The organism is Streptomyces sp. NPDC036822 (genome assembly GCF_055609145.1).
In genome coordinates this window covers 1-55,808 of record NZ_JBVJPY010000011.1, presented here as the reverse complement: position 1 = coordinate 55,808, position 55,808 = coordinate 1, and the positions used below count along the sequence as shown (strand labels likewise).

Sequence of the window (55,808 nt, the reverse complement as noted above, 5' to 3'; positions counted from 1 at the left end):
ACGCCTCGTAGGTTTTGCCGGTGCCGGTGGTGCCGGTGAGGAGGAGGCTTCCGGCGGTGGTGGGATCTGTGGCGACGCGGTTGGCCCAGGCTTGGACGGCGGGGAGAGTGGCGTCGGCGTTGCGGTAGCGGGGCGGTACGGCGGTGGTCCAGCGCTTGAGGTTCCATTCGGCGCGGCGCTGCCGGTGGTATTCGGGGTGGCCGGGTTCGTTGGCGCTGGGGCTGTCGTCGACGGGGCCGGGTTGGACGTGGGGGTGGCGTTCCCGGATTCCGGCCATGAGTCGGGCGAGGGCGTCGGGGTTCTTCTCTCCGAGGGTGGCGGGTTCGGGCATGGTCAGAATCCGTTCTCGTAGACGGACGGGTCGGTGGGGTTGGTGTAGGGCTGCCAGCCGCCGGAGACGGCGCGGAGCGGCGGGCGGGGGGCGTCTGCGGTGGGAAGGGGCGGGAGCTCGGCCCAGCCCTTCATGAAGTACTTGGCGGATTCGACGTCGACGCGGGTGGCGACCTTGGCGGCGTGGTCGGTCATGGCGGGGATGCCGGACTTCTTGATCAGCGCGAGGACGGGGAACCACTCGTTGCCCTTGAAGGGCCAGCGCACCTTGATGTTGGCGAGGGAGAGAGCGTCAACGAGGGGGCGGGCGTCGGCGGGGATGCCGTAGTCGGCGCTCCCTGCTTGCTGGGACTCAACGGAACTTTCGGAACTACTGGAACTACTGAGGGCAGCTCCTGCCCTACCCCAGGGCAGCTCCTGCCCTACCGGTAGGGCATCTCCCGCCCTAGGGTGGGGCAGCTCCTGCCCTACCTCCTCTTGGGGTAGGGCAGGAGCTGCCCTACCTTCCGGGGTGTCCTCAACGGGGACGATCGCCGTCTTCGGGACCAGCAGCCGGTACTTCGTTGTCTCGCCCTCCGACCGGGCCTTCGCCACTGACGGGCGGCTGCGCTTCAGCCAGCCGCCCTCCTCCAGGTGGCTAAGGTGCGTCCGAACCGTGGCTCGGGACAGCCCGGTGGCCTTCTCCAGGCCGGTGAGCGAGGGCTGGTAGCGGTCGGGGATGATGCCGGTCTTGATGTCCGCCCACGTGGCGATGGTGAGGGCCAGGTGCCGAGACGGCGGCTTGAGCTCGCTGGCGCGTACTGCTCGCTCGTACTCGAACCGGCTCGGCATGTGCGGCTTCTTCCTGGAGTGCGGAGGATGGGGCGGGGGCGGCGGCCCCGGGCGGCGAGGGTCAGCCCTGGGCGTCGGCTTCGGTTTTGGATGCCTCGGCGATGACCTGGAGCTGGGCGATCAGCGCGGGGAGGTCCGCCAGCGGCACGGAGGACCCGCGCGGGTCGGTGCGGAAGTAGATGCCGGGAACGTTGCCGGGCATCAGGGACGTGCTGATCAGCAACCGGTCGCCGTCGATGTCGGTGTGGGCGTACCGGCTCGGGTGAGGTACGGCACCAGCGGTCGGAAGGACCATGACGATCTCGGTGTGGCTCATGTGCGGTGTCCGTTCTTGTCGACGGCGGCCTGGGCCGCGCGGTAGGTGTTCGGGCTGGATCGGCGCTTCCCCGAGGCGACGGCGCGGGCGTCGTGGACGCGGGAGTCGTTGATCGGTGACGGCGTGGTCCACGCCGCTGCGGGGAGGCCGGGGCCCGGTTGCGGTTCCGGGCGGCCGGCCTGCGCCCACGGCGAGTGGGTGGAGCAGCGCCAGCCGCAGGGGTAGAGCCGGACGCGGCCGGTGTGGTCGGTCTTGGGGACGTCGCAGTCGGCCGGCGGGCGGGGCCCGGTCACGCGGCGGCCTTGCGGCGCCGGGTGTACTCGGAGTACCGCTGGCTCGGAGTGAGGCCGCCGGCGATCCCGAAGCGGTTGTCCTTCGTGATCCCGCCTTCGGCCGCCAGCGCCGTCGTGAGGCACTGTCGCCGGACCCGGCATGGGACGCAGACGTCCTTGGCGCGCTCGACGCCGTCCCGGTCCCCGGGGGCGGGGAACATGGTGTCGGGGTCGACCTCGCGGCAGGCGGCGAACTGGCGCCAGTCGAGTGGCTGGTCGGTGCACGTGCCACGGCTGCTCATGCCACTGCCCCCTTCCGGTCCCGGCGCTGCCCGGTGCGCAGTTCGCGGAGGATGTCGCGGACCGTGCCGTACGTCAGCCCGAGGCGTTCCGCGATGACCTCGCCGGTCAGCCCGTACGAGGCGAGGTGCTCGACTTCGGCACGGCGCAGCGCACCCAGCTCGTTCCGGGTCAGCTCGTGCTCGGCGGCAGCCGGGTCGAACTCGGGGTCGTCGATGTGCCCCATGTCCTCCCACCACAGGGGGGCACGCCACTGCTTCCGGGCGGCGAGGCGGACCAGCTTCAACACGGTGCCCGGTGCGATGCCGTGTTCGACGGGCCGGAGGTGCCGCAGCTCCTCGTAGCACTCGGCGACGGCCTGGGCGGTGGCGTGGGTGACCAGCGCTTGACGGGTGATCTGGTTGACCCGCGGCGGCGCGACCCCAAGGTGGTCGGCGATGACGCGTGTCGGCCAGCCGATGGCGCGCAGAGCCTCGATCCGCCGCGTGCTTCCTGCGGCCGGAAGCATCCCGGGAGTCAGGTCGGCCGGCGTGGTGGCGAGGATCGCCTCGGCGAAGTCCGGGCGGATCCGCCTCTTGCGTCCGCGGCCGGGGTTCAGCTCGTAGACGATGCCAGTGATGGCTGCGGTGTACCGACCGAGGTGGTCGGCGATCACTTTGTAGGAGAAGCCGGCCTGGTTGAGGTCAAGGAGGTGCTGGCGGGCGGGCTCGGCGTCGACGAGCGGCTGCCAGGTGCCGTACCCCTGCTTGCGGTAGACGCGGCGGCGGTAGGCGCGGGCGGCTTCGCGGCATTCGGGGCGGGGGCACCTGCGGTACTTGCCGCAGGAGAGGGTGCCGTGCTGGGTGGTGCCCGCGCCCGGGAGGGGAGTCGTCATCCCGGACGCGGGGGTCTCAGTGGCGGTCACCGGTCACCGCCGGTGTAGCGGGCGTACACACGGAACTCGCCGTCGACGGTGCGGGACTTGGCGTCGAAGGAGCCGACCGGACCCCACGTCTTCCGAGTCGCCTTGCGGATGGAGTAGGCGGTGCTGGTGGCGGAGCTGATGGCGGGGAAGGTCAGGATGTGGGCCCACTCGCCGGGTCGAGCGCGGAGCTGCTCGGCGATGGCTTCGTGACTGGCCCAGCCCCTCCGGGCACGTCCGTCATCGGGCAGCGGTTCGAAGGTGACGCGGGGCTGGGTCATGCCTTGTCCTTCGGGGTGTCGATGTCCAGGGCGGTGCGGGCGGCGGGGAGGAGGGAGGCGGCCTGGTAGCCGGTGGCGTCGAGGAGCTGGTTGGTGAGGCGGTGGACCACGCGGCGCTGCACGGCGGCGTCGGCCCGGAGACGGGCGACGGCGCGGAGCGCGCGGCGGAGGCGGCTCTGCTGCTCCTCGTACCGACGGCGGCCGAGCGGTTCACGTCCGCTGTCCGTCCACGCCTGGATCAGCTGGAGGGCCTGCGCGTGCTGCTCGGGCGTGATCGCGGCGAGGAACTGGTCGGCGAGCTTCTCCCGGAAGACGTCGCCCATGCCGGAGCCCCAGAGGCTCCAGTCGATCAGGGACCACAGCTCGTCGGAGTGCTCGACCGCCGGTACGGCGGGCTCGCGTTGAGCGGCGGCCAGCTCGGCGCGCAGTCGTTCGTTCTCGGCGGCGACGTCGCGGTAGTGGACGCGGGCGGCGTCCCGCTCGCGGCGGGCCTCGTCGCGCTTCTCCAGCGCGGTCTCGTACAGCGCGGTCAGGGCTCGGCGGGACAGTCGCATCACGCCTCACCCCCGGCGGCGCGCTCCTTGCCGATGCGGACCACGAGGTCACCGATCGGCTCCTCGTCACCCACCTCGTTCGTGACGCTCGCACCGAGCTGACGCGAGGTCCGCAGCTCGTGATGGATCTGCCGCAGACGCCCGGCGCTGGTGCGCGGGTCGCAGATTTCGTCCACGTACGTCACGGCCGGCCGGATGGGGTCGGCGCCGCGCTCGACGTGCGAGGCGTCCGGGTCCTTGTCGTGCGTCGGGGTCAGGCCGCCGGTCAGGAGCAGCACCCGCAGCGCTACGGACTGCGCCTTCGCGGTCCCCTTGTCAGCCGAGTCGAGTGCCTCACCGCGGGTCTTGAGCGGCATGGGCAGCGTGTCGCCCATCGGGCCCATGACCATCCACGAGACGGTGACGGTGCACTCGCGCATCTTGTTGCCCTTGGACGTCGTGGTGTCGCGGTGCTCGGCGTCGATCCCGACGGGGAAGACGTTGATGCCGTGCTTCAGCGTCACGGGCCCGAAGGTGTTCACGACGGTGTCCACGCCGCGGAAGTTGAACCGCGTGCCGCCGCCGTTGTACTGCTCGCCCTTGGCGATCGCCCGGACTTCCTTGCGGACCCGCAGCCACGCGAGGTGGACGGGCACCATCTCGGGGTCGTCGTCGCCGGGCTCGTAACCGGCCATCGGGTCGACGTACGGCGCCGGCGCTGCGTCGGGCGCGGTGTCGTGCTGTTCATCCGCCGTCAGCTCGCGGCCGGCGGCCTTCGCCGCGTTTTCACGGAGTCCCATCTCAGGCCCCCTCCTTCAATCGGTAGGTCTTCGCGATGTCGAGGCGCTCGCCCGGCTTCGCTGTCACGCAGGCGGCGTAGGCGTCGGGCCAGCGCTCGGAGAGCTGCTCCAGGTCGACCGCAGGGCGGCCGTTGGTCGGCTCCAGGGAGTACGCCCGCTCACCGCCGACGTGCGCGGCCTGAGCGGTGCCGAGGTGGCACAGCAGCCGGGCCTTCGCCTCGTTCTTCCGCCGCTCGGCGGCCTTCTCATCGAGGCGGGCCCGCTCGTAGTCGAGGAGCGCGTCGAGCGCGTCGGCCTGGCGGTCGATGTCGACGGCCCCCGACCGGTCGGGGTGCACGCGGCGGTACATGTCGATGAGTGCTTCGCCATCGCCGGTGAGCGGCGGGGGGACGGCGGCGCGGACGTGGCCGAACCAGAAGCGGTCGACCGCCGCCTCGATGTCGGCGGTGACGTCGGTGAACTGGTCGGCTCGAACAGTGCCCTGGTGGTACTCGTTGCCGCCGATGAGGACGGCGAAGTGCATGTGTTCGTAGCCGCACACGCTGATCTGGTGGAGCATCTGCGCGAGGACATCGTCCGGCGGCCCTGCGTGCCACTGAGCGGCCTTGAATGCGCTCCGGGTCTTGACCTCCAGGGCGCACGGGATCCGGGTGTCCTCGGCGAGCGGGCACTCCGTTACCCGACGATCGAGGGTGGTCATGCGGTGCGGGTGGTCAACGTGAGAGACGAGACCGACGCGGCGGATCACGGAATGGTTGCGCATGGCCCAGTGGCGGGCCACGGGCTCCTCGTGGACGGTGCCCCAGAAGGCTGCTTCACCGGCGTCGTCGGGGAGTTCGCCGCGCTTGTCGAGATAGACGTGCGTGGGGGTGCGTTCCTTGACGACGCCGAGGATCGCGGGGACGTCGGACGATCCGATGCCGTGGGTCCGGGCGCGGAGCCAGTCGGCGCGGTCGGCGTCGGCGGAGAGGATGAGGCGGCCGGTCGGGGTGACCCTGCGGCCGGCGGCCGGGGCCTGAGCCCCGGCCTGCGCGGTGTCGGTCATCGGGTGCCTCCGCAGGTGCAGTCCTCGAACGTGCGGCGGCAGTCGGGGCAGCGGGGGTCGTTCACAGGGCCCTCCGGTTCCGCTGCTGGCCGAGGGCCGCGACCGCGTCGGCCTGCTGCTCGGCGGCGGCCACCATCGGCTCGGCGAAGGCGAGGATGCGGCGCGCCGTGCGGATGGCCTGCGGGCCGGTGAGCGCCTGCCGGGTGGCGAGCCTCTCGACGAGCTGGTCCTTCAGCTGCTCGAACGCCAGCCGGTCCGGGGCGTCCTGGTCGTAGGCGGGGGCGTCGGGGTCGACGACGGCCAGCTCGATGAACGCCTCGAAGAAGTCGGGGCTCATGAGGAGGTCCAGCAGGTCGTGCACGTTGTCCTCGACGAGCGGGCTCACGTCGAGGGTGACCATGCAGGGCGTTGCGTCGATGTACAGGCGGCCCTCGACGGGCGTGCGGTCGGTGCTCACAGGGCGCTCCCGAGGATCTCGATCGTGGTGGTGGTGCGGGGGGCGAGGGCTTCGAGGGCGTGGTCGAGCGGGTCCATGAGGTGCCGCTGCTCGGCGTCGCGGCCGAGGCGGGTCTCCAGCTCAGCGATCCGGGCCTGGAGTTTCTCGCCGTGCGCCTTCCGCCCCTCGGCCTCGGCCTTCCACCGCAGTCCCTGTTCGGCGATGTGGTTGCAGCGCTTCTGCCACCGGTCTCCGAACTGCTTCCCCGAGGTCTCCAGCTCGGCGATCCGGTCCCGCTGGACGCGCAGCGCCTCGGCCGCGTCGGACAGCGATTCGTTCGTGGTGTGCCGCTCGGCCTCCAGCTCGGCCACCCGGGCCCGAAGCTTGTCGACCTCGGCGGCCGGGGTGATCAGCTCCAGCGCGTCAGACCACGGGAACTTGCCCGCCTCGCCGTGGCTGCCGAGCACTTCAACCGGGGCGACCTTGTAGGCAAGGGAGTCCGCCCAGTCGTGCCAGGCGTCCCGCTCGGAGCGCAGCTCGTGGTTCTCGGCCCGCAGGCGGTACAGCTGCGACACCCCGGTCTCGTCATCACGGACCGCGCCTCGGCTCAGCTTGTCGGCCATACGAACGACCGCCTCAGCCTTCGCCCGGCTCTCCCGATTCGACGTCCCGTACTCGGCCGACTTCTTCACCAGCCACGCGACGACCTGCGCATCACGCTCGGCGATGACCTCGGCCCGCTGCTCGGCCGCCGATTCCGGCGACTGGAGCAAGCACGCCGACTCCAGGTCAGCCGCGATACCCGCCGCCGTCTGCTTCGTCTTCAGCGCGGCAAGGATGACCCCCGCTGCCGCAGCCACACGCTTCGCGTTCATGCCGCACGCTCCGGGGCGGTCGCGGCCAGCTTCAGCAGCGCCACCGCGTCGTCCCCCGACCGGCCCGCGACGTCGCCCCACGCCTCGACGTGCGACTCCAGGGAGAAGATGTCCCCGTACGCCGGGCCGCCGTCGATCGAAAGGGCCAGGAACCCGATCGCCGTGTCCGCGAGCTGGCTGTCCTTGTGCGGGCTACCCGACGCGGCGCACTTGATCGCCGCAACGATGCTCATCGGCCGGTGGCAGTGCGCGACCGTCATCTGACGGTCGAAGGGGTCCGGGACGTAGTCGCCGTGCCACAGGCCGTTCACCTGGATGATCCGGGCCGCGCCGAGCAGGACGGACGGGACCGTCGTCGGCCGGACCGGGATGAAGTCGACGCGAACCGTCCTGCGGTCCCCGGTGGGGAAGTTGGTGGGATGGGTGATACTGATACTCACGGTGTCCTCATTTCTCTGTGGTGAGGTGCCGAGGGGCTGCTTACGGACCGGGCCTGGTCCGAGGTGGCCCCGTTTTGTTGATCAGGCAGCAGCCGGGGCGCCGACCTGAGCGCGCAGACGCTCGTAGCGGGCCGTCTGCTCGGGGCTGAGACGGCCGGCCGCGTAGTCGGCGGCGATGCGGCGGCGGGCCTGGTCCAGAACGGCGCGGGCCTTCGCGATGCAGTGCTCACGGGTGGCCGGGGCGGTCATGCCGTGCTCCGGCGGGGCTGGAGAAGCTCGGCGAGCGTGACGCCCAGGGCTTCTTCGACCTTGCGGGCGGTCTCGATGGACGGGGCGTTCTTCCCGTACCAGAGCCGCCAGCCGGTGGACTGTGCAACCTTCAGGTGTTCTGCGAGGTCTACGTAGGTGTGCTGCCCCTTGGCAGCCGCCGCTTTGCGCAGCTGGGTTCGGTCGTACATACGTCGTACCTTTCCCGCCTGACAGAACTGTCTGGCGTGAGAGAAAGGTAGCACGTATCTGTCACGTGTGAAAGATGCGTGGGAGGGAGTCAGTCTTTACGGTCTCTTCACTGTTGACAGAGTGACGCGGGTCTCATACTTTCTGTTGCACGTTCGATGTTGAACTACAGGTCAGGGACCTGTGTTCGATTTCTGCGTGCCTGTTCGTACGAAAATCACTGGCCTAAAGGAGGTGTTCCGTGGCATGGCGCGTCGCGCTATCTTTCAAGCATGAAAAACAAGATCAGTGCCGACCATGCAGCCTTCGCCACCTGGGTCAAAGACCAGATCACCCGCCAGGGATACGACGTCAGCGGCCTCCGCAGCGGCGGACGTAGCCGCTTTGCTGAAGACTCTGGCATCAGCCCCGCCAGCGTCGGCCGCCTGATCAACAGCGGCGACGTGAAGGACATCAAGGTCCTCGGCCTCCTCGCCGAAACCCTTCGTGTCCCCCTTGGGGAAGTCCTCGTCCGCGCGGGCATCCTCGACGAATCCGAACTCCGAGCCGTCCAGAGCCCACCCCCAACCCCCCACCCCCTGAGTACCGATGAGGCCGCCGACGCCCTTGGCATCACCGACGACCTCGACCGGGAACTCTTCCGAAACCACGTTGACACCCTCCGTAGACGACGCCGACGGAGCGGGGGGCAGGCCGCACAGAACTGACCGCACGGAGGTACGTCAGTGTCCACACGCATCCTGCTCGCCATGCTCAGCACAGCCCTCCTCGTAAGCCTCGGCGTCGGCCTGGCCGGCATGCTCACGGCGCACACCGCCCTCATGCACACCGGCATCCTCAGCTCCATCGCCACAGCCACCCTCCTCGTCTGCACCACGCTCCGACACGTCACGCAGATCACCGAGCGCGAGCGCGAGGACATCCGCATCGACGGCTACCGCCTCGGCCTCCGGCACGCCGCCCTCCGTCTCCTGGACACCCCTCCGTCCGGGGGCACAGTCGTGCCCATCCGCCCCGACCTCCCGCGCCAGCACGAACGGCAGGCACAGTGACAGCATCAGCTCCCACACACAGCCAGGGCTCACCCGAAGAGGGCGAGCCCTGGCTCGCGTATGTCCGGGTCTCCACCTGGAAAGAAGAAAAAATCAGCCCCGAACTCCAGATCGCAGCGATCGAGGCGTGGTCGAAGCGCACGGGCCGCCGCGTGATCGAAGTCGTACCTGACCTAGACGTGTCCGGCCGCCACTTCAAACGCAAAATCATGAAGTGCATCGAGCGCATCGAGGCAGGCGAGGCGCGCGGCATCGTCGTCTGGAAGTACTCCCGCTTCGGCCGCTCCCGCGACGGCGTCTCCATGAACCTCAAACGGCTTGAGGACTGCGGCGGCCAGCTCGAATCGGCAACCGAGGAAGCCGATGCCCGCACGGCCACAGGCCGCCTCCAGCGCGGCATCCTCTTCGAATTCGCCGCCTACGAATCGGACTCCCGCGGCGAGCAGTGGCGCGAGACGCACGACCACCGCCGCTACAAGCTGCATCTCCCTTCTACCGGCCGGCCCCGCTTCGGATACGTCTGGCACCCTCGACGGCTGCCCGACGGCAAGGGGGGCTGGGTCCTCCAGGAAGAGAAGTACGTCGCCGATCCCGAGGCCGGGCCCGTCATGGCCGACCGCTACCGGCAGTACATCGACGGCGCACCGTTCTACGCCCTCCTCAGAGACTTGAACGAGGCGGGCTGGCGCACCACTCGCGGCGGCCTGTGGACCGCCCAGACCCTCATCCGGTACATGGACTCCGGGTTCTGCGCCGGCCTGCTCCGCGTGCACGACCCGAAGTGCCGCTGCGCGCCGGCCGGGCGGGGGAACTGCTCGAACACCCTGTTCATCCCCGGGGCGCAGGAGGAGCTTGTCGACCTGGAGCTGTGGCAGCAGTACCAGGACCGCCGCCAGACGATGAAGAAGACCCCGCCACGCTCCCGGACCGCGCTGTACCCGCTTACCGGCCTCGTGCGGTGCGGCGGCTGCCACGGCACCACGCCAGTCCAGAGCGCCATCCGGATGGTCGAGGGGAAGCCCGTTTCCATCAAGGGCCACAACTACATGTGCGGGCGCCGCAGCGTCACCGGTAGGCACGGCTGTGAGGGTGTATACGCAGTACGGGAGGCCGTTGAGAAGGAGGTGCGCAAGTGGCTCCTGGATAAGCACGCGCCGGCCATCGACGCGGCCCCCAGCGTGCCGGCTCCACGTGATCCGGTGGTGGACCAGCGCGCGGCAGCCGCGCGGGAGCGGGCACGCCTGGAGGCTGAGGCGGCGAAGCAGAAGCGCGCCGTGGCGAACCTCCGCGCGGACCGCGCGATGAACCCGAACGACTACGGGCCGGGTGAGTACGAGGAGGCTCTCGACCGGATCCGGCAGCAGCAGGCAGTCACCACGGCTGCCCTGGAGCGCGTCTCCGTCGTGGAGCTGACGCCGAGGCAGGCGGACTACGAGCCGATCATCGTCGGGCTCGCGGAAGAGTGGGAGCTACTGAACGAGGCCGAGGCGAATGGGCTGCTGAAGCAGCTTGTGCGCCGGGTCGCGCTGGTACGGCAGGGCAAGGGGTTCAGCGTCGAGGTGCATCCGATGTGGGAGCCTGATCCCTGGGCGTGACGCTCGGCGCTCGCCGGATGAGGAGCATGTTTTGTACACAGTGACGTCCGTCAATGTCAATGGTCTCAGAGCCGCCGCCAAGAAGGGTTTCGTGGAGTGGCTGGCCGGCACCGCCGCCGACGCGGTCTGCCTCCAGGAGGTCCGCGCCGAGGAGTCCCAGCTGCCGGCGGAGGTCCGCGCGCCCGAGGGCTGGTTCACCGCGCACGCCCCGGCCGCCGCCAAGGGGCGGGCGGGCGTCTCCCTCTACACCCGGCGCGAGCCCGACCAGGTGCGGATCGGCTTCGGGTCGAGCGAGTTCGACTCCAGCGGCCGCTACCTGGAGGCCGACCTGCCCGGCGTCACCGTCGCCAGCCTCTACCTGCCGTCCGGCGAGGTCGGCACCGAGCGGCAGGACGAGAAGGTCCGCTTCATGGGCGAGTTCCTGCCCTACCTCAAGGAACTGCGGGAGCGCGCCGCCGCCGACGGGCGTGAGGTCGTCGTCTGCGGCGACTGGAACATCGCCCACCGCGAGGCCGACCTCAAGAACTGGAAGGCCAACCGGAAGAACGCCGGCTTCCTCCCCGAGGAGCGGGCCTGGCTGACCCGTGTCTTCGACGAGGTGGGGTACGTCGACGTGGTCCGCGCCCTCCATCCCGACCAGGAGGGTCCGTACTCCTGGTGGTCGTACCGAGGCCGGGCCTTCGACAACGACTCCGGATGGCGGATCGATTACCAGGTCGCCACGCCCCGCCTCGCCCAGCGGGCCGTGAAGGCGTGGGTCGAGCGGGCGGCGACCCACGGCGAGCGGTGGAGCGACCACGCCCCGGTGACGGCGGTCTACGAGCTCCAGGTATAGAACTGCCGGACGTTGTTGACACTCGCGGTCCTGGAACCCGGGTTCGACCCGAGCGGGCGGGGTCTACGCTGTGGCCGCGCAGCGTCCGCCCGCCGTTCCTGTGTCAGGAGGACATGTGCGACGTGGCGAAGTCTGGTGGGTGGAGTTCGACGAGCGGCGGCCGGTCGTGCTGCTGTCGGGAGACGACGCGTCCGGGATCCGGGTGATGCAGGTCGTCGCTCGGGCGGGTGTCGACATCACCGGTCTGGGCGTCGAAGTGGGAGTAGGCGCCGCGGAAGGACTGCCCTTCGAAGGCGTGCTGCGGTTCGCGTTGCCGCGTCCGGGCTTCACCCCTTGCACGTGGCTGACCACCGTGTCCCGGGACGACCTGATCGAGCGAGCGGGCGTCCTGTCCTCCGCGAAACTCGGCGAGATCGAGAACGCCCTCCGTCTCGGTGAGCAGGCGAAGGAGTGGACCCCGGCGACGACCGCGAAGCTCAGTGAGATGAGGAACGCCCTCCGTCTCGGTGGACCTGGGTAGGCGTCCCGCCCGGGCCCGGTCGGCAAGCGGCCGGTTCCGGACGGGGTGGTTTTCTCACCGACCCGTCCTGCCCTCCTCCTCGCCACCGCCCAGCCCGAGCGCGCCGACCACGGCGACCGCCGCCACGACGGCCACGGCCGAGGCGATCAGCGCCGTGCGCCGCCCGCGCCGGCCGCGCGGGGGCGGCGCCGTGAGGGCCGCCCCGTGCGCGTCATCGGTATGCGTCACCGTCTCCGTCATCGTCAGCCCTTGGCCGGGGGCGCGTCGGTCGGGGCGCCGCTGATCGGTGCGCAGAGCCGGATGGCGCGCTGTGCGCCGGCCGAGCTCTGGTCCCACGGGGAGACGCCCGTGTTGTTGTTCTCCGGGTAGCCGTCGGGGCCCGGGTCCGGGTAGTCCGGGGCGCCGTTCTTCTGCATGCAGGCGGCGTAGTCGCGCGCGGCCTTGACCTGCTCGGGGCTCAGCTTGGGCCGGGGGTTGACGAGCTCCTCGAGTCCTTCGGGCATGGGCGGGTCGACGGGCCGGCATGTCTTGGTCGCCGCGCCGTACTTCGGGTCCTTCTTCAGTCCCCGCAGGGCGTCACCCCCGCCGAAGTCGATCTGGCCCTTCTCGTCCGGGTCGTTGAGCTCGATGCCGTTCTCGCGCATGCACGTCACCCATGCGCGCTTGCCCTCGACGTACTGGGCGAGCGGGTCCTTGCCGGCCGCCTTGCCGCCCGTCGCCCCGGCCTCGGCGGACGAGCCGCCCCCGCCCGCCGTCGGGACCTTCGAGCCGCCGTCGTCGCCGCCGCAGCCGGTCAGCGCGAACGCCATGACCGAGGCCGCCGCGGCCAGCAGTACCCGGTTCGTCCTCATCGGTTCTCCCGCTCTCGTCTGGGGCCCGTCCGCGAACGCGGCGGGCAGCCCGACGGTAGGACGGAGACGATGAAGAACCTTTGAAGAACCTGTCAGCCGATCATGCGGTCCGCACCGGTGCCCGCCTAGCGGCCCGCGCCGATGTCCGCAGCGGCGTGCACACCGGGTCGCGCACCGGAGTTGGCGCCGGAGTCCACACCGAAGCCCGCACCGGAGTCCGCACCGGAGTCCGCACCGGAGTCCGCGCCGGAGTTCTCGCCCAAGTCCGCGCGCGCCGGGGCCGGCTTCTCACGGCACGCCGTCACGGCCGCTCGCGCAGTCGCCGGTCGAGCGCCATCGACAGCTCCGCCTCCACCACGCTCTTGGCCAGCGGGCGCAGCCGCTCGATGTCCTTCTCCTCGGCGTGGGTCCGCAGCAGCTCCGTGAAGAGGCCCGCCATCGCGTCCGCGTGCTCGCGGACCGCCCGGCCCGCCTCAAGGACCGCGGCCAGGGGGACACCCTCCTTCACCAGGGCCGCCGAGACGTCGAGCAGCCGGCGGCTGATGTGGACGATCGCGTCCCCGTCGGTGGCGAGATACCCCAGGTCGAGGGCGGCCATCAGGTTCTCGGCGGTGACCTCGCCGGCGAAGTAGTCGGCGAGCTCCTGGGGGGTGAGCCGGACGGGCTCCTCCTCGGAGGGTTCGCCGAGACCGAGGACCTCGCCGACGGGCTTGCCGCTCTCGAAGGCGGTGTTGAGGTCGGCGATGCCGTTGAGGGTGTGCCCGCGTTCCAGCAGGGCGGCGATGGTGCGGAGTTTGGCCAGGTGGTGGTCGTCGTACCAGGCGATCCGGCCCTCGCGGCGGGGTGGGGAGATCAGGCCGCGCTCACGGTAGAAGCGCAGGGTGCGCACGGTGATGCCGGCGGCGGCCGCCAGCTCCTCCATGCGGTACTCGCGTACGCCCCTGGTCCCGCCCGTCACGCCGCCCCTCGCCCCGTCCGTCATCCGGTCCGTCGTCCGCTCCGATCGTTCTGCCACGCCCGCCAGCCTATGTCGTACCCCCGGTAACTTTCCCTCGTCCAACCCCTACCGCTCAGTAAGGAGCTGTTCTACGCTCCCATCGTGCCAGTGATTGCTGGCGGAATCTTGGCCGGGCGCACGGGAGGCGGCATGGCGAAGCACGAGCATGTACGAGTGGCGGTGATCGGATCGGGTTTCGGTGGCCTGGGGGCCGCCGTCCGGCTGCGCCGCGAAGGGATCACGGACTTCGTCGTACTGGAGCGGGCCGACTCCGTCGGCGGCACCTGGCGGGACAACAGCTACCCCGGCTGTGCCTGCGACGTCCCCTCACACCTCTACTCCTTCTCCTTCGCGCCCAACCCGGACTGGCCGCGGACCTTCTCGGGCCAGCGCCACATCCGGGCCTATCTGGAGCACGTCACCGACACCTTCGGGATCCGCCCGCACCTGCGCCTCGGCCACGAGGTGCGGATCATGCGCTGGGACACCGACGAGCTGCGCTGGGAGATCGAGACCAGCCGGGGCTCCTTCACCGCCGACGTCGTCGTCTCCGCCACCGGGCCGCTCTCCGACCCCAAGATCCCCGAGATACCGGGGCTCGCCGAGTTCCCCGGCAAGGTCTTCCACTCCGCCCGCTGGGACCACGACCACGACCTCGCCGGCAAGCGCGTCGCCATGATCGGCACCGGCGCCTCCGCCATCCAGATCGTGCCCGCCATCCAGCCCACGGTCGGCAGGCTGACCCTCTTCCAGCGCACACCCCCGTGGGTGATGCCGCGCATGGACCGCCCCATCACCGGCGCCGAACGCTGGCTGCACCGCGCGTTCCCCGCCACCGGGACCGCCCGCCGTGGCCTCCTCTGGGGCATCCGCGAACTCCAGGTCAGCGCCTTCACCAAGCACCCGAACGAACTCGGCCTGGTCGAGTCGCTCGCCAAGGCCAACATGGCCCGGGCCATCAAGGACCCGGCGCTGCGCGCCAAGCTGACCCCGTCGTACCGCATCGGCTGCAAGCGCATCCTGCTGTCCAGCGAGTACTACCCGGCCCTCGCCCGCCCCAACGTCGATGTCGTCGCCTCCGGGCTCCGGGAGGTCCGCGGCTCGACCGTCGTGGCGGCCGACGGCACCGAGACCGAGGTCGACGTCATCATCTTCGGTACGGGATTCCACGTCACGGACATGCCGATCGCCGAGCGGGTCGTCGGGGCCGACGGGATCACGCTCGCCGAGTCGTGGAAGGACGGCATGGAGTCGCTGCGCGGCGCCACCGCCGCCGGCTTCCCCAACTGGATGACGATCATCGGCCCCAACACGGGCCTCGGGAACTCCTCCATGATCCTGATGATCGAGTCCCAGCTGAACTACATGGCCGACTACCTGCGCCAGCTGAACGTCCTGGGCGGGCGCGCCGCCCTCGCCGCCCGGCCGTCCGCCGTCGACGCCTGGAACCACAAGGTGCAGGTCCGGATGGAGCGGACCGTGTGGAAGGCGGGCGGCTGCAACAGCTGGTACCTCGACGCCAACGGCCGCAACACCACGCTCTGGCCGGGCACCACGAGCGAGTTCCGGCGCGAGACGCGCCGGGTCGACCTCGGGGAGTACGAGGTGCTGCGACCCGCCCCCGACGCACAGCCGCTGCCCGCCACCCGGAAGAAGGAGACCGCCACGTGAGCCGGACCGCGCACCCCCGGGAGCTGACCGCCGTCTCCGCCGACGGCTCCCGCCTCCACATCGAGGTCTCCGGGCCCGAGGGCGCCCCCGCCGTGGTCCTGGCCCACGGCTGGACCTGCTCGATCGCCTTCTGGGCGGAGCAGATACGGGACCTGTCCGCCGACCACCGGGTCATCGCCTACGACCAGCGCGGCCACGGCCGCACCCCCGTCGTAGGCCCCTCCGGATACTCGACGGACGCCCTCGCCGACGACCTCGAAGCCGTCCTGGCCGCCACCCTGGCGCCCGGCGAGAAGGCCGTCCTGGCCGGGCACTCCATGGGCGGCATGACCCTGATGGCCGCCGCCCGCCGGCCCCGTTTCCGGGACCACGCGGCCGCCGCCCTGCTCTGCTCCACCGGGCCCTCGCGGCTGACGGCCGAGTCCCTCGTCCTCCCGCTGAGGGCAGGCGGGCTGCGGACCCGGCTCACCCGGACGATCCTCGGCGCGAGAGCGCCGCTCGGGCCGGTCACACCGGTGTCGAGAAGGATCCTCAAGTACGCCACCATGGGCCCCGGTTCGGCGCCCGAGCGGGTCGACGCCTGCGCGCGGATCGTGCACGCCTGTCCCCGGCCGGCCCGGGTGGCCTGGTCGCACGTGCTCGGGGAGCTCGACCTCGACGAGGGGGTACAGGGCCTGGACCTTCCCGTGGCCGTGCTCTACGGCACCGCGGACCGGCTCACCCCGCCCGTCCACTCGCGCGCCATGGCGCAGGCGCTGCCCCGGTGCGTGGGGGTCGTCGAACTCGCCGGGGTGGGCCACATGACGCCCGTCGAAGCGCCGGAGGCCGTCACCGGGCGGATCCGGGAGCTCGTCACCACGTATGTCACCGATGTCCGGCTGAAGGAGGACGTGTGAGCAGGGTGAGCCTGGAAGGACAGGTGGCGGTCGTCACCGGAGCGGCCCGGGGTGTCGGCGAACTCCTCGCCCGCAAGCTCTCCGCGCGCGGCGCGCGGATCGCGCTCGTCGGCCTGGAGCCCGAGGAGCTGAAGGAGGTCGCCGGCCGGCTCCACACCGAGGCCGACTGGTGGCACGCCGACGTCACCGACCACGAGGCGATGGCCCGGGTCGCGGGCGAGGTCAAGGAGCGCTTCGGCAAGGTCGACATCGTCGTCGCCAACGCGGGTGTCGCCGCGGGCGGCCCGTTCGTGGACTCCGACCCGGTCGCCTGGCGGCGGGTCATCGAGGTCAACCTGATCGGCGGGGCGGTGACCGGCCGCGCGTTCCTGCCCGTACTGATGGAGTCCCGCGGCTACTTCCTGCAGATCGCCTCGCTCGCCGCCATCACCCCGGCCCCGATGATGACGGCGTACTGCGCCTCCAAGTCGGGCGTCGAGGCCTTCGCGCACAGCCTGCGCGCCGAGGTCGGCTACAAGGGCGTCAAGGTCGGCGTCGGCTACCTCTCCTGGACCGACACGGACATGGTCCGGGGCGCGGACCGGGACGACGTGATGAAGGAGCTGCGGCAGCGGCTGCCCTGGCCCTCGAACCGGACCTACCCGCTCGGCCCCGCCGTCGACCGGATCGTGGCCGGCATCGAGCGCCGTTCGCCCCACGTGTACGCCCAGTGGTGGCTGCGCGGGATGCAGTCGGTCCGCGGCTACCTGCCGGGGCTCATCGCCACGGTCGGACAGCGCGAGATGAGGCGCTTCGAGCCGCGTCTCGCCAGTGTCTCCAAGGGCCTGGTGGGCGCGGGAGGGGCGGCCGACGAGCAGGCGCGGGCGGAGGGTACACGCCAGGGATAGTTGCGGAGGGTATTGATCGAAATGCGCGGAGTGTTCCGCCGTGTCACGCTGGTCGAGGCACAGGGGGCACAAGCCCCCTCCCCCTCACACCCCACCTGGAGTGAACCTTCATGGGCAAGGCAGAACAGTTCAAGGACCGGGCGCAGCAGACGGCCCAGCAGGCGAAGCAGAAGATGACGAACGCGAAGGACGAGGCGTCCGAGCGGGCGTCGCGTGCCAAGAGCGGCCGCTCCGAGGAGGAGATCCGCCGGTCCCAGCAGGTGGACCGCGACCGCCTGGAGCAGGACCGCGACGTCGTCTGACGTCGGTCCGTCGGAAGGCGCACCCGGGACGCCGGGTGCGCCTTTCGCGCGTCGTAGTGCAGAGGCGCACCGGGACGCCGGGTGCTCCTTCCGCGCGTCGCGCGAACGGGGGTGACCGGGGAAGCGATGCCGCGTACCTTGGCGATCATGGCCGAGCTGCAGCGACTCCGACCCGAACACGCCCCCGCCCTGCTCGCGTTCGAGCGGGAGAACCGGGCGTACTTCGCCGCCTCCGTGCCCGACCGGGGGGACGCCTACTTCGAGGATTTCGAGGCCCGGCACCGGGCCCTGCTCGACGAGCAGGAGGCCGGGGACATCCACTTCCACGTGCTCGTCGAGGACGGCGGGGAGATACTCGGCCGCTTCAACCTGGTCGACGTGGCCGAGGGAAGCGCCGAACTGGGCTACCGGGTGGCCGAGAAGGCCACGGGGCGCGGAGTCGCCACGAGTGGCGTGCGCGAGCTGTGCCGCCTGGCCGTGGACGGATACGGGCTGCTGCGGCTGACGGCCGTCACGACCCTCGACAATCCCGGGTCGAGGGCCGTGCTCGGGCGGGTCGGGTTCGGGGCCGTCGGCAGCGTGACGATCGACGGCCGGCCCGGGACGGCCTACGAGCTGGACCTCGGCGGCAGCTTCGGCCGGGAGCGGTCGGGGACGTCGGCGTAGCCGGGCGGGGTGGCGGCCGGCGTGTCGGCGAGCAGCGCGAGCGCCACCTCCACCGCGTCGTCGAGCTGGGCGTGGCGGCCCTCCGCCCAGTCCAGCGGAGTGCGCAGGATCGCCAGGTCCGGTTCCACCCCGTGGTTCTCCACCGACCAGCCGTACTCCGGGAACCAGGCCGCGTTCATCGGCACGGTGACGTGCGTGCCGTCACCCAGCCGGTGGCGGCCCGTCATGCCGACCACACCACCCCAGGTCCGCTGGCCGATCACCGGGCCGAGGCCGAGCAGCTTGAACGCGGCCGTGATCATGTCCCCGTCCGAGGAGGTCGCCTCGTCGGCGAGGGCGACGACCGGGCCGCGCGGGGCGTTCGAGGCGTACGAGACGGGCTGGGCGTTCCGCGTCAGGTCCCAGCCCAGGATCTTGCGGGTCAGCTTCTCCACGACCAGCTCGCTGATGTGGCCGCCCGCGTTGCCGCGCACGTCCACGATCAGGGCCGGCCGGGACACCTCCATGCGCAGGTCGCGGTTGAACTGGGCCCAGCCCGAGCCGCCCATGTCGGGGATGTGCAGATAGCCGCACTTGCCGCCGCTGACCTCCCGTACCACCGCGCGCCGCTTGGCCACCCAGTCCTGGTAGCGCAGGGGCCGCTCGTCGATCAGCGGCACGATCGCGATCCGGCGGGCGCGGCCCTCGCCCTCCGGGTGCTGGAAGGTCAGCTCCACCGTCGTCCCGCCGGAGGCGGCGAGCAGGGGGTACGGGCCGCACACGGGGTCCACCGGGCGCCCGTCCACATGCGTGAGGAGCGCGCCCTCGCGGATGCCCGTGCCGGCGAGCGGTGACCGCGCCTTGGAGTCGGAGGAGTCGCCGGGCAGGATGCGCTTGACCATCCAGCCGCCGTCGCGGGGCACGAGGTTGGCCCCGAGCAGGCCCATCGGCCGCTGGTAGTGCGGCGGGCCCTCGTTGCGCCGCGCCGGGGTGACGTACGCGTGGGACGTGCCCAGCTCGCCCAGGACCTCGCGCAGGAGGTCGGCGAACTCGTCGGGGGAGGCGACCCGTTCGACCAGGGGCCGGTACTGGTCGAGGACGGCCTTCCAGTCCACCCCGCCCATGCCGGGCTCCCAGAAGTAGGCGCGGATGATCCGTCCGGCCTCGTCGAACGCCTGACGCCACTCCGCCTCGGGGTCGACCTCGTGCACGATCCGCCGCAGGTCCATGTAGACGGTCGAGTCGGAGTCCCCGCTCTCGGTCGACGGCACCGCCCGCAGGTCGCCCTCGTCGACCACGACGAGCCGGGATCCGTCGCCGCTGACCGCGAACCAGTCGAGGTGCTGGACGAGTTCGCTCTTGCGGGCCTTCGCGATGTTGAAGTACTCCAGGGTGGGCCGGCCGGTGGTGTCGGCCGGGTTGGCGAAGGTCTCGCCGAGCGCGCCCGAGATCGGCCAGCGCAGCCAGACGAGGCCGCCGCCGCTGACCGGGTGCAGCGCCGAGTACTTGGAGGCGGCGACCGGGAACGGCGTGACCCGGTCGGCGAGCCCCTCCACCTCCACGATCGCGGTGCCCTCGCCGCTCTCCGTCTCGCTCTCGCCCGGGTCGAGACCGCCCGCCGCGGGGCGCCCGTCGGGCAGCAGCGCGAAGGGGGAGGGGGTCGCGGAGGACAGGGGTACGAGGTAGGGGCGGCAGCCCAGCGGGAACGACAGGTCCCCGGTGTGCACGTCGTACACCGGGTCGAAGCCGCGCCAGGAGAGGAAGGCGAGATAGCGCCCGTCGCGGGTGAAGACCGGGTTCTCGTCCTCGAAGCGGCCGTTGGTGACGTCGATGACCGTGCGCGCGCCGGGCCCGGAGATCCGGGCCATCTTGATCTGGCGCAGGGAGCGGCCGATGCCGGGGTGGGACCAGGTCAGCCAGGCCCCGTCGGGGGAGAAGGCCAGGTCGCGCACCGGTCCGTTGAGCGAGCGGATCAGTTCGGTCACGCCGTCGGAGTCCTCGGCCGGCGAGGTGGTGTCCTCCTCCCGGTCGGACTCCTCGCGCGCGTCGATGAGGAGCAGCCGCCCGTCGTGCGAGGCGATGGCCAGGCGCTCGCCGTCGGGGTCGGACACCATCTCCTCGACCCGGCCGAGCGCGCCCGCGGCCAGCCGCCGCGGCGGGCGGTCCCCGCTCGCCCGGGGCAGCGAGGCGATCTCGATCGCGTCCTCGCCCTCCGCGTCCGTGACGTAGGCGACCTGGCCGCCGCTGCCCAGCATCTCGGGCAGCCGGACCCGTACCCCCGGCGTGTCGGTGATCGTGCGGGCCGGGCCGTCGCGGTGGGTGAGCCAGTAGAGGCTGCCGCGCACCGAGACGGCGCTGGCCCGCCCCGTCTCGTCGACCGAGATCGCGTCGACGTGGTTGGCGGCCGGGACCTGGTAGGCCCGCCGCCCGGCGCGCGGGCCCCCGAGCCGTACCTCCAGCTTGCGGGGGACGGAGTCGGCGGTCAGTTCGTCGACGATCCACAGGTCGCCCGCGCACTGGTAGACCACCCGGCGCCCGTCGCTGGAGGCGTGCCGGGCGTAGAAGGCGTCGTGGTCGGTGTGGCGCCGCAGATCCGTGCCGTCGGGCAGGCAGGAGTACAGATTGCCGACGCCCTCGTGGTCGGAGAGGAACGCGATCCGGCCGGCGACGAACATCGGGGAGTCCAGGTGGCCGCCGATGTCGGGCAGGAGCTGCCGGCCGTGCAGCCAGAGGCGGCCCATGGCGCCGCCGCGGTACCGCTTCCAGGCGGCCGGCTCGTGCGGGGGCTTGCCGGTGAGCAGGAGCGTGCGCCGCTCTCCGTCGATGTCGGCGACCTCGATGTCGGAGACCGGTCCCCAGGGCATCCGGCCGCCGGGGGAGCCGTCGGTGGGGACGGTGTAGGCCCAGGAGAAGTACGAGAAGGGCTGGCCGTGCGAGGAGACGGCGAGGATGTCGGACTTGCCGTCCTTGTCGGGGGGAGACCAGCCGCAGACCCGGGTGTCGGTCGAGCCCCAGTAGCTGAGGCGCCGGGACGGCCCGCCCTCGACCGGCGCGAGGTGGATCTCCGGGTCGAGGCTGCGCCAGCTCGTGTACGCGATGTGGCGCCCGTCGGCCGAGAAGCGGGGATGGCCGACTCTCGTCCGGTCGACGGTGATCCGCCAGGCGCGGCCCGGGTGGTGCCCCTCGGGCACCAGGGGGGCGACCCAGAGGTCGTCCTCTGCCGCGAAGCACAGCAGATCGTCGTGGAGGTGCGGGAAGCGGAGGTACGCGGCGCTTTCACTCACTCCCCAATGCTTTCCGCGGGGAGGGGGCGCGGCAACTTGGGACGCCGGATTCTTTCGGGGGAGTTCGCGGAGCCCGGAGGCCGCCGGTGTGGGCCACGACACGTACGAAACGGTTTCGTTTCGCTTGGGCCCGGGGTACCTTCGTACTGTACGAAACCGTTTCGTTCGGATGGGAGGACCGATCATGGCCCGCAGCAGACTCACCCCCGAACGTGAGTCCGAGCTGTACGAAGCCGTGCTCGACCTCCTGCGCGAGGTCGGCTACGACGCCCTCACCATGGACGCCGTCGCCGCCCGTACCCGCTCCAGCAAGGCCACCCTCTACCGCCAGTGGGGGAGCAAGCCCGAGCTCGTCGCCAGGGCCATGCGCCACAACAAGCCCGTCGATCTCGGCGAGATCGACACCGGCACCCTGCGCGGCGACTTCCACGCCATGATGGAGAAGTCCGACGACTGCCAGATGGAGAAGGACTCCGCGCTGATGCGGGGCCTGGCCCATGCCGTCCACGACAACCCCGAACTGCTCCAGGCGCTGCGCGAGCTGCTCATCGAACCCGAGATGACCGGCCTCGACGAGGTGCTGCGACGAGCGGTGGACCGGGGCGAGATCCGCGCCGACAACCCGGCGCTGGGACTCGTCCCCCACATGCTGATCGGGGCGTTCATCGCCCGCCCGCTGATCGAGGATCAGCCGGTCGACAACGCCTTCCTCCGTGCCTACGTCGACGCCGTCGTGCTCCCCTCACTCGGCGCCTGACACCTTCACCTCCGTACACCCCGTACGGACCCCTAGTCCCCAGTACCTGACGTCGCACCGCTCACGCCGTCGGGCCGGCTCCCCATGCCCTTGTCCCGTCCAACCAAATGGGAGTACGCCCCCGTGGCCACGTTCCTCTACAAGTTGGGTCGCTCCGCCTTCCGGCGCCGACGGCTCGTCGCCCTCCTCTGGGTCGCGCTCCTCGCGCTCGCCGGAGTCGGCGCGGCCACCGCGCCCGCCGCGACCTCCAGCTCCTTCTCCATACCCGGCACCGAGGCCCAGAAGGCCTTCGACCTCCTCGAACAGCGCTTCCCCGGCGGCAACGCCGACGGGGCCACCGCCCGCGTCGTGTTCCAGGCGCCGGACGGGCAGAAGATGACCGAGCCGGCCCACAAGGCCAAGGTCCGGAAGGTCGTCGCCGAGCTGAAGGCCGGCTCCGACCAGGTCGCCCAGGTCACCGACCCGTATGCCGCCCAGGCGGTCTCCAAGGACGGCTCGACCGCCTACGTCTCCGTCAGCTACAAGGTCTCCGGCATGGAGCTGAGCGACGCGACCCGCGAAGCCCTGGAGAAGACCGGGCACGACGCCCAGGGGCAGGGCCTGACCGTCGAGATCGGCGGTGACGCGCTCCAGAGCATGCCGGAGACCGGCGCGGGAGAGATCGTCGGCGTGATCATCGCCGGAATCGTCCTGGTCATCACCTTCGGCTCGCTGGTCGCGGCCGGCCTGCCGCTCCTCACCGCGATCATCGGCGTCGGCATCGGCGTCTCCACGATCACCGCGCTCGCGAACGTCCTGGACCTCGGCTCCACGACCTCCACGCTCGCGATGATGATCGGCCTCGCGGTCGGCATCGACTACGCCCTCTTCATCGTCTCCCGCTACCGCGCCGAACTCGCGGAGGGCAGGGAGCGCGAGGAGGCCGCCGGCCACGCCGTCGGCACGGCCGGCTCCGCCGTCGTCTTCGCCGGTCTGACGGTCGTCATCGCGCTGGTGGGCCTGGCCGTCGTCAACATCCCGATGCTGACCAAGATGGGCTTCGCCGCCGCCGGCACGGTCCTGATCGCCGTCCTCATCGCGCTCACCCTCATCCCCGCGCTGCTCGGCTTCGCGGGCTCGCGGGTCATGGGCCGCAAGGACCGCAGGAGCGCCCAGAAGGGCTCCGGGACGAGTCTCGGCACGACCGCGCGGAACGGCGCCGGGGCGAAGTCCGGCACGGACGCGACCCGCAAGGACGAGGGCAAGCCCAACGCGGGCACCCGGTGGGCCCGGTTCGTCATCCGGCGCCCGGTGATGGTCCTGCTCGTCGGCGTCCTCGGCCTGGGCGCGATCGCCCTGCCCGCGGCCTCGCTGGAGATGGGCCTGCCCGACGACGGTGCCAAGCCCGCCTCCGCCACCGAGCGCCGCGCCTACGACCTGCTGTCGGACGGCTTCGGGCCGGGCTTCAACGGGCCCCTGATGGTCGTCGTCGACGGGGACAAGGACGCCGCCGAGTCCACGGTGCGCACGGTCGAGGAGCTGGACGGCGTCGTGGCGGTCACCCCGCCGACGCCCAACAAGGCCGGCGACACCTCGATGATCACGGTGATCCCGGAGGACCGGCCCTCCTCGGTCGCGACCGAGGAGCTGGTCCACGACATCCGCGAGGCCACCGGCGACGACGTGCTGGTCACCGGCGCCACGGCGATGAACATCGACTTCTCGCAGAAGATGAACGACGCCCTGCTGCCCTACCTGGCCCTGGTCGTCGGACTCGCCTTCCTGCTCCTCATGGTGGTCTTCCGTTCCGTCCTGGTCCCGCTGAAGGCGGCCCTCGGCTTCCTGCTCTCCGTGGTCGCGGCCCTCGGCGCGGTCGTCGCGGTGTTCCAGTGGGGCTGGCTCGGCAGCCTGTTCGGGGTCGAGCAGACCGGTCCGATCATGTCGATGATGCCGATCTTCATGGTGGGCGTGGTCTTCGGTCTCGCGATGGACTACGAGGTCTTCCTCGTCACGCGGATGCGCGAGGCGTACGTCCACGGGGAGCGGCCCGGCGAGGCGATCGTCAGCGGCTTCCGGCACAGCGCCCGGGTGGTCACCGCCGCGGCGGTGATCATGATCGCGGTGTTCTCCGGGTTCATCGGCATGGACGACCAGATGATCAAGATGATCGGCTTCGGCCTGGCCGTCGCCGTCCTCTTCGACGCCTTCGTGGTCCGGATGGCCATCGTCCCGGCGGTCCTGGCGCTGCTCGGCCACAAGGCGTGGTGGCTGCCGACGTGGCTGGACAAGGCGCTGCCGAACGTGGACGTGGAGGGCGAGGGGCTCGTGAAGCCCCAGGGCTCCGCCGGCGACGCGGAGCGGGAGCTCGCACGCGTCTGACACCCCCTGGCCCCGGGTCACCCGCTTGAGCGGAGCGGGTGGCCCGGATCGCGCCGGGACCTGTGGGGACGGGGAACCGACGCGGCCCTACGCCGTCATCGTGTCGAGCTCGACGCGGTGACGGCGTAGGTGTGCCGGAGGAAGCGGAGCAGGGCGGTGGAGTCGAACTGGACGACCGCCACGCCGTCCGTCGTGTGGAACTCGACGATCGTCTGGACGCGCCCGCAGGGCCAGACCCCGATGTCCTCGCGGCGGGCGGGGGCCCGCATCCCGGTCTCCAGGAGCGCCCTGGGGAAGGACCACTCGATGTTGCCGGGGAAGGCGAAGCGCACGGTGGCGGGCTCGGAGTCCGGATCGAAGCGCAGGGCGACGGGAACGGGTCGGGACAATGGGGCGTCGGTGATGATCCTGCCCTTGGCGTGATCTTCGACTGCGTGGTCATCCGCGGCTGGGGGCATCGGCCGACTCCTCACACTCGTCCTTTTCATTCCCTAATGTCCCATATTTTGCGGACGAGGGGGCGGGCTCTTCTGTGACCTCTTCGCTCTTGCGAGGTCTTTGCAGGTAGCGCCATCATCGACGAGTGCATGTACCCGACGGATTCATCAACGCCCCCGTGTCGGTCGCCGCCGGAGTCGTCGCCGCCGGCGCCGTCGCCGTCAGCCTGCGCGGAGCCCGCCGCGAGCTCTCGGGCGCCCCCGGCGCCGGAGGTCTCGGGGACGAGCGGACCGCGCCGCTCGCCGGACTCGTCGCCGCCTTCATCTTCGCCGTGCAGATGCTGAACTTCCCGGTCGCCGCCGGCACGAGCGGGCACCTGCTCGGGGGCGCGCTCGCCGCCATCCTCGTCGGCCCCTACACCGGCGTGCTCTGCATCTCCGTGGTCCTGCTCATGCAGGGCATCCTCTTCGCCGACGGAGGCCTCACCGCGCTCGGCGTGAACATCACCGTCATGGGCGTGGTCACCGTCGTCCTGGCCTACGCGCTCTTCCGCGGCCTCGTCCTTGTGCTTCCGCGCACCCGCCGCTCGGTGACCGTCGCCTCCTTCGTGGCCGCGCTCGTCTCCGTACCGGCCGCGGCCGCCGCCTTCACCCTGCTCTACGCCGTCGGCGGCACCACGGACGTGCCGATCGGCAAGGTGTTCACCGCGATGGTCGGCGTCCACACCCTCATCGGCATCGGCGAAGCGGTGATCACCATGCTCACCGTCGGCGCGGTCGTCGCCGTCCGCCCCGACCTCGTCCACGGCGCCCGGGGCCTGACCGCCCCGCTCAAGCTGCGCGTCGACGGCGAACTGGTCGACGCCACCCCCGCCGCTTCCGGTGCGGGAAGCGCCCCCACGGCCGCCGCCCCGGCAGGCTCGCCGAAGAAGGTCTGGATCGGTGGCCTGGTCACCGCGCTCGTCCTGGCCGGTTTCGTCTCCTTCTACGCCTCCGCCGACCCGGACGGGCTTGAGAAGGTCGCCGCCGACAAGGGCATCGACGCGAAGGTCGAGGAGCACGCCGCGGCCGGTTCCCCGCTCGCCGACTACGGCGTCGCGGACGTCGAGGACGCCCGGCTCTCGGGCGGCCTGGCCGGAGTGATCGGCGTGGGCGCGACGCTGGCCGTCGGCACGGGCGCCTTCTGGGCCGTACGCCGCCGCGCGGCCGCCACCGGCGCCGACCGGAAGGCCGCCGCCGGCGCCGACCGGAAGGCCGCCGCCGGGGCGGGGACCGACGGGGCGCGGGTCTGAGATGAGCACGGGTATGACGGGCGCGCGGGTGTCGCGCACCGGCGCGGCGCCGACGGGCGCGCGGGCGTTCCGTACGCGTGCGACGGAGGCGGGGGTGTCCGAAACCGGTGCGGGTTCCACGGTGGCGCGCGCACCGGCGCCGTACACGTACGACGGGCGCGCCTGCGTCCCGTACGGGCGGAGAGGGCTGACGTGAGCGCCGGACACGCGCACAAGCTCTACCGGCGGGGGGACTCGCCGGTCCACGCGCTGCCCCCGCACACCAAGCTCGCCGCCGTCCTCGGCTTCGTCGTCGTCGTGGTCTCCACGCCACGCGAGGCCGTCTGGGCCTTCGCCCTCTACGCCACCCTGCTCGCGGCCGTGGCGGCGTGGGCCCGCGTCCCGGCCGGCTTCCTGCTGCGGCGCCTGGTCATCGAGGTCCCCTTCGTGGCCTTCGCGTTCCTGATGCCGTTCGTGGTGCCGGGCGAGCGGGTCGACGTCCTCGGGATCCCGCTCTCCGTCCCCGGCCTGTGGGGCGCCTGGAACGTCCTCGCCAAGGGCACCCTCGGCGTCACCGCCTCCGTCCTCCTGGCCTCCACCACCGAACTGCGCGAGCTGCTCCTCGGTCTCCAGCGCCTCAGGCTGCCGCCGCTGCTCGTCCAGATCGCCTCCTTCATGATCCGGTACGGCGACGTGATCACCGACGAGATGCGCCGGATGTCCGTCGCCCGCCGCTCGCGCGGCTTCGAGGCGAAGGGCGTCCGCCACTGGGGCGTCCTCGCCAAGTCGGCGGGCGCGCTCTTCATCCGCTCGTACGAGCGGGGCGAGCGCGTCCACCTCGCGATGGTCAGCCGGGGCTACACGGGCACGATGCCGGTCATCGACGAGGTGACCGCCACCCGGACCCAGTGGCTCCAGGCCGCCTCCCTGCCCGCCGCCGCCCTGCTCGTCTGCCTGTTGGGATGGACCCTATGACCGCCTCCCTCGACGTACGCGGCCTCGCGTACGCCTATCCCGACGGCCACCAGGCCCTCTTCGGCGTCGACCTGACCGTCGGTCGCGGCGAGCGGGTCGCGCTCCTCGGCCCCAACGGCGCCGGGAAGACCACCCTCGTCCTGCACCTCAACGGCATCCTCACCGGCGGCGTGGGCACGGTCACCGTCGCCGGGCTCCCCATCGAGAAGCGGAACCTCGCCGAGATCCGGCGCCGGGTCGGCATCGTCTTCCAGGACCCCGACGACCAGCTGTTCATGCCCACCGTGCGCGAGGACGTGGCCTTCGGACCGGCCGCGGCCGGTCTGCGCGGAGCGGAGCTGGAGGCCGTCGTCCGCCGGGCGCTGGAGCGCGTCGGCATGGAGGAGTACGCCGACCGGCCGCCGCACCACCTGTCCTTCGGGCAGCGGCGCCGGGTTGCGGTGGCGACCGTGCTCGCGATGGAACCGGAGATCCTCGTCCTGGACGAGCCCTCCTCCAACCTGGACCCCGCCTCGCGCCGCGAACTCGCCGACGTCCTGCGCTCCCTGGACGTCACCGTCCTCATGGTCACCCACGACCTTCCGTACGCGCTGGAGCTCTGCCCGAGGTCGGTCATCCTCAGCGAGGGCGTGATCGCGGGGGACGGCCCGACCGCCGCCGTCCTGGCCGACGCGGAGCTGATGGAGCGCAACCGCCTGGAGCTGCCGTACGGCTTCGTGCCCCGGCCCGTCGCCTGACCCGGCCGGACCCCCACCCGGAATCCGGGCCTCCCGGGCCACGTTGCACCATGGGGGCCGGGAGCGGCGCGACAGCGGTGAACGAGAGGGAGCGTGGAACGTGGACGTCCGGGGCACGGTGGCGGCGGGATTCGAGCCGGTCAGGGACGCGTTCCTGCGCAACTTCGAGCATCGCGGCGAGCGGGGCGCGGCCGTCGCCGTCTACCGCGACGGCGTCAAGGTCGTGGACCTGTGGGCCGGCACGAAGGACGTCGCGGGGGAGGCCCCCTGGGCCGTGGACACCGCGCAGGTGGTCCGCTCGGCGACCAAGGGCGTCGCCGCCGCCGTACCGCTGCTGCTGCACCAGCGCGGGCAGCTCGACCTGGACGCCCCGGTGGGCACGTACTGGCCGGAGTTCAAGGCGGGGGGCAAGGACCGCGTGAGCGTACGGCAGCTGCTCGCGCACCAGGCCGGAGTGCCGGTCCTGGACCGGCCGCTGTCCCTCGCCGAGGCCGTCGACCTGGAGACAGCGACCGCCGCCGTCGCCGCCCAGGCCCCCGTCTGGCAGCCCGGCACCGCCCACGGCTACCACGCCCACACCTTCAGCTGGCTGCTCAGCGGCCTCGTCCACCGGGTGACCGGCCGCACCATCGGCCGCTGGGTCGCCGAGGAGATCGCGCGCCCGCTCGGCCTCGACCTGTGGATCGGGCTGCCGTCCGACGAGGCCCACCGGGTCGGCCGCCTGGGTCCGGTGGAGGAGGCCGAGCCGCCCGGCGGTGGCGCCCTGAAGCTGCGTCCCAAGCGCTCCGTCACCGAGGCGTACCGTGACCCCGGCTCGCTGACCCGACGCGCCTTCGGGGCGATCGACCCCCAGCCCGACGAGAACGACCCCGGCTACCGCGCGGCCGAACTGCCCGGCTCGGCCGGCGTCTCCACGGCCCGTGCGCTGGCCCGGTTCTACGCCTCGACCCTCGGGCCCGTCGACGGCGGCGTCCGCCTCTTCGCCCCGGCGACGCTCACCCTCGCCCGGACCGAGGAGTCCACCGGCCCGGACCGCGTCCTGATCGTCTCCACCCGTTTCGGACTCGGCCACATGCTGCACGGCCCGGCGTCCCCGCTGCTCGGCCCCACCTCCTTCGGCCATCCAGGCCGCGGCGGTTCGCTGGGCTTCGCCGACCCCGAGTCGGGCATCGCCTTCGGCTACGTGACGAACGGGATGCGCAAGACGGTGACGGCCGACCCGCGGGCCCAGGCACTGGTACGGGCGGTCCGCGCGGCGCTGTGAGCGTGCCCGGCCGGCGGCGGGTCCCCGCGCACGCCCGACGTCCCCCCCCGAGGAGCGAGGGCGGGACGCCCCCCGCGCCCTGAAAGCCCGCCGATGTCCGCTCTGGGCGAGTTCTTGAAGATCACGGTCCGGTAAAGAACGGAACCCGCTGTGCAGAGACGTTTCACCCCCTGATAAAGATTCAGTTCTGGCTGTCGTCCGCCGCGCAGGAGCGGTGACACCGCCGGGGGGGCTTCACGCACAGGGTCCGGGCCGCGCCCGGCCCCCACGAACGCATTCATTCGCTTCGCCGTGCCCGCATACGCGCACGGCCGCGCCCTTCCGCGGTCTCACCCTGCCCTCGCGGCCCGACGACAGGGATCGTGAGAGGGAGTGTGCATGGGCCGAACCGCCCGTGAGAAGGCATGCAGATGGGGCGCGGCGGCCGTCGTCGCCCTGGCCGTCACCGCGACCGGGATGCCGGCGTCGTACGCGGCCACCAGCGACGAGCCGGCCCCGCAGCGGGTCGGTTCCGCGCCGAAGGTCCCGCGCGGCGCCGTCCGCCAGGCGGACCCCGCCGAGGGCCGGACGCTCGACCTGAGCGTCGTCCTGGAGCCGCGCGACCAGGCCGCGCTGGACCGTTTCGTCGCCGGGGTCTCCGACCCGAAGTCGCCGCTGTACCGCCAGTACCTCGGTACGGGCGAGTTCGCGACCGCCTTCGGCGCCGACCCGAGGGCGGTGGCCACGGTCCGCGAGGAGCTGGAGGCGAAGGGGCTCACCGTGGGTGAGCTGGAGGCCGACGGCCTCACCCTGCCGGTGCGCGCGACCGTCGGCGAGGCGGCGAAGGCGTTCAAGACCGAGTTCGACGGCTACCGCCTGGAGAACGGCGTGGCCGGGGTGACCAACACCCGCGCCCCCGAGTTCGGCGGCGAGGCGGCGGCCGCCGTCCGCGCGGTCGTCGGCCTCAACACGCTGTCGACGTACGAGCCGCGCAACACGGGCGCGAAGGGCGCGCCCCGCAAGCAGCTGACGGCCGACGCGGACGAGACCGCGCGTCAGCCCCGGCTGACCGGGACGACGCCGACGATGTGCGCCGGCATCCGGGACCTGTACGCGACGTCCGGCCCGGGCTACCCCGCGGCCTACGACAAGCAGGACTACTGGAGCGCCAGGTCGCTGGCGGCCGCGTACGGCATGGCGGACCAGCCGAACGTGCAGAACGGCACCACCATCGCCGTGTACTCGCTGGAGAACTACGACCTGCGGGACATCGCGAGCTACCAGGCGTGCCACGGCACGAAGGTCCCGGTCAGCTCCGTCCGCGTCAACGGCGGCCCCACGGAGCCGGCGGGCATCGACACCGGTGTCGGCCTGGAGACCGCGCTGGACGTCGAGACCATCATCGGTCTCGCCCCGCAGTCCAAGGTCGTCGTCTACCAGGGCAAGAACACCTGGGAGGACGGCACCGACCTCTTCCAGCGGATCGTCACCGACAACCGCGCGAAGGTCGTCTCCGTCAGCTGGGGCAGCTGCGAGCTGTACACCCCGCAGGCCGTCCTGGACCGCGAGAAGCTGATCTTCCAGCAGGCCGCCGCCCAGGGCCAGACCATCGTCGCCGCCTCCGGCGACAGCGGTTCCACCGGCTGCTACTACGGTGACGCCGGCGACCCCAACGCCTCCGAGCTGTACACGGACAACCCGGCCTCGTCGCCGTACGTCCTCGGCATCGGCGGCACCACGATGCGCGGCTCGATCACCGGCCAGACCACCTGGACCGGCTCCGGCGGCGGCGTCTCGCGGCACGTCGAGCTCCCGACCGACGGCTTCCAGGCCGGCCGGATCGCTCCCGGCTACAGCGACCTCTGCGTCGCCGCCGGCGGCGCGGTCTGCCGCCAGGTCCCGGACGTCTCCGGCGTCGGCGACCCGAACACCGGCTACCCGGTCGCGTTCGGCCGCGACTCCTCGGCCGGCCAGTACTGGCACATCATCGGCGGCACCAGCGGCGCCGCCCCGGTGTGGGCCGCGCTCATGGCACAGGCCAACCAGGACCTCGCCTGCCAGGCCAACGGCTCGGTCGGCTACGTCCACCAGGCGCTCTACAAGCTCCCGGCCACCGCGTTCCGTGACGTCACCACCGGTCACAACAACCTGACCGCGTCCGGCAACTACAGCGGCCTGTACCGCGCCGCCGCCGGCTACGACCTGGGCACCGGCCTCGGCGCCCCCAACGGCCGCGAGATCGTCAAGGGCCTGTGCCAGGCGGTCCCGCAGTCCCCGGCCGGCACGTTCAACGCCCTGCCGCCGAGCCGTGTCCTCGACACCCGGTACGGCATCGGCCGCGCCGGCACCTCGCCGGTCGCCGCGAACGGCACGGTCAAGCTGAAGGTCGCCGGCAACGGCGGCGTCCCGGCCGCCGGCGTGACCGCCGTCGTCCTGAACGTCACGGCCGTCGCGCCGACCGCGACCGGTCACCTGATCGCGTACCCGAGCGGCACCACCCGCCCGACCTCGTCCAACATGAACTGGCTGAAGGGCGAGATCGTCCCGAACCTGGTGACCGTCCCGGTCGGCAAGGACGGCTCGGTCGACCTCTTCAACGCGGGCGGCGGCACGACCCACTTCGTCGCCGACGTCTCCGGCTACTTCTCGACCGAGGCCGGCGGCGGCACCTACGTGCCCAAGGGCCCGGCCCGTGTGCTGGACACCCGCAACGGCACCGGCCGCCCGGGCACCGCGCCCGTCGCGGGCAAGGGCACCGTCTCCCTGAAGGTCACCGGCGTCGGCGGCGTCCCCGCCGAGGGCGCGACCGCGGTGGTCCTCAACGTCACGGCGACCGCGCCGACCTCGACCGGTCACCTGATCGCGTACCCGAACGGCACGGCCCAGCCGACCGCGTCGAACATCAACTGGCTCAAGGGCCAGACCCGGCCGAACATGGTCGTCCTGCCCGTCGGCACCGACGGCAAGGTGAACCTGCACAACGCCGGCCTCGGCACCGTGCACTTCATCGCCGACGTCTTCGGCTACTACACGGCCACGACCGAGGGCGGCTCGTTCCACACCGCGGGCCCGAGCCGTCTGCTCGACACCCGCTACGCCCTCGGCACGGCCCGCAACACCCCCCTCCCCGGCGGCGCGACCCTGGTCCTCGACGTCAACGACGGCCACACGCTGGCCCACGCGAAGGCCGTGGTCCTCAACGTCACCGTCACCGCGCCGACGAGCAACGGCTTCCTGACGGTCTGGCCGGACGGGACCGCCCTGCCCAACGCGTCCAACCTCAACTGGACGAAGGGCGCGACCGTGGCCAACCTGGTCACCGTCCCGGTCGTCAACGGAAAGATCGACTTCCGTCCGAACGCCGGCAGCGCGCACGTGATCGCCGACCTGTTCGGCTACTACTCGTAAGCGCTGACACGCACCACGCGGAGGCCCTGTCCCCCACCGTTCGCGGTGGGGGACAGGGCCTCTCCGTCATCGCGGCGGGTCGACGAGTCCGCCGAGGAGCTCCAGGCCGGCCTGCCAGTCACCGAGGCCGCTGCCGGAGTTGACGTGGCCGTGCCCTCCGAGGAGACGGGCCCGCGCCCGCCATCCCTCCGCGAACGAGGCGGCCGTCGTGGGGTCGCAGTACGGGTCGTCGTCACTGGCCACCATGAGACTCGGGCACGGCAGGGGACGCGCGGTCAGGTCCACGAAGGTCGATGCCGCCTCACGCGGGAACGCCGGCCCCCGGGGATCGGGAGGCGCGACCAGGAACGCCGCCACCGCGTCGGGTCGCGCCCGCTCCAGCCAGCTCGAGGCCGCCCAGCAGCCGAGGCTGTGCGCCACCAGCACCACGTGGTGGTCACGCCGGGAGGCGGCCTCGTAGGCGTCCTGGACCGCGGCGACCCAGTCCGCCAGATCCGGCCCGCTCCAGGAGGCCGGCGCGATCCGGACCGCCGAGGCCCCCCACCGCTTCTCCCATAGGCTCTGCCAGTGCCGCTCATCGGAACCGTCGATCCCGGGGATGATGACGTACGCGACCATCGCCCACCGCCCTTCCCGTCGTGGCCCCCCCCGCATGTCGGAGGGCTCCTGGGGCGATTCTCGATGAGCCGGCGGCAACGCCCGGGCCCGGCAAGTGATCTCAAGGAAAGTGGGGGTGACGACGATGGAATCACTCGACGACCTCGACCGCGCCATCCTGGAACTGCTCCAGACGGACGGCCGGCTCACCGGAGCCGAGGTCGGACGGCGGGTCGGACTGTCCCAGCCGGCGGCAGGCGCCCGCATCCAACGCCTGGAGAAGAGCGGGGTCATCACCGGCTACCGCGCGGTCGTCGCCCCGGCCGCGGTCGGACTGCACATCCACGCCGTCGTCCGGCTCCGCACCACCCACGCGCGACTGCCCCAGGCCCTCGCCCTCGCCGCCGAGACGCCCGAGGTCGTCTCGACCCTCCGCGTCACGGGCGAGGACTGCCTCCTGCTCGACGTCCACTGCGCGCACGCCGGACGCCTCGAACAGATCGTGGACTCCCTCGCCCGCCACGGCCCGGTCACCACCTCCCTCGTCCTGCGCGGCTATCCCCCCAAGCCGTTGCCGACACCCGGGCCTTAAGGGACTCGTGGCTCGTGAAGCCCTGGCCACAGAGACGGTCGTACGCCGCCTGGACGGGGCGGGGCCGCCACCTGCCGGAGGGCTGTACGGCGTCGTCGCGTCAGAGGTCAGGGCGTGGCCGAGGACGTGTGCAGCATCAGGCCGATGCCCACCACCATCAGGCCCGCCGCCGCCACCCGGGGGCCGCCGAAGCGTTCCTTGAAGAAGAGGGTGCCGATCGCCGCGCCCACGATGATCGAGGATTCGCGCAGGGCCGCGATCGGGGCCAGGGCGGCGCGGGTCTGGGCCCACAGGACCAGGGCGTAGGCGGCGACCGAGAGGGCCGCGCCCAGGAGGCCGCGGGCGGCGTGGGGGCGGAGTTGGGGGAGGAGGGCGGAGCGGCGGCGGTGGAGGGCGTACGCCGGGATCGCGAGGCCCTCCAGGATCATCAGCCAGGCGATGTAGCCGAGCGGGGTGCCGGAGGCGCGGACGCCGACGCCGTCCACGACCGTGTAGCCGGCGATCGCCAGGCCCGTGCCGCCCGCGGCCAGGAGGGCCGGCCAGTCGGGGCGGCGGCCCGAGCCGCGGATGCCCCACAGGGCCAGGCCCGTCAGGCCCGCGCAGGCGAAGGCGACGCCCGTCAGCTGCCGGCCGTTCGGGATCTCGTCGACGAAGACCGCCGCGAGCACGGTCACCGCCAGCGGCGCCGTGCCGCGCGCGATCGGGTACATCTGCCCGAAGTCGCCGAGCGTGAACGACCGCATGAGCAGGGCGTAGTAGCCGATGTGCAGCATGGCGGAGGCGATCAGGTACGGCCACGCCCCCGCCGCCGGCAGCGGGACGAAGAAGGCGAGGGCCGCGCCGATCAGGGCACCGCCGCCGGAGATCAGCGTGAACGAGAGCAGCTGGTCGCGGATGTGGTGCGCGATCGCGTTCCAACTGGCGTGCGTCACGGCGGCTATGAGCACCGCCGCCGCCACCAGCGGGGTCACGCCGACCGCTCGCGGACGTCCACCAACGTGCCGCCGGCGTGCGCTACCAGCGACCGGGGGTCCAGGGCGAAGACGGTGTGCGGGGTGCCCGCCGCCGCCCACACCACCTCGTGGTCGAGCAGTCCCCGGTCGGCTAGGACCCGGGTCCTGGTGCGGTGCCCGAGGGGCGGGACGCCGCCGATCGCGTACCCCGTGGTCTCCCGTACGACCCGCGCGTCGGCCCGGGTGACGGCCTCGGCGGACAGCTCCCGGCGCACCCGCTCGACGTCGACCCGCGAGGCGCCGTCCATCAGGACCAGGACCGGGACGCCGTCCGCCGCGAAGATCAGCGACTTGACGATCTCGGAGACCTCGCAGCCGATGGCCTCGGCGGCCTGGGCGGCGGTGCGGGTCTCGTCCGGGAAGCTGCGGATCTCGACGTCGAGGCCCAGTTCTCGCAGGGCCTCGACGAAGAGGGGGTGCGCGGTCGATGTGGTCATGCGCTGCACCGTAGCGGTACGTGTACGAGCCACGCGACCTCATGTCCGGCCGGTGGCCCCGTCCCTACCGCGCCTTCAGGACGCTCGCCACGATCGGTCCGGCGGCGTCCCCGCCGTGGCCGCCCGACTCGACGGCCGCGGCGGCCGCCAGGTCGTCGGCGAATCCGGCGAACCAGCTGTTGGAGGAGGCGGCCGCGTCGACCTCGGCGGACCCTGTCTTGGCGCCCTTGTCCCCTCCCACGCCCGCCATCGCGCCGGCGCCCGTGCCCTCGCCCCGCGCCGTCGCCCGCATCATCTCGCGCAGCGCCTTGCCGATGGACCCGGGGAGCCGCTCGGCCTTGGCCGTCTCGCGGCCGTCCAGGTCGGTCGGCACGATGATCGGCTGCTTGAAGGAGCCGTTCTTCGCGGTCGCGGCGATGGAGGCGATGTTGAGGGCGTTCATGGTGATCCGGCCCTGGCCGATGTACGAGGCGGCGGTCTCGATGCCGGTCGACGGGGGGACGGCCCCGTCCTGTGACACGACCCCGGTCTTCCACTCCAGGCCGATGCCGAAGTACGTGCGGGCCGTGTCGCCGAGCGCCGTGCCGGCCTCGGCGCCGAGCGGCTTGACCGGCTTGATGAAGGTGGTGTTGCAGGAGCGGGCGAAGGCCCGCTGGAGGGTGCTGCCGGACGGCAGGGAGAAGTCGTCGAGGTTGTGGAACGTCCGGCCGTCCCAGTCGACGGTCGACGGACACTCGACCTTGCTCGAAGGACCGTCGACCAGCCCCTTGTCCAGCATCATCGCGGCGGTGACGATCTTCATCGTCGAACCGGGGGCCTGCCGGCCCTCCAGCGCCGCGTTGAAGCCGTCCGCACGGTTGTTGGCGACGGCCCGGATCTCCCCGGTGCTCGGTCTGATCGCGACGACCGAGGCCCCTTCGTACCGCTTCACCGCCCGCTCGGCCGCCGCCTGCACCCCGGCGTCGATGGTCGTCCTCAGCTCACCCGGCCTGCCCGCGGCGAGGGTCAGGACGGTGGTGTTCGGGACCGCGTCGTCGGCGCTCTCGATCCAGGTCTCGACGCCCGGCTCGCCCCCGGCCCGCTCGCCGTACTTCTCGCGCAGCTGCGCGAGGACCGGCCCGAGCGACGGGTACTTCTCCGCCGTCAGCTCGACACCGTCGTGGTCGACGGCCTTGATGGCGGCGGTCTTCGCCTCGCCGGTCCGCAGCGTCGCGCCCTTGGTCAGCTTCGGGTGGATGACGGCCGGCTTCCAGTCGACCAGCGGCCGCCCGGTGGTCAGCCCGCGCACCACGGTCAGCTCCGAGGAGTACGTCCAGGGCTTCGACCGCCCTTCGTACGTCACGGTGGCGCTGACGGTGAACGGCACCCTCGCGCCGACCGCCGCGCCGGGCGTGATGACGGCCTTGGATACCATCGCCGCGTCGCGGTACCCGAGCACGGCGGGCCCCGCCTCGACGGGGTTGTCGGTCAGCTGCCCCGCCCGGTCCGACTCCCCGGCCGCCCAGGCGGCCAGGAACTCCTTCGCCGTGTTCGTCACCTCGTCCCGGGTGACGGGCCCGGAACGTTTCTCCTCGGGCGCCGCCCGGGAAGCCACCTCCGAACCCCCGTTGATCCCGGTCCAGAGGTTGTAGCCCCCGTACCCGACCCCGCTCGCCACGACGGCGAAGACTCCCCCGACGATCGCGACCTTGACCCCACTGCGCATGGCTGCGCCTCCCCTCCCCAGGCGATCAACCCAACCTAGGTGACAGGTGTGAGCAGCGAGACGCTTGTTACCGTTCCGCGACCCGGCCCGCGAGCGGGCCAGGCCCCCTGTGATGCCCTACACCCACGTGTCGAGCCACATCCGATGGCGCCACTCGTCCATCTGAACCGACGTGCCCGTGTAGATCGGCCAGAAGTAGATGAAGCCTCGCGAACCCCGGCCCGCACGGCCCTGACCAGTGACTCCTTCGGCGTCTGGGGCCGCCATGCCGAGGCTGGGCCGTCCCTGGGCCGTGACGGTCGCGCAAGCAGGGCGACCTCGGCGACCTTCGGGGCGGCTCACGGGGTACTTCCGGGGCGGCTCCCGGACCGTCGGGAGTTCGTCCGCCGGGGAGAATCAGGCGCGTTGGAAGCCGTCGACGGCCATGGAGATGGTGAGGGCCAGGAAGGCGAGACCGACGGCGATGATGGCCAGGAGGACGAGCGTGCCCGCCGCCTTTGCAATCCACGATTTCGCGTGGACCGGGTCGGCGGGGTTCCTCGGGTGGTAGGCGACCTCGATGGTCGGCGCGCTGCCGGAGATGTACGCGCCGCGGACCACGCCGTGCAGGTCGGTGTAGGCGTAGTCCCTGTGGCCGCGGCGCACCGCCTCGACGGTGATGCCGTACCGGGGGTAGGTCCACTCGCGGTACTGCATGGACAGGCACGCGACCCCGAACGCGACGATGCCCACGGCGATGGGGGTGAACATCAAGAACGCGACCGCGCGGCTCACCGACTCCACGATGCCCAGGGGTACGGCCACCCCGACCGCCACCAGGCCGGTGACCCACGCCGTGAGCCTGAACGCGCGCGTGTACCAGTCGTCATCGGACCCCGCCGGCGCGCTGTCGGTGACGAGAGCCGTGCCGTCGGCCGCCCGCTCCTCCGGCAGGAGCGCGGTGACGGCGTCGGCGAACGCCGCGGCCGCCGCCTCACTCACGCCCCGGACCGTGTACGTGTCCGGGGCCGTCCCGGCCGGGGCGGTCAGCTCCACGGCAAGGGCACGGCCCTCGGCGCCGACTCGGCGGACGGCCTGGAGCGGGATCCGCTTCTCCTTGCGCCGCCGGCTCAGGACGAGGACGTCGTCCTGAGCCTGGAGGGTGGTACCAGCGCGGCCCCGGAGGACGGGTATCGGTGAGGTAGTGGTGGACATGGGCGTTGATAGTAGGGCGGGGACGGCTTTCAGGCGTGGGGTTACCTGTACAGAGCCTCCACAGCCTTCCGGGTTCGCGCCTCGCCGCCCGGCCCGGAGTGGTGCTCCCGCCCTGCTACACCCACGTGTCGAGCCACATCCGATTGCGCCACTCGTCCATCGGAATCGACGTGCCCGTGTAGATCGGCCAGAAATAGATGAAATTCCAGACGATCAGCAGGACGAGAACTCCCGCCCCCACCGCGCCGAATGTCCGCCGCCTTTCCGAGGAACCCGGTGGCCCCACCATCGCCCCGATCATCATCGTCACCGCGAGACACAGGAACGGGACGAAGACCACCGCGTAGAAAAGGAAGATGGTGCGTTCCTGGTAGAGGAACCACGGAACCCAGCCCGCCGCGATGCCGCAGGCGATCGCGCCCGCCCGCCAGTCGCGGCGGAAGAACCAGCGCCACAGGACGTAGAGGATCGCGAAGCACGCGGCCCACCACAGCAACGGCGTGCCGAGGGCCAGGACCTCCTGGGCGCACTTCTCCGTGGCGTCGGCGGGGCAGCCCGCCTGGCCCGGCGACGGGCTCTCGTAGAAGTAGGAGACGGGACGGCCGAGGACGATCCAGCTCCACGGATTCGACTGGTACGTGTGGTGCGAGGTCAGATTGACGTGGAACTCGTAGACCTCGGTCTCGTAGTGCCACAGGCTGCGCAGCCAGTCCGGCAGCCACGACCAGAAGCCGCCGCCGGTCAGCTTGTCCTGCTCCGCCGCCCAGTTGCGGAAGTAGCCCTTGTCCGAGGCGATCCACCCCGTCCACGTGGCCACGTAGGTGAGGACCGCCACCGGCACCACCGAGACGAACGCCGGTACGAGATCCCGCCTGGCCACCGCGAGGTAGGGGCGGACCGCGCCCGCCGTGCGCCGGCCGCCCGCGTCCCACAGCACCGCCATCAGACCGAACGCGGCCATGATGTAGAGGCCGTTCCACTTCGTGGCGAACGCCAGCCCCAGCATCACCCCGGCCGCGAGCCGCCACGGCCGCAGACCGAGGCGCAGGGTCTCGGCGACCGCCGCGTCCGGCCGCAGCACGCCCTCCTCGTCCGTGGGCAGCGCCGCCGCGAGCCGCCGTCGCGCCCCGTCGCGGTCGACCAGCAGGCAGCCGAACGAGGCCAGGACGAAGAACATCAGCACCTGGTCGAGCAGCGCCGTGCGGCTCATGACGAAGTGCAGGCCGTCGACCGCGAGCAGCGTCCCCGCCAGACAGCCCAGGAACGTCGAGCGGAACAGCCGCCGCCCGATCCGGCACAGCATCAGCACCGACAGCGTGCCGAGCAGCGCCACCATGAAGCGCCAGCCGAACGGCGTGAAGTCGAACAGCTTCTCGCCGACGCCGATGACCCACTTGCCCATCGGCGGGTGGACCACATAGCCGGGGTCCGTCGGGATCAGGACCGAGCCCGGGTCCTTCAGGACCGTCTTGTCGATGTCCTTCGGCCACGCCCCCTCGTACCCCTGGTTGATCAGGGCCCAGGAGTCCTTGGCGTAGTACGTCTCGTCGAATATCACCGCGTGCGGCTTGCCGAGGTTCCAGAACCGCAGCACCCCCGCGAACGCCGCCACCAGCAGCGGACCGCCCCAGGCGGCCAGCCGCCACAGCAGGTCCCCGCCGCCCGGCGAGATCCCCAGGAGCGACCAGAGGCGCTGCGAGGGCCGGGTGTACGGCGGTACGAGACGCTCCCGCAGCCCGGGTCCGGCGGCGCCCCCGTCGCGGGGCGTGTAGCCGAAGCGCCGCAGACGCTGCTGCCACGGCGGGGGCTCTTCCACGGCGTGCGGACCCTGCAGGGCCTCAGGTGCGGTACTGGTCACCGCGCCATCGTAGGGAACGCGCCTGTGCGAGTCGCCTGTCCGGGCTGCGAGGATGACCCATGTGACAGGAACGCTGGTACTTGCAGGGACACCCATCGGGGAGATCGCGGACGCCCCGCCGCGGCTCGCGGCGGAACTCGGGTCCGCCGACATCGTCGCGGCGGAGGACACCCGCCGGCTGCGCGGCCTCACCAGGGCCCTCGGCGTGCAGACCTCCGGCCGCGTCGTCTCCTACTTCGAGGGCAACGAGGCCGCCCGTACGCCCGAGCTGGTCGAGGCGCTGGCCGGCGGCGCGCGGGTGCTGCTGGTCACCGACGCGGGCATGCCCTCGGTCTCCGACCCCGGCTACCGCCTGGTCGCCGCGGCCGTCGAGGCGGACATCAAGGTCACCGCCGTCCCCGGGCCCTCCGCCGTGCTGACCGCGCTCGCCCTGTCGGGGCTCCCCGTGGACCGCTTCTGCTTCGAGGGGTTCCTGCCCCGCAAGGCCGGCGAGCGGCTCGGCCGGCTCCGTGAGGTCGCGGACGAGCGGCGGACCCTCGTCTACTTCGAGGCCCCGCACCGGCTCGACGACACCCTGGCCGCGATGGCCGAGGTCTTCGGCGCCGACCGGCGCGCCGCCGTCTGCCGCGAGCTGACCAAGACGTACGAGGAGGTGAAGCGCGGCGGCCTGGGCGAGCTGGCGGCCTGGGCCGCCGAGGGCGTACGCGGCGAGATCACCGTCGTCGTCGAGGGCGCCCCGCCCGCCGCGCCCGCCGACCTGGGCCCCGAGGAGCTGGTGCGCAGGGTGCGGGTGCGCGAGGAGGCGGGGGAGCGGCGCAAGGAGGCCATCGCGGCGGTCGCCGCCGAGGCCGGTCTGCCCAAGCGTGAGGTGTTCGACGCCGTCGTCGCGGCGAAGAACGCCGCCGCGTCAAGCCCCTCGGACGGTAAAGGTCTATCGTGAAAGGCAAAGCGAAACCCGCGCGTCGGGCCTCCTGAGGGCCTCCGGGCAAGGGAAGGCCAAAGAGCTCTCCATTGTTCGACCGGCGCTGATGCGCTCCGGCCCGAAAAGGCGTCCACTGAATCAGTGGAGAGGAGCTGGAATGAGCGAGATCACCGGCACCGGCATCACCGTCGCGCATGAGGCGTACGCCTTCGCGTGCATGCGCTGCGGCTATGGCTGGGAGCAGGCGTACGACATCGAACACCACGTCGACGCCACCGGCCAGGAATTCGTCGTCTACAAGGCCAACGGCGAACGGGTCGCGTCACCGTTGTCCAGTCCCACCTGTGTGAACTGCGGCGGACACGTCGTCCGCATCATGCGCGCGGGACAGGTGTCATCGGTGCTCGACTCGTGGGAGCAGGCCCACCATCCCGACGAAGTCAGGGCGGGGAGGCGGATCGCGCCCGCGGGACCGATCGGGCTCGCGGGACCCATCGGCCAGGACCTGGAGCGGACCGGCGGCCCGGAGCGGGCCCGGCGGTCGGAGCGGACGCGGGGATCGGGGCGTGACGCTCCGGGACCGGTCCGCGCGGCGACGCACGAGGAACCTCAGGAGCCTCAGCACGCACGGGACCCCCACCACTGGCGCCTGGGGGACCTGTTCCACCGCAAGCCCCCGGCCGGCTCCTGACGGCGACGGCCCGCGGCCCGCGGCTCCCGGCGACGGGCGTCCCGGGCCCCGGGCCGCCGCGAGCGGCCCCGTGACCCCTCGTACGATCGGGGCATGAGTTCCAAGGACGCCCCGCCGCCGCTGCCCGAGCCGCTTCTCGTGCCCGTGGCGGACTCGCACACCCACCTGGACATGCAGTCCGGCACCGTCGAGGAGGCCCTCACCAAGGCCGCCGCCGTCGGTGTCACGACGGTCGTCCAGGTGGGCTGCGACCTCAAGGGCTCCCGGTGGGCCGCCGAGACCGCGGCCGCGCACGAGAACGTGCACGCCGCCGTCGCCCTGCACCCCAACGAGGCCCCCCGGATCGTCCTCGGCGATCCCGACGGATGGTCCCGCCAGGGCGCCCGCGAGGCGGGCGGCGACGCGGCGCTCGACGACGCGCTCGCCGAGATCGACCGCCTCGCGGCCCTGCCGTACGTCCGCGCCGTCGGCGAGACCGGACTCGACCACTTCCGCACCGGCCCCGAGGGCATGGCCGCCCAGGAGCGCTCCTTCCGCGCCCACATCGAGATCGCCAAGCGGCAGGGCAAGGCCCTGGTGATCCACGACCGGGAGGCCCACGCCGACGTCCTGCGGATCCTCGACGAGGAGGGCGCGCCCGAGCGGACGGTCTTCCACTGCTACTCCGGCGACGCCGACATGGCCCGGATCTGCGCGGCCAAGGGCTATTACATGTCCTTCGCCGGCAACATGACCTTCAAGAACGCCCAGCCGCTGCGCGACGCCCTGGCCGTCGCCCCGCTGGAGCTCGTCCTGGTCGAGACGGACGCCCCCTTCCTCACCCCGGCGCCCTACCGGGGGCGGCCCAACGCGCCCTATCTGATCCCCGTCACCGTCCGCGCGATGGCCGCCGTGCGCGGCATCGGCGAGGACGAGCTGTGCGCGGCGATCGCCGCCAACACCGCGACCGCCTTCGATTACTGATCCATAACGGTTACGTGTCGTAGTCGGGGCGCTTTGGAGAGTGACGGCCGCTGCCGCTAGGGTCCCGGCCTCGTGAGCAACTCGCAGGGAAGCCACCGGGCCGCGCGCGGCGGACGCCGGCCGGAACCCTCCCTCCATGAGCAGCCGACCCTGGTGGCGCCCCTGGTGCCCGGCCAGGGCGGGGCCCCCGCGACCCGTGCCGAGGCGCGGCGGGCGGCCAGGCGCCGCAAGGCCGCCCCCACCACGGGCGAGGGCCTGCGGCGCATCGTGCCCCAGGCCCTCGTGGTCGCCTTCCTGGCCGGCGGCACCAGCGCCTTCGTGGCCAGCGACAAGGCCGTCCGGCTCTCCGTCGACGGGGTCCCGCGCACCCTGCACACCTTCGCCGACGACGTCGACGAACTCCTCGCCGACGAGGGCCTGACCGTGGGCGCGCACGACATCGTCGCCCCCGCCCCCGGCGAGGACCTGGCCAGCGGCGACGAGGTCGTCGTCCGCTACGGCCGGCCCGTCTCCCTCACCCTCGACGGGCAGCGCCGCCAGGTGTGGACCACGGCACGGACCGTCGAGGGCGCGCTGCGTCAGCTCGGGGTCCGGGCCGAGGGCGCGTACCTCTCCGTCTCGCGCTCCGCGCCCATCTCCCGCCGGGGCCTCGCCCTGGACGTGCGCACCGAACGGACCGTCACCTTCCTCGCCGACGGACGCGAGCGGACCCTGCGCACCAACGCCGCCACCGTCCGCGAGGCCGTCGAACAGGCCGGGATCACCCTCTCCGGCCAGGACACCACCTCCGTGCCGCCCGGCTCCTTCCCGCGCGACGGAGAGACGATCACGGTCATGCGGATCACCGGCAGCAAGGAGGTGCGGGAGGAGGCCGTCCCGTACGCCGTCGAGCGGACCCGGGACCCCGAGCTGTTCGCCGGGACGGAGGTGGTCGAACGGCAGGGGGAGCACGGCGTGCGCCGGGTCACCTACGTCCTGCGCACCGTCAACGGCGTCCGGCAGCGGCCGAGGAGGATCGGCGAGGAGATCGTCCGCGAGCCGGTCACCCGCAAGGTGCGGGTCGGCACCCGGCCGCTGCCCAGCTCGGTCGACGGAGCCGACGGCCTCGACTGGGGCGCGCTGGCGGCGTGCGAGTCCGGTGGACGGCCGAACGCCGTCGACCCGTCGGGGACCTACGGCGGGCTCTACCAGTTCGACCCCGGCACCTGGCGCTCGCTCGGCGGCAGCGGCGTCGCGCAGAACGCGTCCGCCTCGGAACAGACGTACCGGGCCAAGAAGCTCTACGTGCAGCGGGGGGCGAGTCCCTGGCCCCACTGCGGCCGTAGGCTGTACCGGTGAGCACCACCGATCCCGACGCCCTCCTCGGCCCCGCCGACATCCGTGAACTGGCAGCGGCGCTTGGCGTACGCCCGACCAAGCAGCGCGGCCAGAACTTCGTCATCGACGCCAACACCGTCCGGCGGATCGTCCGCACGGCCGAGGTGCGCCCCGAGGACGTGGTCGTGGAGGTGGGCCCGGGGCTCGGGTCCCTGACCCTGGCCCTCCTCGAGGCGGCGGACCGGGTGACGGCCGTCGAGATCGACGACGTGCTCGCCGGGGCGCTGCCCGCGACGATCGAGGCCCGCATGCCCCGGCGCAAGGACCGCTTCGCGCTCGTCCACTGCGACGCCATGCAGGTCCAGGAGCTGCCGGGCCCGCCGCCCACGGCGCTGGTCGCGAACCTTCCGTACAACGTGGCCGTGCCCGTCCTCCTGCACATGCTCGACCGCTTCCCCACCATCGAGCGGACGCTGGTCATGGTGCAGGCCGAGGTCGCCGACCGGCTCGCCGCGCGGCCCGGGAACAAGGTCTACGGCGTGCCGTCGGTCAAGGCGAACTGGTACGCCGAGGTGAAGCGGGCGGGCTCGATCGGCCGCAACGTCTTCTGGCCGGCGCCGAACGTCGACTCGGGCCTGGTCTCGCTCGTCCGCCGCGCGGAGCCGGTGGCCACCACGGCCTCCAAGGCCGAGGTCTTCGCGGTCGTCGACGCGGCGTTCGCGCAGCGCCGCAAGACCCTGCGGGCCGCGCTCGCCGGCTGGGCGGGCTCGCCCGCCGCCGCCGAGGAGGCGCTGGTGGCCGCGGGGATCTCGCCGCAGGCGCGCGGCGAGGCGCTGACGGTGGAGGAGTTCGCGCGGATCGCGGAGGCGAAGAAGTGAGCGGTACGGAGGAGGCGGCCGTGCGGGCCGCGGCCACGGTCCCGGTTCCGGCGCACGGTCGGGCGGCGGGCGTCACCGTCCGCGTGCCCGCCAAGGTCAACGTCCAGCTGGCGGTCGGCGGAGCGCGGCCCGACGGCTTCCACGACCTGGCCAACGTCTTCCTCGCCGTGTCGCTGTTCGACGAGGTCACGGCCACCCCCGCCGCCGAGCTGAAGATCACCTGCGAGGGCCCGGACGCCGACCAGGTGCCGCTGGACCGCACGAACCTCGCCGCGCGGGCCGCCGAGCTGCTCGCCGCCCGGCACGGCCTCTCGCCCGACGTGCACCTCCACATCAAGAAGGACATCCCGGTCGCCGGCGGCATGGCGGGCGGCAGCGCGGACGGCGCGGGCGCGCTGCTCGCGTGCGACCGCCTCTGGGGGCTGGACTCCCCGCGCGCGGATCTCCTCGACATCTGCGCCCAGCTCGGCAGCGACGTGCCGTTCAGCCTGGTCGGCGGGGCGGCGCTGGGCGTCGGCCGCGGCGAGCGGCTGACGGAGCTGCCGGTGAGCGGCGCGTTCCACTGGGTCTTCGCCGTCGCCGACGGCGGCCTGTCGACCCCGGCCGTGTACGGCGCCTTCGACCGCCTCAACGACGGTGCCGACGTCCCCGAACCGGTCGCCTCCCCGGCACTCCTGGAGGCACTGCGCACCGGCGACACCGCCGCGCTGGCCGCGACGCTGACCAACGACCTCCAGCCGGCCGCCGTCTTCCTGCGCCCGTCCCTGACGGACGTCCTGGCGGCGGGCACGAAGGCCGGCGCCCTGGCGGCCCTCGTCTCGGGCTCCGGCCCGACGACGGCGTTCCTGGTGGAGGACGCGGCGGCGGCGGACGCGGTGGCCTCCGCGCTGATCGCCTCCGGCACCTGCCGCACGGCCCGCGCGGCCACCTCCCCGGCGCCGGGCGCGGTGGTCCTGGCCTGACTTCGGGCGTCGGGTGGCTTCCGGCCCGGCCTCCGGCTCCGGGCCGGGCGGGCCGGGCCCGCGGGTGAGGCCCGGAGGGCGCCGTCGCGGGCGTCCGTACGGCCGCGGATGATCACGCACACCGTCCCACCGGCCGGGCCGTCTACCCTGGGACGTCGATCGATCCCCCCGTACAGGAGTCAAAGTGGCCGTCAATCTGGTCAATGTCGAGGCTGTCAGCAAGGTGTACGGCACCCGTGCCCTGCTCGACGGCGTCTCTCTCGGCGTCTCCGAAGGGGAGCGGATCGGTGTCGTGGGACGCAACGGCGACGGCAAGACGACCCTGATCCGGATGCTCGCCAAGCTGGAGGACGCCGACACCGGCCGGGTCACCCACAGCGGCGGGCTGCGCCTCGGCGTGCTCACCCAGCACGACTCCCTCGACCCGAAGGCCACCATCCGGCACGAGGTCATCGGCGTCATGGCCGACCACGAGTGGGCCGGCAGCGCCAAGATCCGCGACGTGCTCACCGGCCTCTTCGGCGGCCTCGACCTGCCCGGCTTCGAGCACGGCCTCGACACCGTCATCGGCCCGCTCTCCGGCGGTGAGCGCCGCCGCATCGCGCTCGCCAAGCTGCTCATCGACGACCAGGACATGCTCGTCCTCGACGAGCCCACCAACCACCTCGACGTCGAGGGCATCGCCTGGCTGGCCGGGCACCTCCAGACGCGCCGCTCGGCGCTCGTCTGCGTCACCCACGACCGGTGGTTCCTCGACCAGGTCTGCACCCGCATGTGGGACGTGCAGCGCGGCGCCGTCCACGAGTACGAGGGCGGCTACTCCGACTACGTCTTCGCCCGCGCCGAGCGCGAGCGGATCGCCGCGACCGAGGAGTCCAAGCGGCAGAACCTGATGCGCAAGGAGCTGGCCTGGCTGCGGCGCGGCGCCCCCGCCCGTACCTCCAAGCCCCGCTACCGCATCGAGGCCGCCAACGAGCTGATCGCCGACGTGCCGCCGCCGCGCGACACCTCCGAGCTGATGAAGTTCGCCAACGCGCGGCTCGGCAAGACGGTCTTCGACCTGGAGGACGTCACCGTCACCGCCGGACCCAAGACGCTCCTGGAGCACCTCACCTGGCAGCTCGGGCCCGGCGACCGGATCGGCCTCGTCGGCGTCAACGGCGCCGGGAAGACCTCGCTGCTGCGCGCCCTCGCCGACGCGGCCGTCACCCAGGGCGAGACCCAGCCGGACGCCGGGAGGATCGTCGTCGGCAAGACCGTGCGGCTGGCCTACCTCTCGCAGGACGTCACCGAACTGCCCGCCTCCCTGCGGGTCCTGGAGGCGGTCCAGCAGATCCGGGACCGCGTCGACCTGGGCAAGGGCCGGGAGATGACCGCGGGCCAGCTGTGCGAGCAGTTCGGCTTCACCAAGGAGAAGCAGTGGACGCCGGTCGGCGACCTGTCCGGCGGTGAGCGCCGCCGTCTCCAGCTCCTGCGCCTCCTGATGGACGAGCCGAACGTCCTCTTCCTCGACGAGCCCACCAACGACCTCGACATCGAGACCCTGACCCAGCTCGAGGACCTTCTCGACGGCTGGCCGGGTTCCATGGTCGTCATCTCCCACGACCGGTTCTTCATCGAGCGGACGACGGACAAGACGTTCGCGCTGCTCGGCGACCGGACCCTGCGGATGCTGCCGCGCGGGATCGAGGAGTACCTGGAGCGCCGCCGGCGGATGATCGAGGCGTCGGTCCCGGCACCGGTTCCTTCCGCCGCCAGGACGGCCGGCTCCGCGAAGACGGTGTCCGCCGCCGACGCCCGGGCCGCGAAGAAGGAACTGCAGAAGGTCGAGCGTCAGCTGGACAAGCTCTCCGACAAGGAGACCAAGCTGCACGCCCAAATCGCCGATAACGCCACAGACTTCGAGAAGGTGGCCAAGCTGGACGCGGAGCTGCGCGAACTGGTCGCGGAACGGGACGAGTTGGAGATGCGCTGGCTCGAACTGGCCGAGGACGCGTAACGAGGGCATCACGGGCCGGTCCTCCCTTGGGTACAAGGGGCGGACCGGTCACTTTTGCGCCATCCCCCGAGTGGTAGAAAGAAAACCCGCTCACATCAAGGGGGAACGCTGATGACCCAGCCGCCCAGCAACCAGCCGCCGGGCTTCGGCGCACCGGATCCGAACCAGGGCAACCAAGGCGTCCCGCCGCTGCCCCCGGTTCCGCCGCAGGCCCCGCAGACGCCGCCGCCCGCACCCGGCCCGTACGATCAGGCCCCGCAGACGCCGCCGCCCGCACCCGGCCCGTACGGCCAGCAGCCGCAGCCCGGTTACGGCTATCCGCAGCAGGCGCCCGCGCCCGGCTACGGCTACCCGCAGCAGCCCGGACAGCCGGGGCCGTACGCCCAGCAGCCCGGGCCCTACGGCCAGCAGCCCGGCCCCTACGGCGGCTACCCCGGCCAGCCGCAGTACCCCGGCGCGCCCACTCCGCCCGGTGGGAACAACCCCTTCAAGGGCAAGCCCGGCGTGATCGTCGCCGCGGCGGTCGCGGCCCTGCTCGTCATCGGCGGCGGTACCTGGTTCGCCCTCAGCGGCGGCGACGACGAGAAGCCGGTCGCCAAGCCGACCGGGACCCCGACCGCCCCCACCGGCTCCCCCTCCGTCGACCAGGGCGACGGCAGCGGTGACGGAGGCGGCCGCGACAGCGAGGACGACCTCAACGGCGGGCGCCAGCCCGGCGAGGCGAAGATCAACTGGCTGCTGAAGAACAGCGTCGACCTGCCCAAGAACGGCGCCGACGTCCACGGTCCCTGGATCGTCGGCGACGTCGTCGTCAAGGCCATGTACAAGGGCCTCGACGGCTACAGCCTCACCGACGGCTCGCCGAAGTGGCACCTGGACCTGCCCTTCGAGGTGTGCGCCGCCCCGCCGGCGCCCGCCGCCGACGGCACGATGGTCATCGGCGTCCACGACAAGGCCGGCGACCGCGCCAAGTGCACGACGCTGCAGAAGGTCGACCTCAAGACCGGAAAGGCCGGCTGGAAGAGGTCCGTCCCCAAGGCCACCGGCCTGTTCGCCTTCGACGACAACACGCTCGCCATCAGCGGCAACACGGTGACCGCCGCCGGCAGCAGCAGCTCGTACGGCTTCTCCCTCACCGACGGCAAGCAGCTCTTCGGCACGCCCACCGGCGGGTGCAAGGCGTTCGCGTTCGCGGGCGGCGAGAAGCTGATCTCCGCCGACAGCTGCCCCACCGGTGACGTGAACAAGAAGCAGCAGCAGATCAGCGAGGTCGACCCGAACACGGGCAAGCCCCGGTGGAGCTTCAAGATCCAGGCCAACTGGGAGGTCGACAAGGTCTACTCGGTCAACCCCCTGGTCGTCTCCGCCACCCAGCGCGACGAGAAGAAGTGGACGATCTTCGCGCTGACCGCGAACGGCAAGCTGCGCTCGCAGATCCAGGGCGGCACCGACAAGTACGCCCCCAAGTGCGGCGGCTCGTTCGTCATCTTCGGCAAGAACCTCTCGGGGTGCGTGGGCGTCGCGGCCGACGCGAACACCTTCTACATGGCCACCGAGACCAGCTACGGCACCCCCAACGAGGTCGTCGCCTTCGACCTGAACACGGGCAAGCCCAAGTGGCGCTCCAAGGCCCCCGGTGAGCAGAGCATGATCCCGCTGCGCATGGAGGGTTCCGAGGTCCTGGTCTACGCCGACCCGTCGTACGACAAGGGCGGCACCGTCGCCACCATCGCCCCGACCGGCGGCGCGCCGAAGGTCCTGCTCCAGCACCCGGCCTCGACCGCCCAGGTCGAGAGCAGCTTCTACGACGCGGGCTACGCCTACGGCAACGGCACGTTCGTGATCGCCGCCGGGCGGGTGAGCGCCAGCAACGACAAGGCCGAGATGGAGACCAAGACGATGATGGCCTTCTCCAAGTGAGGGCCGTCCGAGTCCGATGACGACACCGCAGCAATCCGGTCCGCCCCAGCCGTCGTACGGGCCCTACGGCACGCTCAATCCGTACGGCGGCGGGGCCGCCGGCCCGCCGGGCACCCCGCCCGCGTCCCCGCCCCAGGCTCCGCCGCCCCCGCGCGGCCGGCGCCGTGCCGTGGCGGTGGTCGCGGGCGCCGTGGCGGCGCTCCTCGCCGTCGGCGGGGTGACCTGGTACGCCCTGGGCGGATCCGGTGGCGGCGACGACAAGCCCGGCAAGGCGCCCGCGAGCGCCGCTCCGGCCCCGTCGCCGACGGCCGCCGGTCCGGCCGGGCCCGCCGGTCCGAACGCACCCGACGCCGCCGCCGCGGCCCGCTACAACAAGGACCGGGCCCCCGGGGACGCCTCGGTCCTGTGGGTCCGCAGGAACGACATCGACGTCACCACCCTGACCGGCGACGTCTTCGGCCCCTGGCTGGCCGGGGACACCGTCGTCACCGCCATGTACCGCACCGTCACCGGCCATTCGGTCGTGGACGGCACGGTCAAGTGGCGGCTGACGCTGGACACCGAGGTCTGCAAGGCGCCGCATCTGCCGTCCGACGACGGGAAGATCGTCCTCGCCCTCAAGGAGCGCCTCCACGCGGACATGGACGAGTGCCGCCGCTTCCAGATGATCGACCTGCGCACCGGCAAGGCCGGCTGGCGGCAGAAGATCGTCAAGGAGGGCGACTTCGACTTCATGAACGACTACTCGATCGCCATGAGCGGCGGCACCGTCACCGCGGGCCGGCACGGGTACTCGACCGGCTACCGCCTCAGCGACGGCAAGCAGCTGTTCGGCCGGTGGGACAAGAGCGAGTGCCAGCCGTACGCGTACGCCGGCGGTCCGAAGCTCGTCGCGGCGGTCTCCTGCCCGACCTCCGACCCGGAGAAGCCGCGGGAGGAGATCCACGAGGTCGATCCGGTGACCGGGAAGTCCCGCTGGAAGTACCCGCTTCCGGTCGGCTACCGGGTGGACCACGTGCTGTCCGTACGGCCCCTCGTCGTCTCGGCCACCTACCGGGCCCAGGGGATGCACGGCGTGGTCGTCCTCAACGAGGACGGCACCAAGCGCACGTCGCTCAAGGGCAGGGACCAGTACGCCGAAGGGTGCGCGGACCAGTCCTCGTTCGACGGCGACCTGCAGCGCTGCAGGGTCGTCGCGGACGCCACCACCCTCTACATGGCCACCGCGGGCGCGTCCAAGGTCAAGGCCAACGCGATCGTCGCCTTCGACCTGAGGACCGGCGACGAGGTCCGGCGGATCCCGGGCCGCCCCGGACGCACGGCCTGGCCGCTGCGGATGGAGGGCGGTGCGCTGGTGGTCCGGATGGCCTCGCTGCTCGGCGAGCCCGGCTCGCTGGCCACCGTCGCTCCGGGCTCCACGACACCCGTCGACCTGCTCCGGGTCCCGCGCTCCGCGGGCCTGTCCGAGTCGCGCTTCTACGACTCCCCGGCGCTGTACGCCGACGGCCGGTACATCCTCGTGCAGAGTGCCGTCGTCGGCTCGACCGACGCCGAGGAGATGAAGAGGGAGACGCTGTTGGCCTTCGGCAAGTGACACCGGTTCCCGCCCGCCCTTCCACACCTCAGAGGTACCCACACCATGACGCAGCCCCCTCCGCCCCCGCCGAACCAGCCGCCCGGCCCGCCGCCGGGCGGCTTCGGGGCCCCGCAGGACCCCCCGCCGGGCGGGTTCGGCGCTCCCACGCCTCCGCCGCAGCAGCCCTACGGCTATCCCCAGCAGCCGCCCACCCAGCCGCAGTACGGGTACCCGCAGCAGCCGCCGACGCAGCCGCAGTACGGCTACCCGCAGCAGCAGCAGCCGGGCCAGGCGCCGTGGGGGTACCCGACCCAGCCGCAGTTCGCGCAGACGCCCCCGCCCTCCGGCGGCAAGAAGCTGTCCGCGCAGATGCAGATCATCATCGCGGCCGCGGTGGCCGTCGTCCTGATCGTCGGCGGCGGCATCTGGTACGCCAACTCCGGCGGCGGTGAGGAGAAGAACGACACCGCGGGCGCCACCACGGGCTCGAGCCAGGGCAAGGGCGGCAACGGGCTGGGCGGCAACGGCAAGGAGAAGGCCCCCGCCAACCCGCAGGCCAAGCTGGCGTTCCAGCTGCCCCAGCCCAAGGTCCAGGACATCACGGACGTCTCCGGCTCCTGGATCACCGACAAGGCGTACGTCAAGACCGGCGTCGACTCGGTCGTCGGCTACGACCTCGACAAGGGCACCGCCCTGTGGACCCTGGCCCTGCCGGGGCAGGTCTGCGCCGCGTCGAAGCACGTCACGGCCGACAACAAGACGGCCATCCTCTTCGAGGCGACCAAGCGGGTCGGACCGCGCTTCTACCAGCCGTGCACCGAGGTCGGCGTCATCGACCTGACCGCGGGCAAGATGGTGTGGACCAAGGCCGTCACCGGCGGCTCCGCGGGTGACACCAAGGCCCGGTTCAGCGAGGTCACCCTCAGCGGCACGACCGTCGCGGCCGGCGGCACCGACGGCGGCGCGGCCTTCGACCTGGCCAACGGCAACGTGCGCTGGTCGCCGAAGCCCAACGCGCAGGACTGCCACGACATGGGCTACGGCGGCGGCGAGGGCCTCGTCGCGGCGCGCAAGTGCGGGCCGTACGACAGCCAGTACGTCGTGATCCAGAACCTGAACCCGCTCACCGGCGCGCCGATCTCGCAGTTCAAGATGCCCGCGGGCGTGGAGTACGCGTCGATCGTCTCCACCAAGCCGCTCGTCGTGGCCGCCGACGTCGGCGACACCGCAGGCGACGGCAGCGGCATCTCCGATTTCTTCTCGATCGACGAGAAGACCGGGAAGCTGAAGGCGAAGATCGCGGCGGACGCGGACCGGTTCGCGGGCCGCTGCCGCTCCACCGAGGTGGAGAGCTGCCAGAAGGTCCTCGTCGGCAACGGCCGGATCTACCTTCCGACCGAGGAGCACGAGGGCAGCACCGGCGAATACGGCGACGAGACGAACGAGATCGTCTCGTTCGACCTGGCCACCGGCAAGCCGACCACCGACAAGGCGGACGCGGGTGACAAGTACACGCTCGTCCCGCTGCGCATGGACGGCGGCAACCTCATCGCGTACAAGGTCCCGCCGTACGACAAGGGCGGCCAGATCGTCTCCATCGACGGCGGCACCATGAAGGCGACGACCCTGATGGAGAACCCCTCGGACGACTCCGTGCGCGACGCCGAGAACAGCTTCGGCACGGACTACTCCGAGATCCTCTACCGCGACGGGCGGATGTTCATCTCCGACACCATGCTGAGCAAGCCGCGTACGTCGTCCTCCACCAAGGAGTACCTGGCGCTCGCGTTCACCACCCACTGATCACCCGCCGGGACACCGGCTGATCGGCTCGTGAGCCCCTGCCAGGGGAACCGCGACGGCCCGGCGCATCGAGTCACTCGACGCGCCGGGCCGTTTGCACTGGCCCCGATGGGCGAAGAATTCGACAGTCCCGGGGCACGAGCGTGTAACTTGCCGGGTCATCAACGCTGGCTGGGGCCGGGGGACGGCTTCAGGGGGGACAAAGGGGTTGCCCAATGGGCGTGCGGCTCATGGTGGTCGACGACCACCGACTGCTGGCCGAGGCGCTCGCCTCGGCACTGAAACTACGCGGGCACCGGGTGCTCGCGGCGGCCGCCCCGGTGGCGGGTGCGGCGGAACTGGTGGTGAGCCGGGCGCCCGAGGTGTGCCTGCTCGGCACGGCCGCCCCGGCCGAACCGGGCGCCTTCGACCCGATCGTGCGGATCAAGCGGGAACGGCCGCAGGTGGCCGTGGTCGTCCTGGGCCCCGTGCCCTCCCCCCGGGGGATCGCGGCCGCCTTCGCGGCTGGCGCCTCGGGATACGTACGGCACGACGAGCGCATCGAGAACGTCGAGCGGGCCCTGGTCAAGGCGCGGGCGGGGGAGGCGGCCGTGGCGCCGCAGCTGCTCCAGGGGGCCTTCATGGAGCTGCTGCATCCGGCGGCGCAGCCGGACGACGAGGGGCAGCGGCTGCTCGGCATGCTGACGCCCCGGGAGGTCGAGGTCCTCGTCAGGGTCGCCGAGGGGGAGGACACGCGGGGTATCGCGGCCGGGATGGGGATCGCCCCGAGCACGGCGCGCACGCATGTCCAGCGGGTACTGATGAAGCTCTCGGTGGGGTCGCGCCTGGAGGCGGCGGCGCTGGCCGCCCGGACGGGTCTGCTGGACCACGCGCCGCGCCCCCGGTCGTGTCCGTGACCTCTCGCGGGGGCCGTAACCCGCGCGTCCTCCGGCCGGACGCCGGCTCCTCGCGGGCGCGGGCGCGAGGGCGGCGAGCAACGCGCCCGTGAGCGCGGCCGCGACTGCCCGCGGGCCGCGCGACGGCTGAGGCGGTCGCCTTCTTCCGCGCACCGGACCCGGTGGTCGGCCGCTTCGAGGCTCGGCTCGCCTCCGGGGCGCTTCGTGCGTCCGCCACCGTCGATCGTGCGCGCCCGCTCTTCCTCGCGGCCTGTGCGCGTTCTCCCTCTCGACGGCCGCGTACCCCTTCGGTCCGTACACCGTCCGGTGCTCGGCGTTGACTCCCATGTTTGATTGTGGTTCCTTGTGCGTGGTTCTGTTCGGTTCCCCGCCTGAGGACACGCCGTGAAGAAGACCGTCACCACGCTCGCCGACGGGCGCGAGCTCATCTACTACGACGCGACCGACGACGTCGTGCGCGACGCCGTCGACGCGCGCCTCCTCGACCGCGTCGCGTCCGCCTCCGAGCTCCGCCACGACGTGCTGCTCGGGGACCACGTCGCCATCGCCTCGCACCGGCAGGGGCGGACCTACCATCCGCCCGCCGACGAGTGCCCCCTGTGCCCCTCCCGGGACGGGCGGCTCAGCGAGATCCCGTCCTCCGACTACGAGGTCGCCGTCTTCGAGAACCGGTTCCCCGCCCTCTCCGGAGGGGCCGGCCGGTGCGAGGTGGTGTGCTTCACCTCCGACCACGACGCCTCCTTCGCCGACCTCACCCCCGAGCAGGCCACGCTCGTCCTCGACGCCTGGACCGACCGGACGGCCGAGCTCGCCGAGCTGCCCGGGGTCGAGCAGGTGTACTGCTTCGAGAACCGGGGCGCCGAGATCGGCGTCACCCTCGGCCACCCCCACGGCCAGATCTACGCCTTCCCCTACACCACCGCCCGCACCGCGCTCATGCAGCGCAGCGCCGCCGAGCACCTGGCCCGCACCGGGCGGAACCTCTTCGACGACGTCGTCGCCCGGGAACGGGCCGACGCTGTGCGGGTGGTCCTGGAGACCGAGCACTGGATCGCCTTCGTCCCCTACGCCGCGCACTGGCCGTACGAGGTCCACCTCTACCCGAGCCGCCGGGTGCCCGACCTGAGGGCGCTCGACGAGGCGGCCCGCGCGGACTTCGCCCCCGTCTACCTGGAGCTGCTCAGGCGCTTCGACCGGCTCTTCGGACCTGGCCGGCCGCCGACGCCGTACATCGCCGCCTGGCACCAGGCGCCGTTCAGGGACGAGCGGCGTGCGGAGTTCGCGCTGCACCTGGAGCTTTTCACCGTCCGCCGGGCCTCTGGCAAGCTGAAGTACCTCGCGGGCACCGAGTCCGGTATGGGCGCGTTCATGAACGACGTGCCACCGGAGTCCGCGGCCGACAGACTCCGAGAGGTTGCGAGCAAGTGAGCAAATATCTGGTGACGGGTGGAGCGGGCTACGTGGGTGGCGTCGTCGCCACCCACCTGCTGGAGGCGGGCCACGAGGTCACCGTTCTCGACGATCTCTCCACCGGCTTCCGCGAGGGCGTCCCCGCCGGGGCGACCTTCATCGAGGGCCGCATCCAGGACGCCGCCCGTTGGCTGGACTCCTCCTTCGACGGAGTGCTCCACTTCGCCGCCTTCTCGCAGGTCGGCGAGTCGGTCGTCAACCCGTCGAAGTACTGGGACAACAACGTCGGCGGGACGATGGCCCTGCTCGCCGCGATGCGCGAGGCGGGCGTGAGCCGGCTGGTGTTCTCGTCCACCGCCGCCACCTACGGCGAGCCGCGGTCCGTCCCGATCACCGAGGCCGCCCCGACCGCGCCCACCAACCCCTACGGCGCCTCCAAGCTGGCCGTGGACCACATGATCAGCGGCGAGTGCGCCGCCCACGGCCTGGCCGCCGTCTCGCTGCGCTACTTCAACGTGGCCGGCGCCTACGGCGTGAA

At 72.1% G+C, this 55,808-nt stretch carries 57 protein-coding genes (1 of these 57 running past the window's edge); 31 read left to right on the top strand and 26 right to left on the bottom strand.

What is annotated here, in order from left to right:
• The 15 genes from ACZ68P_RS23850 to ACZ68P_RS23780 all read right to left on the bottom strand — a co-directional run.
• Positions 1–331: the start of an ATP-binding protein gene (locus tag ACZ68P_RS23850; protein ID WP_471009362.1), read on the bottom strand. 398 nt of this gene lie to the left of the window's left edge; only the first 331 of its 729 coding nucleotides appear in the window; it begins with the start codon at positions 329–331; its stop codon lies beyond the left edge, outside the window.
• A 2-nt stretch (positions 332–333) separates the two neighbouring features.
• Positions 334–1,161, bottom strand: a complete 828-nt coding sequence (locus ACZ68P_RS23845; RefSeq protein WP_471009360.1) for a hypothetical protein — start codon at positions 1,159–1,161, stop codon at positions 334–336.
• Positions 1,162–1,222: 61 nt separating this feature from the next.
• Positions 1,223–1,477: a hypothetical protein gene (locus ACZ68P_RS23840; RefSeq protein WP_471009358.1), complete on the bottom strand. Its 255-nt coding sequence runs from the start codon at positions 1,475–1,477 to the stop codon at positions 1,223–1,225.
• Positions 1,474–1,770 (bottom strand): hypothetical protein, encoded by a 297-nt coding sequence (locus tag ACZ68P_RS23835; protein ID WP_471009356.1) that lies wholly within the window; start codon positions 1,768–1,770, stop codon positions 1,474–1,476. The genes ACZ68P_RS23840 and ACZ68P_RS23835 overlap by 4 nt, the downstream gene beginning before the upstream one ends.
• Complete coding sequence (locus ACZ68P_RS23830) at positions 1,767–2,051, bottom strand: WhiB family transcriptional regulator (protein WP_471009354.1); 285 nt, start codon at positions 2,049–2,051, stop codon at positions 1,767–1,769. Before ACZ68P_RS23830 ends, ACZ68P_RS23835 begins: the two co-directional genes overlap by 4 nt.
• The gene (locus tag ACZ68P_RS23825) at positions 2,048–2,953 is read right to left on the bottom strand and encodes a hypothetical protein (RefSeq protein WP_471009352.1); all 906 of its coding nucleotides are present in this window, start codon (positions 2,951–2,953) and stop codon (positions 2,048–2,050) included. Before ACZ68P_RS23825 ends, ACZ68P_RS23830 begins: the two co-directional genes overlap by 4 nt.
• Positions 2,950–3,231 carry a hypothetical protein gene (locus ACZ68P_RS23820; RefSeq protein WP_471009350.1) on the bottom strand — a complete coding sequence of 94 codons (282 nt, stop codon included), beginning with the start codon at positions 3,229–3,231 and terminating at the stop codon, positions 2,950–2,952. Before ACZ68P_RS23820 ends, ACZ68P_RS23825 begins: the two co-directional genes overlap by 4 nt.
• Positions 3,228–3,785, bottom strand: a complete 558-nt coding sequence (locus ACZ68P_RS23815; RefSeq protein ID WP_471009349.1) for a hypothetical protein — start codon at positions 3,783–3,785, stop codon at positions 3,228–3,230. The genes ACZ68P_RS23820 and ACZ68P_RS23815 overlap by 4 nt, the downstream gene beginning before the upstream one ends.
• Positions 3,785–4,564 (bottom strand): ERF family protein, encoded by a 780-nt coding sequence (locus ACZ68P_RS23810; protein ID WP_471009346.1) that lies wholly within the window; start codon positions 4,562–4,564, stop codon positions 3,785–3,787. Before ACZ68P_RS23810 ends, ACZ68P_RS23815 begins: the two co-directional genes overlap by 1 nt.
• Before the next feature lies 1 nt (position 4,565).
• A complete protein-coding gene (locus ACZ68P_RS23805) occupies positions 4,566–5,609 on the bottom strand; it encodes a YqaJ viral recombinase family nuclease (RefSeq protein WP_471009344.1) in 1,044 nt (347 codons plus the stop codon).
• A 61-nt stretch (positions 5,610–5,670) separates the two neighbouring features.
• The gene (locus tag ACZ68P_RS23800; protein ID WP_471009342.1) at positions 5,671–6,066 is read right to left on the bottom strand and encodes a hypothetical protein; all 396 of its coding nucleotides are present in this window, start codon (positions 6,064–6,066) and stop codon (positions 5,671–5,673) included.
• Positions 6,063–6,920, bottom strand: coding sequence for a hypothetical protein (locus ACZ68P_RS23795; protein WP_471009340.1), 858 nt, complete (start codon positions 6,918–6,920; stop codon positions 6,063–6,065). The genes ACZ68P_RS23800 and ACZ68P_RS23795 overlap by 4 nt, the downstream gene beginning before the upstream one ends.
• Positions 6,917–7,360 (bottom strand): DUF6197 family protein, encoded by a 444-nt coding sequence (locus ACZ68P_RS23790; RefSeq protein WP_471009337.1) that lies wholly within the window; start codon positions 7,358–7,360, stop codon positions 6,917–6,919. The genes ACZ68P_RS23795 and ACZ68P_RS23790 overlap by 4 nt, the downstream gene beginning before the upstream one ends.
• Positions 7,361–7,441: 81 nt before the next feature.
• The gene (locus ACZ68P_RS23785; RefSeq protein ID WP_471009335.1) at positions 7,442–7,609 is read right to left on the bottom strand and encodes a hypothetical protein; all 168 of its coding nucleotides are present in this window, start codon (positions 7,607–7,609) and stop codon (positions 7,442–7,444) included.
• Entirely contained in the window at positions 7,606–7,818 is a 213-nt protein-coding gene (locus ACZ68P_RS23780) for a helix-turn-helix transcriptional regulator (RefSeq protein ID WP_471009332.1), read from the bottom strand. Before ACZ68P_RS23780 ends, ACZ68P_RS23785 begins: the two co-directional genes overlap by 4 nt.
• Positions 7,819–8,088: 270 nt before the next feature.
• Between ACZ68P_RS23780 and ACZ68P_RS23775 the strand changes: the two genes are divergently transcribed.
• The 5 genes from ACZ68P_RS23775 (at position 8,089) to ACZ68P_RS23755 (ending at position 11,818) form a co-directional block, all read left to right on the top strand.
• On the top strand, positions 8,089–8,523 hold the full coding sequence (locus ACZ68P_RS23775; protein ID WP_471009330.1) for a helix-turn-helix domain-containing protein: 435 nt from the start codon (positions 8,089–8,091) through the stop codon (positions 8,521–8,523).
• 18 nt (positions 8,524–8,541) lie between these two features.
• Positions 8,542–8,868 (top strand): hypothetical protein, encoded by a 327-nt coding sequence (locus ACZ68P_RS23770; protein WP_471009329.1) that lies wholly within the window; start codon positions 8,542–8,544, stop codon positions 8,866–8,868.
• On the top strand, positions 8,865–10,463 hold the full coding sequence (locus ACZ68P_RS23765; RefSeq protein ID WP_471009327.1) for a recombinase family protein: 1,599 nt from the start codon (positions 8,865–8,867) through the stop codon (positions 10,461–10,463). Before ACZ68P_RS23770 ends, ACZ68P_RS23765 begins: the two co-directional genes overlap by 4 nt.
• A gap of 31 nt (positions 10,464–10,494) precedes the next feature.
• Positions 10,495–11,298: an exodeoxyribonuclease III gene (locus ACZ68P_RS23760; protein WP_471009324.1), complete on the top strand. Its 804-nt coding sequence runs from the start codon at positions 10,495–10,497 to the stop codon at positions 11,296–11,298.
• Positions 11,299–11,413: 115 nt separating this feature from the next.
• Positions 11,414–11,818 (top strand): type II toxin-antitoxin system PemK/MazF family toxin, encoded by a 405-nt coding sequence (locus ACZ68P_RS23755; protein ID WP_471009322.1) that lies wholly within the window; start codon positions 11,414–11,416, stop codon positions 11,816–11,818.
• A gap of 54 nt (positions 11,819–11,872) precedes the next feature.
• On the opposite strand, the gene ACZ68P_RS23750 is transcribed toward ACZ68P_RS23755, so the two are convergent.
• From ACZ68P_RS23750 to ACZ68P_RS23740, 3 genes are all read right to left on the bottom strand, one after another.
• Positions 11,873–12,046, bottom strand: coding sequence for a hypothetical protein (locus ACZ68P_RS23750; RefSeq protein WP_471009320.1), 174 nt, complete (start codon positions 12,044–12,046; stop codon positions 11,873–11,875).
• A 14-nt stretch (positions 12,047–12,060) separates the two neighbouring features.
• Positions 12,061–12,669 carry a hypothetical protein gene (locus ACZ68P_RS23745; protein ID WP_471009316.1) on the bottom strand — a complete coding sequence of 203 codons (609 nt, stop codon included), beginning with the start codon at positions 12,667–12,669 and terminating at the stop codon, positions 12,061–12,063.
• A 301-nt stretch (positions 12,670–12,970) separates the two neighbouring features.
• The gene (locus ACZ68P_RS23740) at positions 12,971–13,651 is read right to left on the bottom strand and encodes a MerR family transcriptional regulator (RefSeq protein ID WP_471009738.1); all 681 of its coding nucleotides are present in this window, start codon (positions 13,649–13,651) and stop codon (positions 12,971–12,973) included.
• 165 nt (positions 13,652–13,816) lie between these two features.
• Between ACZ68P_RS23740 and ACZ68P_RS23735 the strand changes: the two genes are divergently transcribed.
• The 5 genes from ACZ68P_RS23735 (at position 13,817) to ACZ68P_RS23715 (ending at position 18,088) form a co-directional block, all read left to right on the top strand.
• Positions 13,817–15,337 carry a flavin-containing monooxygenase gene (locus tag ACZ68P_RS23735; protein WP_471009313.1) on the top strand — a complete coding sequence of 507 codons (1,521 nt, stop codon included), beginning with the start codon at positions 13,817–13,819 and terminating at the stop codon, positions 15,335–15,337.
• Complete coding sequence (locus ACZ68P_RS23730) at positions 15,334–16,233, top strand: alpha/beta fold hydrolase (RefSeq protein WP_471009308.1); 900 nt, start codon at positions 15,334–15,336, stop codon at positions 16,231–16,233. Before ACZ68P_RS23735 ends, ACZ68P_RS23730 begins: the two co-directional genes overlap by 4 nt.
• Positions 16,230–17,120 (top strand): SDR family oxidoreductase, encoded by an 891-nt coding sequence (locus ACZ68P_RS23725; protein WP_471009305.1) that lies wholly within the window; start codon positions 16,230–16,232, stop codon positions 17,118–17,120. The genes ACZ68P_RS23730 and ACZ68P_RS23725 overlap by 4 nt, the downstream gene beginning before the upstream one ends.
• Positions 17,121–17,230: 110 nt before the next feature.
• A complete protein-coding gene (locus ACZ68P_RS23720; protein WP_471009302.1) occupies positions 17,231–17,422 on the top strand; it encodes a hypothetical protein in 192 nt (63 codons plus the stop codon).
• Positions 17,423–17,569: 147 nt separating this feature from the next.
• Complete coding sequence (locus tag ACZ68P_RS23715) at positions 17,570–18,088, top strand: GNAT family N-acetyltransferase (RefSeq protein ID WP_471009299.1); 519 nt, start codon at positions 17,570–17,572, stop codon at positions 18,086–18,088.
• Here the strand turns inward: ACZ68P_RS23715 and ACZ68P_RS23710 are convergent.
• Positions 18,031–21,351, bottom strand: a complete 3,321-nt coding sequence (locus ACZ68P_RS23710) for a S41 family peptidase (RefSeq protein ID WP_471009294.1) — start codon at positions 21,349–21,351, stop codon at positions 18,031–18,033. The genes ACZ68P_RS23715 and ACZ68P_RS23710 overlap by 58 nt on opposite strands.
• Positions 21,352–21,535: 184 nt before the next feature.
• On the opposite strand from ACZ68P_RS23710, the gene ACZ68P_RS23705 reads away from it, so the two are divergent.
• Both ACZ68P_RS23705 and ACZ68P_RS23700 read left to right on the top strand, forming a co-directional pair.
• Positions 21,536–22,108: a TetR/AcrR family transcriptional regulator gene (locus ACZ68P_RS23705; RefSeq protein WP_471009292.1), complete on the top strand. Its 573-nt coding sequence runs from the start codon at positions 21,536–21,538 to the stop codon at positions 22,106–22,108.
• 123 nt (positions 22,109–22,231) lie between these two features.
• Positions 22,232–24,466, top strand: a complete 2,235-nt coding sequence (locus ACZ68P_RS23700) for an MMPL family transporter (protein WP_471009289.1) — start codon at positions 22,232–22,234, stop codon at positions 24,464–24,466.
• 95 nt (positions 24,467–24,561) lie between these two features.
• Here the strand turns inward: ACZ68P_RS23700 and ACZ68P_RS23695 are convergent, their stop codons facing one another.
• Complete coding sequence (locus ACZ68P_RS23695) at positions 24,562–24,924, bottom strand: SsgA family sporulation/cell division regulator (RefSeq protein WP_471009286.1); 363 nt, start codon at positions 24,922–24,924, stop codon at positions 24,562–24,564.
• 125 nt (positions 24,925–25,049) lie between these two features.
• On the opposite strand from ACZ68P_RS23695, the gene ACZ68P_RS23690 reads away from it, so the two are divergent.
• The 5 genes from ACZ68P_RS23690 (at position 25,050) to ACZ68P_RS23670 (ending at position 32,537) form a co-directional block, all read left to right on the top strand.
• Positions 25,050–26,195 (top strand): energy-coupling factor ABC transporter permease, encoded by a 1,146-nt coding sequence (locus ACZ68P_RS23690; RefSeq protein WP_471009283.1) that lies wholly within the window; start codon positions 25,050–25,052, stop codon positions 26,193–26,195.
• A 192-nt stretch (positions 26,196–26,387) separates the two neighbouring features.
• A complete protein-coding gene (gene cbiQ / locus ACZ68P_RS23685) occupies positions 26,388–27,149 on the top strand; it encodes a cobalt ECF transporter T component CbiQ (protein ID WP_471009281.1) in 762 nt (253 codons plus the stop codon).
• Complete coding sequence (locus ACZ68P_RS23680; RefSeq protein WP_471009279.1) at positions 27,146–27,886, top strand: energy-coupling factor ABC transporter ATP-binding protein; 741 nt, start codon at positions 27,146–27,148, stop codon at positions 27,884–27,886. The genes cbiQ and ACZ68P_RS23680 overlap by 4 nt, the downstream gene beginning before the upstream one ends.
• A gap of 100 nt (positions 27,887–27,986) precedes the next feature.
• On the top strand, positions 27,987–29,150 hold the full coding sequence (locus ACZ68P_RS23675; protein ID WP_471009277.1) for a serine hydrolase domain-containing protein: 1,164 nt from the start codon (positions 27,987–27,989) through the stop codon (positions 29,148–29,150).
• A gap of 378 nt (positions 29,151–29,528) precedes the next feature.
• The gene (locus ACZ68P_RS23670) at positions 29,529–32,537 is read left to right on the top strand and encodes a S53 family peptidase (protein WP_471009274.1); all 3,009 of its coding nucleotides are present in this window, start codon (positions 29,529–29,531) and stop codon (positions 32,535–32,537) included.
• Positions 32,538–32,603: 66 nt separating this feature from the next.
• On the opposite strand, the gene ACZ68P_RS23665 is transcribed toward ACZ68P_RS23670, so the two are convergent.
• Positions 32,604–33,155 carry an RBBP9/YdeN family alpha/beta hydrolase gene (locus ACZ68P_RS23665; RefSeq protein WP_471009271.1) on the bottom strand — a complete coding sequence of 184 codons (552 nt, stop codon included), beginning with the start codon at positions 33,153–33,155 and terminating at the stop codon, positions 32,604–32,606.
• Positions 33,156–33,279: 124 nt separating this feature from the next.
• On the opposite strand from ACZ68P_RS23665, the gene ACZ68P_RS23660 reads away from it, so the two are divergent.
• A complete protein-coding gene (locus ACZ68P_RS23660) occupies positions 33,280–33,726 on the top strand; it encodes an Lrp/AsnC family transcriptional regulator (RefSeq protein WP_471009736.1) in 447 nt (148 codons plus the stop codon).
• Between the two features lie 107 nt (positions 33,727–33,833).
• Here the strand turns inward: ACZ68P_RS23660 and ACZ68P_RS23655 are convergent, their stop codons facing one another.
• The 5 genes from ACZ68P_RS23655 to ACZ68P_RS23635 all read right to left on the bottom strand — a co-directional run bounded on the left by ACZ68P_RS23655 (position 33,834) and on the right by ACZ68P_RS23635 (position 39,933).
• Entirely contained in the window at positions 33,834–34,697 is an 864-nt protein-coding gene (locus ACZ68P_RS23655) for an EamA family transporter (protein WP_471009270.1), read from the bottom strand.
• Positions 34,694–35,176, bottom strand: a complete 483-nt coding sequence (locus ACZ68P_RS23650; protein WP_471009268.1) for a YbaK/EbsC family protein — start codon at positions 35,174–35,176, stop codon at positions 34,694–34,696. The genes ACZ68P_RS23655 and ACZ68P_RS23650 overlap by 4 nt, the downstream gene beginning before the upstream one ends.
• Before the next feature lie 64 nt (positions 35,177–35,240).
• Positions 35,241–36,881 carry a penicillin-binding transpeptidase domain-containing protein gene (locus ACZ68P_RS23645; protein WP_471009267.1) on the bottom strand — a complete coding sequence of 547 codons (1,641 nt, stop codon included), beginning with the start codon at positions 36,879–36,881 and terminating at the stop codon, positions 35,241–35,243.
• Between the two features lie 396 nt (positions 36,882–37,277).
• Entirely contained in the window at positions 37,278–38,075 is a 798-nt protein-coding gene (locus ACZ68P_RS23640; RefSeq protein WP_471009265.1) for a hypothetical protein, read from the bottom strand.
• A gap of 115 nt (positions 38,076–38,190) precedes the next feature.
• Positions 38,191–39,933 (bottom strand): dolichyl-phosphate-mannose--protein mannosyltransferase, encoded by a 1,743-nt coding sequence (locus ACZ68P_RS23635; protein ID WP_471009264.1) that lies wholly within the window; start codon positions 39,931–39,933, stop codon positions 38,191–38,193.
• 61 nt (positions 39,934–39,994) lie between these two features.
• Between ACZ68P_RS23635 and rsmI the strand changes: the two genes are divergently transcribed.
• The 13 genes from rsmI to ACZ68P_RS23570 all read left to right on the top strand — a co-directional run.
• Positions 39,995–40,873, top strand: coding sequence for a 16S rRNA (cytidine(1402)-2'-O)-methyltransferase (gene rsmI, locus ACZ68P_RS23630; RefSeq protein ID WP_471009262.1), 879 nt, complete (start codon positions 39,995–39,997; stop codon positions 40,871–40,873).
• Between the two features lie 139 nt (positions 40,874–41,012).
• The gene (locus tag ACZ68P_RS23625) at positions 41,013–41,546 is read left to right on the top strand and encodes a hypothetical protein (RefSeq protein WP_471009261.1); all 534 of its coding nucleotides are present in this window, start codon (positions 41,013–41,015) and stop codon (positions 41,544–41,546) included.
• Positions 41,547–41,639: 93 nt separating this feature from the next.
• Positions 41,640–42,509: a TatD family hydrolase gene (locus ACZ68P_RS23620; RefSeq protein WP_471009260.1), complete on the top strand. Its 870-nt coding sequence runs from the start codon at positions 41,640–41,642 to the stop codon at positions 42,507–42,509.
• A 72-nt stretch (positions 42,510–42,581) separates the two neighbouring features.
• Positions 42,582–43,847 carry a ubiquitin-like domain-containing protein gene (locus ACZ68P_RS23615; protein ID WP_471009259.1) on the top strand — a complete coding sequence of 422 codons (1,266 nt, stop codon included), beginning with the start codon at positions 42,582–42,584 and terminating at the stop codon, positions 43,845–43,847.
• Positions 43,844–44,704, top strand: a complete 861-nt coding sequence (rsmA, locus tag ACZ68P_RS23610; RefSeq protein ID WP_471009257.1) for a 16S rRNA (adenine(1518)-N(6)/adenine(1519)-N(6))-dimethyltransferase RsmA — start codon at positions 43,844–43,846, stop codon at positions 44,702–44,704. Before ACZ68P_RS23615 ends, rsmA begins: the two co-directional genes overlap by 4 nt.
• Before the next feature lie 20 nt (positions 44,705–44,724).
• A complete protein-coding gene (locus tag ACZ68P_RS23605) occupies positions 44,725–45,666 on the top strand; it encodes a 4-(cytidine 5'-diphospho)-2-C-methyl-D-erythritol kinase (protein WP_471009734.1) in 942 nt (313 codons plus the stop codon).
• A 184-nt stretch (positions 45,667–45,850) separates the two neighbouring features.
• Complete coding sequence (locus tag ACZ68P_RS23600; protein WP_471009255.1) at positions 45,851–47,665, top strand: ABC-F family ATP-binding cassette domain-containing protein; 1,815 nt, start codon at positions 45,851–45,853, stop codon at positions 47,663–47,665.
• A gap of 111 nt (positions 47,666–47,776) precedes the next feature.
• Positions 47,777–49,585 (top strand): outer membrane protein assembly factor BamB family protein, encoded by a 1,809-nt coding sequence (locus tag ACZ68P_RS23595; RefSeq protein WP_471009253.1) that lies wholly within the window; start codon positions 47,777–47,779, stop codon positions 49,583–49,585.
• A gap of 16 nt (positions 49,586–49,601) precedes the next feature.
• The gene (locus ACZ68P_RS23590) at positions 49,602–51,179 is read left to right on the top strand and encodes an outer membrane protein assembly factor BamB family protein (protein WP_471009251.1); all 1,578 of its coding nucleotides are present in this window, start codon (positions 49,602–49,604) and stop codon (positions 51,177–51,179) included.
• A gap of 45 nt (positions 51,180–51,224) precedes the next feature.
• Positions 51,225–52,964, top strand: a complete 1,740-nt coding sequence (locus ACZ68P_RS23585; RefSeq protein WP_471009249.1) for an outer membrane protein assembly factor BamB family protein — start codon at positions 51,225–51,227, stop codon at positions 52,962–52,964.
• A gap of 215 nt (positions 52,965–53,179) precedes the next feature.
• Positions 53,180–53,860, top strand: coding sequence for a helix-turn-helix transcriptional regulator (locus ACZ68P_RS23580; RefSeq protein ID WP_471009247.1), 681 nt, complete (start codon positions 53,180–53,182; stop codon positions 53,858–53,860).
• 384 nt (positions 53,861–54,244) lie between these two features.
• Positions 54,245–55,288, top strand: a complete 1,044-nt coding sequence (gene galT / locus ACZ68P_RS23575; protein WP_471009246.1) for a galactose-1-phosphate uridylyltransferase — start codon at positions 54,245–54,247, stop codon at positions 55,286–55,288.
• The coding region (locus tag ACZ68P_RS23570; RefSeq protein WP_471009243.1) for an NAD-dependent epimerase/dehydratase family protein at positions 55,285–55,808 on the top strand (524 nt) is incomplete at its 3' end. The genes galT and ACZ68P_RS23570, both read left to right, overlap by 4 nt.

Coding starts and splice junctions, on each gene's coding strand:
- ACZ68P_RS23645 (WP_471009267.1), bottom strand. CDS start 36,881: ATGCGCAGTGGGGTCAAGGTCGCGATCGTCGGGGGAGTCTTCGCCGTC.
- ACZ68P_RS23845 (WP_471009360.1), bottom strand. CDS start 1,161: ATGCCGAGCCGGTTCGAGTACGAGCGAGCAGTACGCGCCAGCGAGCTC.
- ACZ68P_RS23735 (WP_471009313.1), top strand. CDS start 13,817: ATGGCGAAGCACGAGCATGTACGAGTGGCGGTGATCGGATCGGGTTTC.
- ACZ68P_RS23660 (WP_471009736.1), top strand. CDS start 33,280: ATGGAATCACTCGACGACCTCGACCGCGCCATCCTGGAACTGCTCCAG.
- ACZ68P_RS23580 (WP_471009247.1), top strand. CDS start 53,180: ATGGGCGTGCGGCTCATGGTGGTCGACGACCACCGACTGCTGGCCGAG.
- ACZ68P_RS23705 (WP_471009292.1), top strand. CDS start 21,536: ATGGCCCGCAGCAGACTCACCCCCGAACGTGAGTCCGAGCTGTACGAA.
- ACZ68P_RS23715 (WP_471009299.1), top strand. CDS start 17,570: ATGGCCGAGCTGCAGCGACTCCGACCCGAACACGCCCCCGCCCTGCTC.
- ACZ68P_RS23795 (WP_471009340.1), bottom strand. CDS start 6,920: ATGAACGCGAAGCGTGTGGCTGCGGCAGCGGGGGTCATCCTTGCCGCG.
- ACZ68P_RS23830 (WP_471009354.1), bottom strand. CDS start 2,051: ATGAGCAGCCGTGGCACGTGCACCGACCAGCCACTCGACTGGCGCCAG.
- ACZ68P_RS23815 (WP_471009349.1), bottom strand. CDS start 3,785: ATGCGACTGTCCCGCCGAGCCCTGACCGCGCTGTACGAGACCGCGCTG.
- ACZ68P_RS23785 (WP_471009335.1), bottom strand. CDS start 7,609: ATGACCGCCCCGGCCACCCGTGAGCACTGCATCGCGAAGGCCCGCGCC.
- ACZ68P_RS23805 (WP_471009344.1), bottom strand. CDS start 5,609: ATGACCGACACCGCGCAGGCCGGGGCTCAGGCCCCGGCCGCCGGCCGC.
- ACZ68P_RS23840 (WP_471009358.1), bottom strand. CDS start 1,477: ATGAGCCACACCGAGATCGTCATGGTCCTTCCGACCGCTGGTGCCGTA.
- ACZ68P_RS23775 (WP_471009330.1), top strand. CDS start 8,089: ATGAAAAACAAGATCAGTGCCGACCATGCAGCCTTCGCCACCTGGGTC.
- ACZ68P_RS23680 (WP_471009279.1), top strand. CDS start 27,146: ATGACCGCCTCCCTCGACGTACGCGGCCTCGCGTACGCCTATCCCGAC.
- ACZ68P_RS23595 (WP_471009253.1), top strand. CDS start 47,777: ATGACCCAGCCGCCCAGCAACCAGCCGCCGGGCTTCGGCGCACCGGAT.
- ACZ68P_RS23620 (WP_471009260.1), top strand. CDS start 41,640: ATGAGTTCCAAGGACGCCCCGCCGCCGCTGCCCGAGCCGCTTCTCGTG.
- ACZ68P_RS23745 (WP_471009316.1), bottom strand. CDS start 12,669: ATGAGGACGAACCGGGTACTGCTGGCCGCGGCGGCCTCGGTCATGGCG.
- ACZ68P_RS23665 (WP_471009271.1), bottom strand. CDS start 33,155: ATGGTCGCGTACGTCATCATCCCCGGGATCGACGGTTCCGATGAGCGG.
- ACZ68P_RS23585 (WP_471009249.1), top strand. CDS start 51,225: ATGACGCAGCCCCCTCCGCCCCCGCCGAACCAGCCGCCCGGCCCGCCG.
- ACZ68P_RS23740 (WP_471009738.1), bottom strand. CDS start 13,651: ATGACGGACGGGGCGAGGGGCGGCGTGACGGGCGGGACCAGGGGCGTA.
- ACZ68P_RS23640 (WP_471009265.1), bottom strand. CDS start 38,075: ATGTCCACCACTACCTCACCGATACCCGTCCTCCGGGGCCGCGCTGGT.
- ACZ68P_RS23820 (WP_471009350.1), bottom strand. CDS start 3,231: ATGACCCAGCCCCGCGTCACCTTCGAACCGCTGCCCGATGACGGACGT.
- ACZ68P_RS23590 (WP_471009251.1), top strand. CDS start 49,602: ATGACGACACCGCAGCAATCCGGTCCGCCCCAGCCGTCGTACGGGCCC.
- ACZ68P_RS23810 (WP_471009346.1), bottom strand. CDS start 4,564: ATGGGACTCCGTGAAAACGCGGCGAAGGCCGCCGGCCGCGAGCTGACG.
- ACZ68P_RS23780 (WP_471009332.1), bottom strand. CDS start 7,818: ATGTACGACCGAACCCAGCTGCGCAAAGCGGCGGCTGCCAAGGGGCAG.
- ACZ68P_RS23720 (WP_471009302.1), top strand. CDS start 17,231: ATGGGCAAGGCAGAACAGTTCAAGGACCGGGCGCAGCAGACGGCCCAG.
- ACZ68P_RS23625 (WP_471009261.1), top strand. CDS start 41,013: ATGAGCGAGATCACCGGCACCGGCATCACCGTCGCGCATGAGGCGTAC.
- ACZ68P_RS23650 (WP_471009268.1), bottom strand. CDS start 35,176: ATGACCACATCGACCGCGCACCCCCTCTTCGTCGAGGCCCTGCGAGAA.
- ACZ68P_RS23670 (WP_471009274.1), top strand. CDS start 29,529: ATGGGCCGAACCGCCCGTGAGAAGGCATGCAGATGGGGCGCGGCGGCC.
- ACZ68P_RS23695 (WP_471009286.1), bottom strand. CDS start 24,924: ATGCCCCCAGCCGCGGATGACCACGCAGTCGAAGATCACGCCAAGGGC.